Below are 56,499 nucleotides of genomic sequence, written 5' to 3' on the forward strand. Positions count from 1 at the left end.
TCGCCCTGCAGCCGCGCGATCAGCGTCAGCGCAAAATCGAGCCCCGACGTCACGCCGCCGCTGGTGACGATATTCCCATCCTCGACGACGCGGGCCGCCACCGGATCGGCGCCGACGCGCGGCAACAAATGCGTATAGCCCCAGTGCGTCGTTGCCCGCTTGCCCGCCAGCAGCCCGGCGCGGCCCAGCAGGAAAGCGCCCGTGCACACACTCGTCGTCCATTGGGCTCCGGCTGCCTGACGCGCGATGAAATCGATCGTCGCCGCATCGCCGAGTGCGTCGGCGACGCCATGCCCGCCCGGGACACAGAGGATGTCGGCTTGCGGGCAGCTTGCGAAATCATGCGTGGGCAGGATCGAAAAGCCGCAGTCGGTGGCGATCGGGGCAAGCTGTGTGGCGGCACCCGCCAGCCGGGCGCCGGGCATACGGCAGAGCGCCTGCGCGGGCGCGGTGAAGTCGAGCTGGGTGATGCCGGGAAAAAGCAGGAAGACGATCTGGGTCGGCGCGGGTTCGGGAATCGGAAGCTCGGGCATCGGGATGGTCCTTGCACATCGCGGCGGATCACCCAGGCGCGCGGCTCCCCGGCATATGGCCGATCCCGCTCCCCGATGGGATTCCATCATCAGCGCCAGTCGCGGGACGCCCTATCCTACCCTCGCGCCCGAACGAACGAAAGGTGATTATTCGCCGGGACGGGCCTTGCCTGCAGTGTCCTTCTTTGGTGCGGGCGCGGGGATGCTGTCGCGGCTTTCGAGCATCGCGGCGGCATCGTCGAGCGCCTTGGCCTCGCTGACCGTCACGCCGCCGGGGCCAGGTTCATTGTCGGTGCGGCTGCATCCCGCGGTCAGCGCGATCGCGGCCGCGATCGGCATCCACAGCGCGCTACGGGTCCGGGGCATATGTCTCTCCCACGAAAAGGGGCTCCATCCGCATTGAATGGAGCCCCCGGTTTCGGATTGCACGCCGGGGCGTGCAAGACCCGATTATTTCTTGTCGTTGGCTTCGGCCTTCTTCGTTTCGTCGGCGATCTTGTCGCCGGCCTTCGAAGCGGCGTCGCCCGCGGCGTTCACGGTGCCTTCGACGGCGTTGCCGGCATCCTTGGCGGCAGCGGCGGTCGCGTCGGCGGCGTCGGCCGCACCGGCGGCAACCTTGTCGCCGGCTTCGGCAGCGCCTTCGGCGACGGCATCGCCGGCAGCGGCGGCATCATCAGCGACAGCGGCGCCGGCTTCCGACGTTTCCTGCTGGGCCTTTTCCGAGCAAGCGGCGAGGCTGAAGGCTGCAGCGGCCATCGAAGCGATGATGAGTTTGCGCATGAAATTTCCTTTCGAATACCAAAGTGACCGAGAGCGGCCACGGTAAGGAAGAATTAGCTGCGGATGCGAGGCTTGGCAACTATGTCGCGCACCCGTTGTTTCGCCGCCTGCCCAAAAGAAAAGGGGGCGGCCGACAAGGTCGGCAACCCCCTCTTTCTTTGGCCGAGTGGCCCGAAGAAAGCTTACTTCTTGGCTTCTTCGGTCGCAGCCTTGGCGGCGTCGGTCGCTTCCTTGGCGGCGCCGGCAGCTTCGGCGGCCTTGTCGGTCGCGGCAGCGGCATCGCCGGCAGCAGCAGCGTCGCCGGCAGCGCCAGCAGCAGCGGCGGCATCGCCAGCGGCGGCGTTCGCGTCGGCAGCGCCTTCGGCGGCCTGCATCGCGCCATCAGCGGCGCCTTCCACGGTTGCTGCGGCTTCGTCGGTCGTGGCGGGGGCTTCGGCAGCCTTTTCACCGCAAGCGGCGAGGCCCATCGAGGCCGCGAGAACGAGCGACAGAGTGATCGACTTCTTCATTTGGGAATACCCCTCTCGATTGAATGAATCGATCGGCATTTCGGATGCGAACCTTTCGATCCGGCAAACTGCCAATCGCCCAAAGAGCTACAATTTCGGCAAAATGGGCGCAACGGCCTTTTGTCAGGTGGTGCGTGCAAATCGACGGGCTGAGTCGACGCCGGCACCGGAAGCGGCGGGAAATGGGGGCTAGTGAGTGATTGACCGGATATAAAGAAAGCTTTATATGTTGCTTCATGACCGAGCTTCTCGACATTTTTCGCGCCCTGGCGGACCCGACGCGTTTGCGCATCCTTGCCTTGCTGCGCGAAATGGAGCTGGCGATCGGTGAACTCGCGGTCGTGCTCGACCAGAGCCAGCCGCGCGTCTCGCGGCATGTCCGTATCCTGGTCGATGCCGGCGTCGTCGAACGCCGTCGCGAAGGGAGCTGGGTCTTCTTGCGCCTCGCACAGGAGGGGCCGGTCGGCGAAACCCTCGCGCGCGCCGAAAAATGGCCCTTTTCGCCGCGCGAGGCGCTGGTGATCGCGCATGATGCACGCCGCCTCGTTGCCATTCGCACCGAACGCGCCGCCGCCGCCGAGCGTTATTTCGCCGAACATGCCGCCGAATGGGACGCGATCCGTTCGCGCCACGTTGCCGAGAGCGAAGTCGAGGCGGCGATGCTCGCGATCATGCACAACCGCCGGCTCGGCCACCTGCTTGACGTCGGGACCGGGACCGGCCGGATGGCGGAGATTTTCGCCCCGACCGCGCGCCGGATCACTGCACTCGACCGCAGCCCTGAAATGCTGCGCATCGCGCGCGCCAAGCTTGCCGGCCAGCCGGTGCCGATCGATCTGGTCCAGGGCGATTTTCTCAACTTGCCGGTGACCGACGCCAGCGTCGATACGATTGTCATCCACCAGGCGCTCCATTTCGCGCACGAGCCCGACCGGGTGATCGCCGAAGCGGGGCGGGTGTTGCGCGGCGGCGGGCATTTGCTGATTGTCGATTTCGCGCCGCACGAGGATGAAGAGCTGCGGACGATGGCGGCGCATGCGCGTCTGGGCTTCTCCGATGCCCAGATTCGCGGCTGGTTCGCCTCGGCGGGTATGGGGCTCGAAAATTCACAGACGCTCGAAGGCGGTGAGCTGGCGGTCAAGCTATGGCTGGGCCGGCGGCGCAGCGATGAAGATCAATCTCCCGTTACCCACGGCGGTGACGGCCAGCGCAAAAGGCTTGCCGCATGACATCCCAACTGAATTCGCTCGCCGAGGCACGCCGCGCCGCCGCCGCCCCGCTGTTCGCCGACCTTGCCGGCGACATCGGCGTCAGCTTCGAATTCTTCCCGCCCAAGACCGAGAAGATGGAGGCACAGCTCTGGGATACGTTCCAGACGCTCGAACCGCTGGGACCCAGCTTCGTGTCGGTGACCTATGGCGCGGGCGGGTCGACGCGCGAGCGCACCCATGCGACGGTCGCGCGGATCGCGGCGACCAGCACGGTGCCGCCCGCCGCCCACCTGACCTGCGTCGAGGCCTCGCGCGCCGAGATCGACGCGGTGGCGGAAGCTTATTGGGAAGCGGGCGTGCGCCATATCGTCGCGCTGCGCGGCGACGTGCCGTCGGGCGGTCCCTATCGTCCGCATCCGGCGGGCTATGCCAATGCGATCGAGCTGGTCGCGGGGCTGAAAGCGATCGCGCCCTTCGACATTTCTGTCGCCGCCTATCCTGAAGTCCATCCCGACGCGACCTGCGCCGAGGCCGACCTCGACAATCTGAAGCGCAAGCTCGACGCCGGCGCGACCCGCGCGATCACGCAATTCTTCTTCGCGCCCGAAAGCTTCCTGCGCTTTCGCGATGCGGCGGCGGCGGCGGGGATCGACGCGCCGATCATCCCCGGTATTCTGCCCGTGTCGAACGTATCGCAGACGCGGCGCATGGCCGACATGTGCGGCACCGCGATCCCGGCCTGGATGGTGTCGCTGTTCGACGGGCTCGACGATCACCCCGCCGCGCGCCAGCTTGTCGCGGCAACGATCGCTGCCGAAATGTGCCGTCGCCTCTATGCGGGCGGAGTGCGCGATTTCCACTTCTACACGCTCAATCGCGCCGAACTCAGCTATGCGATCTGCCATTTGCTCGGATTGCGGTCGAAGGTCGCGCCCGCGACGGAGAAAGCAGCATGACAACGGCTCGCGAAGCCCTGCACGCGGCGGCGAAGCAACGCATCCTGCTGACCGATGGCGGCTGGGGCACCCAGATCCAGGACCGCAAGCTGGTCGAGGCCGATTATGCGGGCAAGCTTGGGCTGTCGCACGACCAGAAGGGTAATAACGACATCCTCGCGCTGACCCGCCCCGATATCGTGACCGCGATCGGCGAGGCTTATCTCAAGGCGGGGTCGGACATCGTTTCGACCAATACCTTCAGTGCCAACACGATCAGCCAGGCCGATTATGGCGCCGAGCATCTGGTCGCCGACATCAATCATGAAAGCGCGCGATTGGGCCGCGCGATCGCTGACGTCTATCAGGACCGTGATGGACGCCGCCGTTTCATCGCGGGCGCGGTCGGACCGACGAACAAGACGCTGTCGCTGTCGCCCGACGTCAACAATCCCGGCTATCGCGAGATTGATTTCGACGAGCTCAAGAATGTCTATCTCGATCAGGTCGTCGCCTTGGCCGAAGGCGGCGCCGACTTCATCCTGATCGAGACGATCTTCGACACGCTGAATGCCAAGGCCGGGATCGCCGCGACGCTGGAAGCCGAAGCGAAGGTCGGGCGCGAACTGCCGCTGATGATTTCGATGACGCTGACCGACCTTAGCGGCCGCAACCTGTCGGGGCATACGGTCGAGGCCTTCTGGTATGCGGTGCGCCACGCGCGGCCGTTGACGATCGGGCTCAACTGCTCGTTCGGCGCGCAGCAGCTTCGCCCGCATGTTCGCGTGCTGTCGGACCTCGCCGATGCGCTGGTGATGGTCTATCCGAACGCCGGCTTGCCCAACGAACTCGGCGAATATGACGAGCTCCCCGATACGACGGCGGGGCTGGTCCGCGAATGGGCCGAGCATGGCCAGGTCAATATCCTCGGCGGCTGCTGCGGTTCGACCCCGGCGCATATCGCCGCGATGGCGAAAGCGGTCGAGGGGCTGGCGCCGCGGCACATTCCCGATGTTCCGGTCCGCACGCGGCTGGCGGGGCTCGAGCCGTTTACGATGGCCGCCTAGCTCCCCTCCCGCTTGCGGGAGGGGCGAGGGGAGGGCTTGTTTCTCTCCTGCGTCAACCGAGATTGAAACAGACCCTCCCCCGACCCCTCCCGCAAGCGGGAAGGGAGAAGAGAGCCAGATGACCGAAAACAGCAACGCCTCCTCCAGCTTCGTCAACATCGGCGAGCGCACGAACGTCACCGGCTCGGCGGCGTTCAAGAAGCTGATCCTCGCCGACGATTATACCGCGGCGGTCGAGGTCGCGCGCCAGCAGGTCGAAAATGGCGCGCAGGTCATCGACGTCAACATGGACGAAGGCCTGCTCGACGCCGAATATGCGATGACGACCTTTTTGAAGCTGATCGCTGCCGAGCCCGACATCGCGCGGGTGCCGGTGATGATCGACAGCTCGAAATGGGATGTGATCGAGGCGGGGCTGAAATGCGTTCCGGGCAAACCGATCGTCAATTCGATCAGCATGAAGGAAGGCGAGGAGCCGTTCCTCGCGCACGCGCGCAAATGCATGGCCTATGGCGCCGCGGTCGTCGTGATGGCGTTCGACGAGGTCGGGCAGGCCGACACGATGGAACGCAAGATCGAGATTTGCGAGCGCGCGTACAAGCTGCTGATGACGATCGGCTTCCCGCCCGAGGACATCATCTTTGACCCCAATGTCTTCGCGGTCGCGACGGGGCTCGAAGAGCATGACAATTATGCGGTCGACTTCATCGAGGCGGTGAAGATCATCCGCGTCCGCTGTCCGCACGTCCATTTTTCGGGCGGACTGTCCAACCTGTCGTTCGGGTTCCGCGGCAATGAGACGGTGCGCCGCGCGATGCACAGCGTCTTTCTTTATTACGCCATTCCCGCCGGGCTCGACATGGCGATCGTCAACGCGGGCCAGCTCGACGTCTATGACACGATCGACCCCGAATTGCGGGGTGCGTGCGAGGACGTCATCCTCAACCGCAAGGTCGAGGGCGAAGCGGAGTCGCCCACCGAACGGCTGATCGCGCTCGCCGAACGTTACAAGGGCAGCAACCCGGCGCAGGAGAAAGCGGCCGAGGAATGGCGCGGCTGGGCGGTCGAAAAGCGGCTGGAACATGCACTGGTCAAGGGCATCGACGCCTATGTCGTCGACGATACCGAGGAAATGCGCTTGGCTATGCCGCGCCCGATCGAGGTGATCGAGGGGCCGCTGATGGACGGCATGAACGTCGTCGGCGATCTGTTCGGGTCGGGCAAGATGTTCCTGCCGCAGGTCGTCAAATCGGCGCGCGTGATGAAGAAGGCGGTCGCCCACCTGCTGCCGTTCATCGAGGCGGCGAAAGAGCCGGGTTCGAAGGGCAAGGGCAAGGTCGTGATGGCGACCGTCAAGGGCGACGTCCACGACATCGGCAAGAATATCGTCGGCGTCGTGCTCCAGTGCAACGGCTTCGAGATCGTCGACCTGGGCGTGATGGTGCCATGGCCCAAGATCCTCGAAGCGGCGAACGAGAATGACGCCGACATGATCGGCCTGTCGGGGTTGATCACCCCCTCGCTCGACGAGATGGTGACGGTTGCCGAGGAGATGCAGCGCGCCGGAATGACGATGCCGCTGCTGATCGGCGGCGCGACGACGTCGAAGGTCCACACCGCGCTGCGCATCGACGTCGCCTATCAGGGCCCGGTGCTCCACGTCCTTGACGCGAGCCGCGCGGTCGGCGTCGCGACGGCGCTGGTCAGCGATACCGGGTTCGACGCCTTCGTCGGCGGTTACAAGCAGGATTATGAACATATCCGCGACGTGCGCGCAAACAAGGGACAGAGCGCGCTCGTCCCGATCGCCGATGCGCGCGCCAACGGTTTTGCAATCGACGAACATATCCGGCCGTTCCCGCCCGAACAGCCTGGGGTGCATGTCTTCGACAGCTGGGACATGGCCGAACTGGTCGAATGGTTCGACTGGACGCCTTTCTTCCGCGCGTGGGAACTGGCGGGCAATTATCCGGCGATCCTGACCGACGAAGTGGTCGGCGAAAGCGCGTCGAGCCTTTATGCCGATGCGCGCGCGATGCTCGACCGGATCGTCGCCGAAGGCTGGCTGACCGCGCGCGGCGTCGCCGCGCTCTGGCCGTGCCGCCGCGAAGGCGATGATGTGATCATCCATCTCGAAGACACGGAAGAGCATGTCCGCCTGCCGTTCCTGCGCCAGCAGATTGCGAAGCGCGAAGGGCGCGCGAACATGTGCCTTGCCGATTTCGTCAGCCATGATGGCGACTGGATCGGCGGCTTTTCGGTCGCGATTCACGGCATCGAGCCGCATCTGGCGCGTTTCAAGGCGGCGCACGACGATTATAATGACATCTTGCTGAAGGCGCTCGCCGACCGCTTTGCCGAGGCATTCGCCGAGCGGCTGCATGCGCATGTCCGTACCGACCTGTGGGGTTATGCCCCCGGCGAGCAGCTGACGCCGGAGGCGATCGTCAAAGAGGAATATCGCGGTATTCGCCCCGCCCCCGGCTATCCCGCGTGCCCCGACCATAGTTTGAAACCCATTCTGTTCGACCTGCTCGACGCGGGAACGAATTCGGGCGCGATCCTGACCGAAAGCTTTGCGATGCTGCCGACGGCCGCGGTGTCGGGCTTTTATTTCGGGCATCCCGACGCGAGTTATTTCGGGGTGGCGCGGGTCGGCGAGGACCAGCTTGCCGATTACGCAACACGGCGCGGCGTGGATATTGAAACCGCGACGCGCTGGCTGCGGCCGAATTTGGATTGATGCCGTCGCCCCCGTCTTGCGCGGGGACGACGGTTAACCGGTCGGGACGCGCCTGTCCGATAATGAAACGGTCGCGCAATTAACCAGCCTTGGACACGACTGGCGCCGCCGAAGCCGCTATAAGCCTTTCATGGCACAATCTCTTTTTCGTCGGCCCTTGCTGCCGCTGCTCGCCCTCCCGCTGTTTTTCGCGCCCGCGCCGCTTCCGGCGCAGTCGGGTAGCGGACCTTATGTCGTCGCCGAATCGGGCCGCGCCTTTGGGCGGTTACAGGATGCGGTCGATGCGATCGGCGAGGGGGGCGGCACGATCCGCATCGCCCCCGGCTATCACCGCGACTGCGCGATCCAGACCGCCGGGCGCATCGCCTTCGTCGCCGCCGAGCCTGGCCGCGCGATCTTCGACGGCGTGACCTGCGAGGGGAAGGCGGCACTGGTGCTGCGCGGCGACGGCGCCAAGGTTGACGGCATCGTGTTCCAGAACATGCGCGTGCCCGACGGCAATGGCGCCGGCGTCCGTCTCGAACGGAGCAACCTCGATGTCGTCAACAGCCTGTTCCGGAACAGCGAAGAGGGCATCTTGACCGGCGACGATGCGGGCGCGGCGCTGACCATCGACCGCTCGACCTTCTCGCGCCTCGGCCGCTGCGACCGCGGGCTGAGCTGCGCGCACAGCGTCTACACCGGCGTCTACGGCCGCGTCGCCGTCACCCGCTCACGCTTCGAAAAGGGCAGCGGCGGCCATTATCTGAAGACGCGGGGCGTCCAGGTCGACATCGCTGACAACAGCTTCGACGATACGCAGGGTCAGGCGACCAACTATATGATCGACCTGCCGTCGGGTTCGACCGGACGGATCGCGAACAATTTGATCATCCAGGGCCGCGACAAGGAAAATCATTCGGCGCTGATCGCGATCGCCGCCGAGGAACGCAAGAATCCGTCGCGCGGCCTGTCGATCACCGGCAATCGCGCCAGCCTGCCCGCCGAACTGTCCGGAAAGACGGTGTTTATCGCCGACTGGAGCGGCGAAGCGCTGGCGATCGGTCCCAACGAACTCGGCGCGGGGCTGGCGAAGTTCGAGAAGCGGTAGGTTTCGTCAAAACCCATAAAATACGGCGTGTCCCCGCGAAGGCGGGGACCCATCTCCGGCCGGTTCAAAATAGCACCGACCGGAGCTGGGCTCCCGCCTCCGCGGGAGCACGCTGCTTTTCAATTGATGCTGAGGCTTCAGGCCTCGCCGCGCGTTTCAATGAGCGATGCGGCGAGCGCTTCGGCGGGGCTCTTGCCGCCCCACAGCACGAACTGGAACACCGGGTAAAAGCGCTCGCATTCGTCGATCGCGCTTTCGATCAGCGTCTCGGTCAGGTCGAGCGGCAGCGAGGCATCGCCGCCGATCAGCATCCCGTGGCGGAACAGGATCGTGCCGCTGTTCGACCACAGCTCGAAATGGCCGAGCCACAATTGTTCGTTGATCAGCGCCAGCGCCTCATGGGCGACGGCGCGCTTGTCCTCGACGACGCGGATGTCGGGGAAGGCGAGCAGCTGGATGACGCCGTCGTCGGCGCGCCACACCGCGCGCAGTTCGTAGGTCGTCCAGCTGCCCTGCGCGGTCGCGACGATCTCATCCTCGCCGACCATTTCGTGCGGCCAGTCGTGCGCGGCGAAATAGGACGCCAGCATCTCCATCGGCGCCGCTTCCTGATTGTCGTCGTCGTCGTAAATATCGTCGCTCATGCGGGGGCTTTAGCGGGTGTTGCCGAAAGTAGCGAGTCTGCACATACCCGTCGCCCCCGCGAAGGCGGGGGCCGCCATCGGCCTGGCGCAAGGTTGCCAGCGGCCCCCGCCTTCGCGGGGGCGACGATCATTTTTTGGGGGTGGCCCTGGGTTTCGCCGCCGCCTTCGGTGCGGCGGCAGGCTTCGCTGCGCCTTCCAGCTTGTCGAGCCGCGCCTTCAGCGCTTCGGCTTCGGCGCGCGCTTTCGCGGCCATTTCCTTCACCGCCTCGAATTCCTCGCGGCTGACGAAATCCATCCGGCCGATCCATTCCTTGGCGCGCTCGCGCATCGCGGACTCGGCCTCGCGGCCGGCACCGGCGACGGTTCCGGCGACGCCGTTCACCATCTTGGCCAGATCGTCGAAAAAGCGGTTTTCGCTCTGCATTTCAAATTCCTTCGTCGGGCATATAGCCCCTTGCCGGTGCTATATCTGGGTGCTCGCGGCGTGCGGGACAAGGGTTTCGGCGTCGGGATTGCGCTGGTCGATCTGGAAATTGAGCAGCGCGGCGAATCCCAGCCATACGATATAGGGGACCAGCAGCCACGCCGCGGCCTTGCGGATCGGCGCGAAGGCAAAGGCGGTGGCGATCGTCACCATCAGGATGAAGATGATCAGGTAAAGCGCCGTCGTCACCTGATGCTGGGCGAAGAAGAGCGGCGACCAGGCGAAATTGGCGGCGAGCTGGACGAAGAAGAGCAGCAATGCGAAGCCGCGCCCTTTTGCGCCGCGCGCATGGAGCACCATGGCGAGCGACAGGCCAAGGCAGATATAGAGGATCGGCCAGACGGTGCCGAACACCCAGCCCGCAGGGGTGATCGGGGGCAGGTCGAGCGCATCGAACCAGCGATTGCCATAGCCGCTGTTCGAAAGCAGTCCCGACAGGCTGCCGACGAGGAGGATCGCCGGGACGGTAACCAGCGCCCAGCGCGTATAGGACATGCGCAGCTGACTCGCTGTGGCGATTTCACTCATCGACGCGACCCCACCATTTTTATGATTCCCACCGGTGCAGGTGTTGCGGCTGGCGGGCCCAGCGTCAAGCCGCAGCTTTTATGTGTGATGACGTAGTTTGGACCGGAGAGGCTCAATTACCTCGCTCGTCACCCCGGACTTGATCCGGGGTCCCGCTTTCCCGTCGTTTAGCGGGACCCCGGATCAAGTCCGGGGTGACGGAGAATGGGAAATCAGCCCTTAGGTGCCATCATTTTTATGGCGGCGACCAGGAATTCGACATTGCCTTCCGGCCCGGTGATCGGGCTTTCGACCAGGTCGGCGACCCGCCAGCCTTCACCCTCCAGCCAGTCGCGCGCCGCGTCGCACACGCGCGCGTGCACCGCGGCGTCACGCACGACGCCCTTTTTGCCGACCTCATGCCGTTCGGCCTCGAACTGCGGCTTGATCAGCGCGACCATCCGCGCGCCGTCCTTTGCGAAGGACATCGGCACCGGCAGCACTTTCGCCAGCGCGATGAAGCTCGCGTCGCAGACGATCAGGTCGACGGGTTCGGGGATGTGGGCCGCGGTCAGGATGCGCGCGCTCGTTTGTTCGTGGACGATGACGCGTTCGTCCTGCCGCAGTTTCCACGCGAGCTGGTTGGTCCCCGAATCGACGGCATAAACACGCGCCGCGCCGCGGCTCAGCAACACGTCGGTAAAGCCCCCCGTCGACGATCCGACGTCGATCGCGACCGCGCCTGTGACGTCCCAGTCGAGGTGACTTAGCGCATGATCGAGCTTGATTCCGCCGCGCGACACCCAGGGATGGTCGCGCCCCTTGACGCTGATCTCGGCATCCGCTGCGACCTGCTGTCCCGCCTTGTCGATCTTGCGGTCGCCGACGAAGGCCAGCCCGGCGAGGATCAGCGCCTGCGCACGCGTCCGGCTTTCGGCGAGCCCGCGGTCGACGAGCAACTGGTCGGCGCGCTGTTTCGCCATTATTTTTCCTCCGTCATTGCGAGCGGAGCGAAGCAATCCAGGGTCGCGTACCCCGCCCTGGATTGCTTCGCTTCGCTCGCAATGACGAAAAGGGAGGAGATCATTTTGCTTTCGCCTTGCCGGTAAGCAGCCCCGGGGTCAGGATCTGCGGCAGGATTTCGGGCTGCGCCGCGCCCGGCGCATACCAGAGGTAAAGCGGCACGCTATTGCGGCCATGCTCCGCAAGGGTGCGGGTGATGGCCGGGTCGCCGTTCGTCCAGTCGCCGACGAGGGTGACGACGCCCTTCTTCCGGAAGGCCTCCTGCACGGCTTCGCGATCGATCGCACCCGCCTCGTTCGCCTTGCACGACAGGCACCAGTCGGCGGTGAAATAGACGAACACGGGCTTGCCCGAAGCGCGCGCCTTGGCGAGCGCGGCGGGAGAGAAGCTGTCCGCCGAAGCAGATGTTTGCGCGCCGCGTTCGGGCCATCCGCCATCCATTTGCCGCCATAGCAGAACGGCCAGCGCCAGCGCGGTCAGCGCCATCGGCAGCGCCATCCATTTGCGGAAGCGGACCATCCATGGTCCCGGCTTGGGCAGCCGGTTGCGCAGTGCCGGAACAAAGCCGACGGCAAGGAAGGGAAGCGCGATGCCGAGGCCCAGCCCGCCGAAGACCGGCAGCGCGGCCCATGCAGGCAGGACCAGCGTGGCGCCGAGTGCTGCGCCGAGCAGTGGTCCGCTGCATGGCGTCGCGACGAAAGCGGCGAGCGCCCCGGTCCAGAAACCGCCCGCCGCGCCGCCCTGGCTCGCAAGCTTCTGCCCGCCGCCGAACGACGGCAGTTCATAGGCCCCGGCAAGGTTGAGCGTGATCGCAATAGCCAGCAGCAACAGCAGGAAAACGCTTGCCGGATGCTGCAATTGAAACGCCCAGCCGATCTGTTCGCCCGCAGCGCGCAGCGCGAGCAGTGCTGCTCCAAGCAGCAAGGTGGTGACGATCGCGCCTGCGGTATAGGCCGCCGCTTCGACTTTCGCTTCGCGCGCATCGCCCCCCGCGCGGACGAGGCTGAGCGCCTTCAGACTCAATATCGGAAAGACGCAGGGCATCAGGTTGAGGATCAGCCCGCCGAGAATCGCGCCGCCGAGCGCGGTCCAGAACAGGGCGATGTCGATCCCGCCGGTGCCGTCCGCGATGGCCTTGCCCGCGGCGGGGACGGCGCCGGGGTCGAGTTGCAGCGAAAGGCCGCGTCCGGCGCCGAGCTTCAGCAGCGCCGCGACCGGACCGGCGGCTTCGCCCTTGGACCGCGTTTCGATGATGATATGGTTGCCGTTGCGGCTGAAATTCTGGGGCGCCGGATAATCGACCAGATTCTGCGTTTCGACGAAAAGATGTGGGGCGTCGATCGCGGTGCTTGCGGGCAGCGGAATGGCAAAGCGCACCATATCGCCGCGCCGCTCCCATGCGCCATGGCGGTCGAGCGGCTGCGGCAGCAGCGCACGCCAGCCATCGAAGCGCGCGCGCGAGGCGGCGGAGATGCTTCCGTCGCCTGCTTTCATGGCGACCGATATCACCGCCTTTTCGGGCACGCACACCTTGTCGGTGCAGGCCAGCCAGTTGGCGACGCCTAACAAGGTGAGGTCGGTGCCGGGGGCAATGCGCTTGTCGATGCGGACGTCAGCGAGCAGCGCATAGGGATGCTCATAGACATGGTTCATCATGCCGAACAGGATCAGCGCGTCGGGGACGGGATAGCGAAACGGTTCGACGGTGACGCCTTCGGGCGCGTTCCATTCGACCTGCAGGCCGAAGCCAGCGTCGCCGCCGTTCGACCAATAGCCGTGCCAGCTCTTTTCCGGCGTCATCGTCAGTGCCAGCGTCGTCGTGCCACCGGAAGCCGGTGCCGCCGTCTCCGCAATCAGCTTCGGTGCAATATGCGTCTGCCCGGCGGCCGCAGGGGCTGGCGCAAGCACGGCAAGCGCCAGCAAGGCCAGCGCGGCGCGCCACAGCCTTGTCACAAATCCGTCGCTCCTGCGATCCATGCCCGTCCTCAAGGGAATCCGGCCCTCCTGCTATCGTTCGAGGCTTGCCATATAGGCGGCTTTCGTCGAGAGGACAGCCCGCGCTGGGGGGATTTGACCTTGATCCCGATGGAGACGCCGCCCGTGAAGCTGAAATATCTGACCACCGCTCTTGCCGCTGCTCTTTGTATCACCGGGACGGGCACCGGGTTTGCGCAGGATTCGGCGCCGTCGGTCGCAAAGGTCACCGCCGCGACGCCGCCGCCCAAGCTTATCGTCATGATCGCGGTCGACCAGTTCTCGGCCGACCTGTTTGCGCAATATCGCGGTCATTTCACCGGCGGCCTCGCGCGGCTGGTGTCGGGCGCCGTCTTTCCCTCCGGCTATCAGTCGCATGGTGCCACCGAAACCTGCCCGGGCCATTCGACGATCCTGACCGGCAATCATCCGGCGCACACCGGAATCATCGCCAATAATTATTTCGACCTGACGGCGGCGCGCGAGGACAAGCGCCTCTATTGCGCCGAGGACGAAACGGTCGCCGGCACCAGTTCGGGCAGCGGCAAATATGCGCCATCGGTCAATCACCTGCTGGTACCGACGCTCGGCGACCTGATGAAGGCGCGCGATCCGAAGGCGCAGGTCGTGTCGGTCGCGGGCAAGGATCGCGCCGCGATCATGATGGGCGGCCGCAAGGCCGACGAACTGGTGTGGCTCGCCCCCACCGGCCTCACCAGCTATCGCGGCACACTGCTGTCGCCGACGGCGACGCAGGCCGGCACCGCGATTGCCGCCGCGATCGCCCAGCCGCGTCCGGGCCTGCCGCTTCCGGCCGACTGCACCGCGCAGGATATCGGGATCCCGGTTGGCGACAGGGTGCTCGGGAACGGCCGGCTCGCGCGCGATGGCGGCGATTTCCGGGGCTTCATGGCGTCGCCCGAGGCTGATGGTGCAGTGCTCGCTGCCGGCGCCGCGCTCCGCCAGGCGCGCAAGCTTGGCGAAGGTCCGGCGACCGACCTGCTGATCCTCGGCCTCTCCGCGACGGACTATGTCGGGCACAACTCCGGCACAGAAGGCACCGAAATGTGCCTGCAGATGATGGGTCTCGACCGCGAACTCGGCGATTTCTTCGCGCGCCTCGACGCGACGGGGATCGATTATGCGGTGGCGCTCACTGCCGATCATGGCGGGCACGACATTCCCGAACGCAATCGCCAGAACGGCTGGCCCGCAGCTGAACGCGTCGATGCGGCGCTCGATCCCGATGCGGTGGCCAAGGTGGTCGCCGACAAGCTCGGCCTGCCGCAGCCTTTGCTCTACAGCGATGGTCCCTTCGGCGACATGTATCTGGCAAAAACGCTCACCGCGGCGCAGCGCAAGGCCGCAATGGCCGAGTTCATCAACCGCTTTCGCGCCTTTCCGCAGGTCGAGGCGGTGGTGACCGGCGAGGAGCTGGCCGCACGGCCGATCTCGAAACAGGCACCCGATGTCTGGAGCATGCTGGACAAGCTGCGCGCTTCCTATAATCCGCAGCGCTCGGGCGATTTCATCGTCGTGCTGAAGCCGCGCGTCACGCCGATCGCCGATACCAGCCGCGGTTATGTCGCGACGCATGGATCGGTGTGGGATTATGACCGGCGGGTGCCGATGCTTTTCTGGCGCAAGGGACTGGCCGGTTTCGAACAGCCCAACGCCGTGATGACGGTCGATATCCTGCCGACTCTGGCGTCGCTGATCGGCCTGACGTTGGACGCGAACAAGATTGACGGACGCTGCCTCGACCTGCTTTCGGGCCCCGAAAGCAGTTGCAGATAATATAGAAGACGCAGAAAAGAAGACAGGGACTATGGCGAAGACATTGCAGAAATTTTCGGGCCGCGTGCTGCTGGTGGGATGCGGCAACATGGCTGGCGCGATGCTCGATCGCTGGCTTGCCGAAGGGCTCGATCCGGCGCAGGTCGCGATCGTTGATCCGTTCGCAGTGCCGCGCGAAGGGATTGCGCATTTCGCATCGCTCGCCGACTGGATCGGTCAGGATGGTGGCGCGGAATGGGTGATGCTGGGCATGAAGCCGCAGCAGCTCGGCGACGTCGCCAGCGATCTGGCGCCCGTGGTCCGGGGTGATACGCACCTGCTTTCGATCCTCGCGGGCGTGTCACTCGCCGATCTTTCCGCGCGTTTCCCCGATGCGCGGGCGCAGGTGCGCATTCTGCCCAACCTCGCCGCGCGGATCGGCGCGGGGGTGTCGGCGGTGGCCAGCCTTGGCGACGCCGATGATGCCGCGGTTACGTCGTTGCTGAAGCCGCTCGGGACGGTCGTGGCGCTCGCCGACGATGGGACGATGGATCTGGTCACCGCTTTCACCGGCAGCGGCCCCGCCTTCGTTTTCCGGCTGATCGAATCCTATGCGGCTGCAGGCGAACGGCTTGGTCTGTCGGCCGACGATGCGTTGCGGCTGGCCACCGCGACGTTCGGCGGCTCGACCGCGCTGCTCGACGGCAGCGGCGAAAAGCCGGGCGTGCTCGTGGCGCAGGTCGCGAGCAAGGGCGGCACGACGCAGGCCGGGCTCGATGTGCTTGACGAAGGCGGCCAGCTTGTGGCGTTGATGACCAACGTGCTGCGCGCGGCGCGCGATCGCGGGCGCGAACTCGCCGATATCGCGCGCGGCGGCAACTAACCGGTCTCGCGGCCAAGCGCCGCGATGCGGCTGCGCTCGCGCGGCGGGACCAGCGCTTCGCTGACCTGCCAGAAACCCGTGACCGCCTGTTGTCCGGCGTGGGTATAGGCGCGGCTCATCGTGTCGCGCAGCAGGGTGAAGACTGATTTTTCGAGCGAACGCCCGGCTTCGGTCAGCCGCAATTCCTTTTGCCGCCGGTCGCGATTGCCCGGGCGGGTCGTCAGCATGTCGCGCGCTTCCAGTTCCTTCACCACGCGCCCCAATGACTGTTTGGTGATGCCAAGCAAGGTCAGCAGGTTGGTGATCGTCAGTCCGGGCTGGCGCGCGATGAAATAGAGCGCGCGGTAATGCGCCCGGCCAAGGCCTTGCTCGGCCAGCCGCGCGTCGATCGCGCGCCACAGCGCGCCATGGGCGAAAAACAGATATTCGATTCCGCGGCGCACCTCGTCCTCGCGCAAGAAAAGGGCAGAGGCAGCGGGAACTTGTGAAAGAAAATTTTCATCCGGCATAGTCGCTACCGTTGCGCGCGGGGCTGCGCTTTGGCAAGAGGCGCGCACCAATCAACCCCAGCCAACAGGTATTTACGCCATGCTCGCTCCCGCCTTCAACCGCCTGCCGCACCCCAATCCGGTCGCGGACGATGTACGCACGGCGGCGATCGCGGACCCGGCATTCGGGCGCGTCTTTACCGATCATATGGTGTCGATCCGCTATTCGGACGACAAGGGCTGGCACGATGCGCAGGTGATGCCGCGCGGGCCGCTGTCGCTCGACCCGGCGACCGCCGTGCTCCACTATGCCCAGGAAATCTTCGAAGGTCTGAAGGCCTATCGCCTCGACGACGGATCGATGGCGCTGTTCCGCGTCGAAGCCAATGCGGCGCGTTTCAACGCCAGCGCGCGCCGCATGGCGATGGCCGAACTGCCCGAAGAGATGTTCATTGCGGCGGTGAAGGAAGCCGTGGCTGCCGACGCGCACTGGTTCCCGCCGGTCGATGGCGGCGCGCTGTACCTGCGGCCCTTCATGTTCGCGAGCGAGGTGTTCCTGGGCGTCAAGCCGGCGTCCGAATATCAGTTCCTCGTCATCACCTCGCCGGTCGGCAATTATTTCAAGTCGGGCGTGCCCGCGATCTCGCTGTGGGTGTCGGAAGATTATACCCGCGCCGCGCCGGGCGGCACCGGCGCCGCCAAATGCGGCGGCAACTATGCCTCCAGCCTCGTCGCGCAGCGCGAAGCGATCGCCAAGGGGCACGACCAGGTCGTGTTCCTCGACGCCGCCGAGCATCGCTGGATCGAGGAACTGGGCGGCATGAACATGTTCTTCGTCTTCGACGACGGCAGCATCGTCACGCCGCCGCTGGGCGGCACCATCCTGCCGGGCATTACGCGCGACGCGATCATCACCCTCGCGCGCGACGCCGGCCTGACGGTGCGCGAAGAGCCCTATGCGATCGATCAGTGGCAGGCCGATGCGGAAAGCGGCAAGCTGACCGAAAGCTTTGCCTGCGGCACCGCCGCTGTTGTGACCCCGGTGGGCAAGGTGACGCGCGGCGACGCTAGCTTCACCATCGGTGCGGGCGGTCCGGGGCAGGTCACCGAAATGCTCAAGGGCAAGCTCGTCGACATCCAGCGCGGCCGCGCCGCGGACCCGCACGGCTGGGTCACGCGCCTCTGATCGGTTAGCTTGCCAAGCGGCCGTCAGGCGCTATAGACGCGCACGCACCGGCCCGATGGGGCGTCGCCAAGTGGTAAGGCAGCGGCTTTTGATGCCGCCATTCGCAGGTTCGAATCCTGCCGCCCCAGCCAGCCAGCCGGTGCATGCAATCTCAACGGCCGCGGGCACTTTACCTGACGACCTGCCATTTTCGCCAGCTAGCGCGAACGGTGCCGCGTGCCGATGACAGTCGCATGACCATCGACCTGCCGCTCACCCCCGAACAATCCTTTCTGCAGGGCAGTGTGCAGCGCGTCGTTGCCGACCATCCCCGCCCGGATTGGCCGACGCTGTCGGCGTTGGGGCTAGGCGGCGTCGGCATTGCCGAGGCGGCGGGCGGTTTCGGCGGCGGGGCGCTGGACATGGCGCTTGTCGCCGCCGAACTGGGGCCGACCCTTGCCGCGGCGGACTGGGTTTCGCACATGATGGCGGGCTGGCTGATCGGGCAGGCGCGCGCCGACCACGCGCTGATTCCGGAGCTCGTCGCTGGCAGCACGCGCGCCGCGATCGTCTGTCCGGCTTCGACCGCCGAAATGCCCGCGATTGAAAGCGGGTGCGTGGGGGGAGAGGCGCGGTTGGTTTCGGGCGGTGCGGAGGCGGAGCTTTTCGTGCTGGCGGGGACGGCGGATATCCTGCTCGTCCGCGCCGACCGGTCGAAGATCGAGCAGCGGCACCGGATCATGCACGACGGCACCGTTGCCGCCGATCTGGCTTTCATGGTGACGGCGGCGGACATCGAACCGCTGGTTTCGGGCGAGCCGGCGCGGGCGCTTGCCATGGCGGCGAACGACATGATGCTCGTGACGCGCTGTGCCGAGGCGGCGGGATTGATGACACGGATGCTAGTCGAGAGCGTCGGTTATCTGGGCGAGCGACAGCAGTTCGGCGGGCCGATCGCATCGTTCCAGGCGCTCCGCCATCGCCTGGCCGATATGAAGCTGGCGCTGATGAAAGCGGGCGCGGCGACCGAAATCGCGATCCTCACGGCCGATCGAGAAAGCGCCGGGCGTGCCCGCGTGGTCAGTGCGGCGTGCGTCGAAGTGGGTGATGCCGTGCGCATCGTCGGCGAAGGCGCGGTGCAGATGCACGGCGCGATGGGGCTGACCGAGGAATTGGCGCTCGGCGGCCATTTCAAGCGCGCGCTGGCGATCGCGGCGGCCTTCGGGCCCGGGCATCTCGCCCGCTTTGCCGGGGACCCCGTTTAGCCGAGCATCGTCCGCGCGATCAGGTCGCGCTGGATCTCGTTCGATCCGGCGTAGATGCTGGCGGCGCGGTTGTTCAGATAGCGGGGTAACGTGGTGGCAAGCGCGGCGGGCGTCTGCCCGTCCGGGCCGGCCCAAGCGGCATATCCCGCGATTTCGCACGCCAGCGCGTCGATCCGCTGCGCGGCTTCGGTGCCAAGGATTTTCAGCGCCGAGGCATGGAGCGCCGGGTTGCCGCCGGTCCCGCGCATCGCCTTGAGTTCGAGCGCTTGCAGCGTGCCCAGGCCGATCGCCTCGCGGTCGAGCCGTGCCCTGAGCACCGGGTCGATATCGCGCCGCGCCCGCAACGGTTCAAGGCGCGCGATCAGCGCTGGCGCATATTTGCCGCCGCGTTCGAAAGTCAGCAGATGCTTCGCGACCGCCCAGCCCTGATTTTCGGCGCCGAGGCGGTTTGCCTGCGGGACGCGGACGTCGTCGAAGAAGACCTGGTTGAATTCATGGTCGCCCGCAAGGGTACGGATCGCCTCGACCGTGATGCCGGGCGCCGCCATGTCGAGCAGCAGGAAGCTGATCCCTGCCTGTGGCCTGCCCTCGGTCGAAGTGCGGACGAGCGCGAACATATGGCTCGCGAAATGCGCGTGGGTGGTCCAGATTTTTGTGCCGCTCAGGATATAATCATCGCCATCGGGGACGGCGCGAAGCTGGAGCGCGGCGAGGTCGGATCCGGCGCCGGGTTCCGAGAAGCCTTGGCACCAATAATCCGCGCCCGACAGAATCCGTGGCAGATAATGGGCGCGCTGCGCCGCGGTGCCATAATGCATGATCACCGGCGCGACCATCTTCAGCCCCATCGGCGCCAGCCCCGGCGCCCCGGCGCGGGCGCATTCGGCGGCGAAGACATAACGCTGCATCGCGTTCCAGCCGGGCCCGCCATATTCGGCCGGCCAGTCGGGCGCCGCCCAGCCGTGCGCATGCAGGATGCGCTGCCAGGGCAGCGAGACGGCGGGGTCGATGAAGACGCTCGTCGCCCGCGCGGCGGCCTCGCGCAGCGCATCGGTGAGTTTCGCGTCGAGAAAGGCGCGCACTTCGCCCTGAAAAGCCTCGAGCGCGGGATCGTTGAGCATGTCCATCGGCCGACTATCGGGCGCCGCGTCCGTCCGGCCAAGCTGGCACCTTCGTCAGGCGGCGCGCGCCCCGACGAAGCCCAGCCCCGCGGCCAGCTGGATCGACTGGGCGCGGCCGGTCGCGCCCAGCTTGGCGGCGGCGTTGCGCAGATGAAAGCGCACGGTCGATACCGACAAGGACAGGATGATGCCGATTTCGCCGTCGGTCTTGCCCGCCGCTGCCCAGCGCAGGCACTGTACCTCGCGCCGCGTGAGCGTTTGCGGCACGGTGGCGTTGCGCGGGCGGCCGCGTGCCTCGTTGTGCGTGGCGACCAGCTTCAGCGCGAGATTGTGCAGGTCGCCTGCATGTTTTTCGAACAGCGCCGCGACGCCCACGGGTTCGCGCGAGCACCAGAAGACCGCACCGACGAGCCCGCGCGGCAAATGCACCGGCGCGATGATCGCTTCGCCGAAATTGGGGGTGTTCTTCGCCTGCTCGCAATCGACCGCTTCGAGCAGTTGCGACGCGCGCCAGGTGCGCAGGCGCCCGTCGCTGTAGAAGAAAGGCTCGGCGACGAGCCGGGCGGCGGTCAGAAAGGCGATGTGCAAGGCAAGCTTGCGGTCGCGCCAATAGGCGTGATCGGGGTCGATCCAGCGAAAGCTCGTCTCGGCATAGGGTCGCCCGTTGGCGTCATCCATCGGCTCGGGGTCGCCGAGGTCGGCCTGCGCGGCAATATAGGGCAGGCCGATTGTATCACCCGCGCCCTGCACCGCGGCGATCAGTGCGGGCATCGCGTCCCAGCATTGCGTTCGATAGTCCGTCACGCGACCCTTCCTTCACCCCATCCTGCCACAGGTGCCAGCTTGTCGGCACACCTGCTTTTCTGTCCTTTGGCATCGTCCGGCCAAGCAATGTTCGCACGAAGACGAGCGCAGCGGCAAGCCGTTTGAGGGAGGATATATGATGAACACAATCCGGTTTTTCCTGCTCGCGGGCACCAGCCTCGCGCTCGCCGCGCCGACCTGGGCCGCCGAAACAGCCGTCGACGGGGCCGATACCGCATCGGCCGAAGGCGAGATTATCGTGACCGCGCAGCGCCGCGCCGAATCGATCAACGATGTCGGCATGGCGATTCAGGCGGTCGACGGCGACACACTCGAAGCCTTGCGCGTCACCGATGTCCGTGACCTCTCCGCCGTCGCTCCCAGCTTCACCGTCTCGCAAAGCTATCAGGGCGTGCCGACCTATACGCTGCGCGGGATCGGCTTCAACACGATCAACCTGTCGTCGACCTCGACCGTCGGCACCTATGTCGACGAGGTCGCATACGCCTATCCGATCATGAACACGGGACCGGTGATGGACCTTGAGCGCGTCGAGGTGCTGAAGGGGCCGCAGGGCACGCTTTACGGCCGCAACACGACCGCGGGTCTGATCAACTTCATCACCGGCAAGCCGACCGACCGCTTCGAAGGCAGCATCCGCGCCGACCTCGGCAATTACCAGACCTATAATATCGACGGTCATATCTCTGGCCCGCTGGGCGAAGGCATTGCGGCGCGCATCGCCTTCCGGAGCGAGAACAGCGACAAGGGCTGGCAGGTCAGCAACACGCGCGGCGAGCGGCAGGGCAAGGTAGACAAGCTTGGCATCCGCGGTTCGCTGGCGATCGATCCGGGCCCTGGCACCCATTTCGACCTGTCGGTGACCTGGTGGCAGAACAAGTCCGATACGGTGGTCGGGCAGGGGATCGGCTTCACCCCCGCGACCAACCCCGCAACAGGAACGAGCAATTCGCGCTTTTTCAACGCGCCGGGGCTCGCGGCCTATCTTGCGAACAATTTTCCGACCAAGGCGACGCAGGCCGACTGGACCCCTCATGCACAGCGCTCGGCCGATATCGGCACCGGCCTTGGCCTCGACGGCCCGCTCGCCGAAGATAATCGTTTCTGGGGTTTGAAGCTGCGCTGGGATCAGGATCTCGGCGATACGATGAAGCTCGTGTCGCTAACCAGCTACAACGACTTCAAGCGCAACGCGCTCTCCGACTGGAGCGGCGCGCCCTATGAAGTCCTGCTCCAGAACACCGTCGGGAGGATCAAGAGCTTTGCGCAGGATATCCACATCGAGGGCGACAATGGCCCCGCGACATGGCTCGTCGGCGCCTATTACGCCAACGACCGGATCATCGATTCGAACCGCACGCTGCTCGGCCAGAACGCCAACGTCGGGCTGATTCGCGCGGCGGGCGCCCCCTTGCTCGCAAGCCCGATATTCAACTCGGGTGGCTATTCGCTGACGCAGCTCCAGCAGGCGTTCCGCACCTATGAGGATTTTGGCCGCATCCGCAGCAAGACATGGAGCATCTTTGCCAACGCCGATTGGGAGTTTGCAGACCAGTTCAAGCTGACCGCGGGGGTGCGCTATACCGAGGACAAGCAGCACTACAACGGCTGTTCGCGCGACTTCAACGGCAACATGCTGCCGAACGTCAACGTCGTGAACCGCGCGCTCTATCTCCAGACCTATGGCGTGCTTGCTGCGCCGATTGCGCAGGGGCAATGCAACACCTTCGACCCGGTGGCCGGGACGTTCGGCGAGGTGCGTTCGGTGCTCGACGAGAATAATGTTGCGTGGCGCGTCGCGCTCAACTGGTCGCCGAACAGCGACACTTTGCTCTACACGTCGGTGTCGCGCGGCTATAAATCGGGGACGACCCCAATCAACGCCGCGAATCTCGCGCGCCAGAATGCGCCGGTGACGCAGGAAAAGCTGACCGCCTATGAAGCGGGCATCAAGGCGACGCTCGCCGACCGCGCGGTGCAGGCGAATTTGTCAGCCTTTTATTATGATTATGCCGACAAGCAGATCAGCACCTATTTCGCCGATCCGATCTACACCGCACTGTCGCGGCTCGATAATGTGCCGAAGTCGAAGGCCTATGGCGTCGAGGGCGAACTGACGGTCCGTCCCGCGACGGGGCTCACCATGTCGGTGAACGCGCTGTGGCTGAAGACGCGGATCGATGATTACAGCGGCACCAACGCGGCAGGACAGCCCGAGAATTTCGACGGCGCCGAGTTCATCTACAGCCCCGAATTCCAAGGCAGCCTGACATTGGCCTATGACACGCCGGTGTCGGACGGGCTGAACCTGACCGGTGCGCTCAGTGCGCGCTATCAGAGCCAGTCGAACACGATTTTCGAGGATATCGACCTCTACAAGGTCAAGGCCTATGGCACGGTCAATGCCAGTCTGGGCGTGAAGAGCGAAAGCGGCTGGTCGGTCGCGCTGTGGGCGAAGAACCTTTTCAACTCCTATTACTGGTCGGCGGTCGCGAGCAATGCGAACGTCGTGGTCCGCTTTCCGAACCCGCCGCGAACCTACGGCCTGACGCTGGGTTTCGATTTCTGATCGGAGCGGGTGAACGACCTTCAGGAAACCGGGTAAGGCGTCCGCGTGCTGCGGTTCTGGTCGACCGCGACGGTGCGTCCGATCGGCGGGAAGGCCCGCTGCGGGCAGTTCGCCCGCTCGCAGACCTTGCACCCGGCCCCGATCGGGGTCGCCGAGGATGGATCGGCCAGATCGAGGCCGCGTGAATAGACGAGCCGTGCGGCATGGCGGATGTCGCAGCCCAGCCCGACGGCAAAGGTCTTGCCGGGCTCGCCAAAGCCGGTGTTTGCCGTTCCGACGGTGCGCGCAACCCACATGTAGGTGCGCCCGTCGGGCATCTGGGCGATCTGGGTCAGCACCTTGCCCGGCTGGGCAAAGGCTTCATAGACGTTCCACAGCGGACAGGAGCCGCCGACGCGCGAGAAGTGGAAATCGGTCGCCGACTGGCGTTTCGAAATATTGCCGGCGCGGTCGACGCGGATGAAGAAGAAGGGAACCCCGCGCGCGTCGGCGCGCTGGAGCGTCGACAGGCGGTGGCAGATGGTCTCGAACCCGACGCCGAACCGCCGCGCCAGCCGTTCGATGTCATAGGCTTCCGTCTCGGCGGCGGCGACGAAGTCGCCATAGGGGAGGATCAGTGCGCCGGCGAAATAATTGGCCAGGCCGACACGCGCCAGTTGCCGCGCTTCCTCGCCCTGCAGGATGCGATTGTCGGCCAGCCGGTCGATCATTTCGCCCAGTTCGAGGAAGGCGAGTTGGGTCGCCATCTGGAATGCTTGCTGCCCTTGCTTGAGTTCGGCGGCGATGTGCAGGATCCGGGCGGCGGGATCGAAGCGCCGCTGCGCGCCGCCGCCGCTGCCCGCCACGACCACCTGAATGCCGTGATGATCGCGCAGCCATGCGGCCAGTCCGGCATGCACGCCATGCGGGCTGAGCCCGGCCTTCGCATAGAGCCGCTCGGCCGCCTCATCGAGCGGTTCGACATGGTTGTGGCGGGCGTAGAAGAAATCGCGCACCTGTTCGAAGGGCATGCGCGCAGGGCCGCCCGCGATCCAGTCGTCGCCGAGTTGCGCCGCCATCGCTTCGTTGCGTTCGGCGGCTTCGCGGTAGCGGCGGTGGAGCGCGACCAGCGTCCGTCCGACAGCGGGCATGTTCATCGCCAGCTCGCGCACCTCGGCGAGCGACACATCCTCGCTTCCTTCGGTCAGCGCGTCGCGCAGTTCGGTGATGAGGCGTCCTTCCTCATCCTCGGAGAAGAGCTGGACGTCGATGCCGAACACCGCGTTGATCTTGAGCAACACCGGCACTGTCAGCGGGCGCTGATTCTGTTCGAGCTGGTTGAGATAGCTCGCCGAAATGCCGAGCGCCTGGGCGAGTTCGATCTGCTTGAGCTTGCGCTCTTCGCGGAGGCGGCGCAGCCGCACCCCCATATAAGCCTTACGCATCGCAGTCCGATCTTCGCAATATTTGCATATTTCCGGATTTCGTCCGCAAATATTCATAAAAGCGATAGTTATGGGTGATTCTGCGATGCGTATATTGCAAATACCGTCGGAGCTCAAGCCTTCGGGACGATGGAGGACCATGGGGAATTCCCCGGTCCCCATGGCCCATCATCCGTCCTGACGACGAACGACCTCGTTTAGATCCTAGGCCGCGTGGACAAAATCGAATGTCCGTTATCGGCCGAATCCAGACATATCCATCATCGTCACCCCGGACTTGATCCGGGGTCCATGACTTCAGCGCCGCATTGAATCCCGGATCAAGTCCGGGATGACGAAGTGAGGGTGAGCGATCGTCCGCTCCTCACCCCAAAGCCGACGTTCGACAAGCCGCAAATTTGTCCACGTGACCTAATCCTGCGGCATGCCCTGCGGCACAATCGTCTTGATGATGCTGGCGTCGAGTTCCTCGAACGCATGCAGGCCGATGGTGTCGTAGAGTTCCTGGCGGGTCTGCATGCGGTCGACCATTTTGTGGGTGCCGCCGTTCGCCTTGATCGATGCGTACAGATCGGCCTGCGCCTTGTTCGCGACGCGCAGGCTCGACACCGGCCAGATCACCATCTTGTAACCCATCGCCTCGAATTCGGCTGCGGTATAAAAAGGTGTCTTGCCGAACTCGGTCATGTTGGCGAGCAAGGGCACGCCCGCGAGGTCGCCCGCGAATTTCTCGAACATCTCCCGCGTCACCAGCGCTTCGGGGAAGATCGCGTCGGCCCCGGCTTCGACATAGAGCCTCGCGCGCGCGACCGCGGCGTCATAGCCCTCGACCCCGGCGGCGTCGGTGCGCGCGACGATCATGATATCGCGGCTCGCCTTCTTGGCGGCGGCGACCTTGGCCGCCATATCGCCGGCGGGGACCAGATTCTTGCCGTTCAGATGCCCGCATTTCTTGGGGAGAATCTGATCCTCGAGGTGAACGGCGCCCGCCCCGGCGTCCTCGAAGGTCCGCACCATGTGCATGACGTTGAGCGCTTCGCCATAGCCGGTGTCGCCATCGACGAGCAGCGGCAGCGCCGACGCGCGGACGATCTGGCGAATGAAGAACGCCACCTCGTCGACGGTGATGATGCCAAGGTCGGGAAGCCCCATCGACGCGGTCATCGCCGCCCCCGAAAGATAGAGGCCGTCGAAGCCCGCCGCGCGGGCCTGGATCGCAGCCTGGCCATTATGCGCACCGGGGAGCTGGTAAATTCCGGGGCGATTCAGCGCATCGCGAAAGCGCTTGCCGGCGCTTTCTTTCGGCAGGTCGTCAGCAATCAGATAAGGCAAGATATGTCTCCTCAGGCCGCATGCGCTTCGCTGCGCTCGGCAAGCGGCACGAACTTCAAATTTTCGGGGCCGGTGTAATTGGCCGACGGACGGATGATCTTGTTGTCCTGACGCTGTTCGATGACATGCGCCGCCCAGCCCGAGGTGCGGGCGATCACGAACAGCGGCGTGAACATCGCGGTCGGCACACCCATCAGATTATAGGATACGGCGGAGAACCAGTCGAGGTTCGGGAACATGGTCTTGGCGTCCCACATCACGCTTTCGATCCGCTCGGCCACCGCGAACTGGCGCTGCGCCCCGGCTTCGTCGGCCAGGCTTTTGGCGACGCGCTTGATCACGACGTTGCGCGGGTCGGCGATCGTGTAGACGGGGTGGCCGAAACCGATGACCACCTCCTTTGCTTCGACGCGGCGGCGGATGTCGGCCTCGGCCTCATCGGGGGTCGCGTAGCGCTTCTGGATTTCGAACGCCACCTCGTTCGCGCCGCCGTGCTTGGGACCGCGCAGCGCGCCGATCGCGCCGGCGACGCAGCTGTACATGTCGGACCCGGTGCCCGCGATGACGCGCGCGGCAAAGGTCGAGGCGTTGAACTCATGCTCGGCATAAAGGATCAGCGAGGTGTGCATCGCGCGCACCCAGCTATCGGGCGGCGCCTTGCCGTGGAGCAAATGGAGGAAGTGACCGCCGATGCTGTCGTCGTCGGTCTCGACCTCGATCCGGCGGCCGTGGTGCGCGAAATGAAACCAATAAAGCAGGATCGAGCCGAGCGAGGCCATCAGCCGGTCGGCGATGTCGCGCGCGTCGGGGACATTGTGATCGTGCGTTTCGGGAAGGACGCAGCCGAGCGCCGAGACGCCCGAGCGCATCACGTCCATCGGATGCGCGGCCGCCGGGATCGCTTCCAGCGCCGCCTTCACCGACTGCGGCAGCCCGCGCAGCGTGCGCAGCTTCGCCTTGTACGACGCAAGCTGGGGCGGGGTCGGCAATTCGCCGTGAACGAGCAGATGCGCAATCTCCTCAAACTCGGCGGTCTCGGCGAATTCGAGGATGTCGTAGCCGCGATAATGCAGGTCGTTGCCGGTGCGGCCGACGGTGCACAGCGCGGTGTTGCCCGCGGTCACGCCCGACAGCGCGACCGATTTCTTGGGCTTGAATTCGGCTCCCATAACATTGTCTCCAGGTCAGAATAGGCGGGCCGGCCAACGCGGGGCCGGCGGCTGGGGGATGCGAAGATTGTGAAACGTCATGCGCGATGCCGCGGCGGGTGGGGCAGCGCCGCGAAGATGAAGCGGCCCGACGCCGCCATGCGCCGCCCGCCACCGTCCTGCGGCGCGGTGGCGAAGACCGAGATGACGATATTTTGCGCATCGCCGCGCACCGCCCAGCTTTCGATATCGACATCGCTGGGCAGGAAACCCTCGGCGAATTCGAGCGCTTCGCACCCCGCGAGGCGGATCGCACCGAACAGCCGCGCCGACGCCCGCTCGGCCGCGGTCGTCGCCATCAGTGCAAGCAGGTCGAGACCATTGGCAGGAGCGTTGGACAACATGCGGCGCTTATCGGCATCGGCGCGGCCGCCGGAAACGCCTGAAAAGGCGAAGAAATGCGAAGCGGAGTTTGTGAATTGGTGAATTTTGCGAAGGAACTGGGCCGGTGGGGCGGTTCGAGGGGTGAGGCTGCTGCTCCAGAGCCGTCGCCCCCGCGAAGGCGGGGGGCCGCTCGCGACCTTGCGTAAGGCCGATGGCGGCCCCGCCTTCGCGGGGGAGACGAATTAAATCTGCGTCTGAATTAGGTCGCGTCCGGTCAGAAGCTGCCGTGCGGCACCCGCACCCAGCCTTCCATCAGGATGCGCGCGCTGCGGCTCATGATCGCCTTGGTGACGGTCCATTGCCCGCCGATCTGCCGGGCCTCGGCGCCGACGCGCAGCGTGCCGGAGGGGTGGCCGAAGCGGATGGCATGGCTTTCGCTGTCGCCTACCGTCTGGTTGACCAGCGTGCCGGGAACCGCGGCGGCGGCGGCGATGGCGACCGACGCCGTGCCCATCATCGCGTGGTGCAGCTTGCCCATCGACAGCGCGCGCACGACGAGGTCGATGTCGCTTGCCCGGACCGGCTTGCCGCTTGCCGCGACATAGTCGGCCGGCGGCGCGACGAAGGCGATCTTGGGGGTGTGCTGGCGCTTCGCAGCCTCTTCGAGCGACGCGATCAGGCCCATGCGCAGCGCGCCGATCGCGCGCAGCGTTTCGAACCGCGCCAGCGCCGCGGCGTCATTGTTGATCGTATCGCGCAGTTCGGTGCCGGTATAGCCGATGTCGGCGGCCGCGACGAAGATCGTCGGGATGCCGGCATCGATCAGCGTTGCCTGCAATTTGCCGCCGGGAACGATGCTGTCCGGCACATCGAGTTCGTCGATCAGATTGCCGGTCGGGAACATCGAGCTGCCACCTCCGTCCTCAGCAGGATCGACGAATTCGAGGATGATCTCGGCAGCGGGAAAGGTCACGCCGTCGAGTTCGAAATCGCCGCTTTCCTGTACGGCGCCGCCCGCGACCGGCACATGCGCGACGATCGTCTTGCCGATATTCGCCTGCCAGATGCGCACGGTGCAAATGCCGTCCTGCGGCGGATCGACATAGCCCGCGTGGATTGCGAAGGCGCCGGCCGCGGTGGAAAGATTGCCGCAATTGCCCGACCAATCGACGAAATCGCTGTCGATCGCGACCTGGCCATAGAGATAATCGACATCGTGCCCGGGCCGGGTGCCCGGCGCGACGATCACGCATTTGCTGGTGCTCGACGTCGCGCCGCCCATGCCGTCGATCTGCGCGGCATAGGGGTCGGGGCTGCCGATCACGCGCTGGAACAGGCGGTCGCGCGCGGTACCGGGAACCCGGCAAGCTTCGGGCAGATCCTCGAGCCGGAAGAAAATCCCCTTGCTCGTCCCGCCGCGCATATAGGTGGCAGGAATGCGGATCTGCGGCTGCGCGGTCATCAGGCGGCTTCCATTTCGGAGGCGAGAAAATCCTGCGCGAAACGCTGGAGCACGCCGCCAGCTTCGTAAATCGACACTTCCTCGGCGGTGTCGAGGCGGCAGATGACGGGCACGTCGAGCGTCATGCCGTTCTTGCGGTGAATGACGAGCGTCAGGTCGGTGCGCGGCCGGGGTTCGCCGATCACATCATAGGTTTCGGTGCCGTCGAGCGCGAGGCGAAGGCGCGTCGTGCCGGGTTTGAATTCGAGCGGCATCACGCCCATCCCGATCAAATTGGTACGGTGGATACGCTCGAAGCCTTCGGCGACGATCGCCTCGACCCCGGCGAGGCGGACGCCTTTCGCGGCCCAGTCGCGCGACGAGCCCTGGCCGTAATCGGCCCCCGCGATGATGATCAGCGGCTGGCGGCGTCCAAGATAGGTTTCGATCGCTTCCCACATCCGCATCACCTGGCCGTCGGGTTCGACGCGCGCGAGGCTGCCCTTCGTCACCGCGCCGTCGACGACGGCCATTTCATTGACGAGCTGCGGATTGGCGAAGGTCGCGCGCATCGCAGTCAGATGGTCGCCGCGATGCGTCGCATAGCTGTTAAAATCTTCCTCGGGCAGGCCCATCTTCGCCAGATATTCGCCCGCCGCTGACGAGGCGAGGATCGCGTTCGACGGCGACAGATGGTCGGTGGTGATATTGTCGGGAAGCAGCGCCAGCGGCCGCATGCCCCTCAGCGTGCGCGGATTGGCGGCAAGCGCGCCGACCCCCTCGGTATCCCAATAGGGCGGCCGGCGGATATAGGTCGAGCGCGGGTTCCAGTCGTAGAGCGGCGCGGCCGCGTCCTTGCCGCGCGGCGCGAACATCGGATCATAGACGGCGCGGAACTGTTCGGGCTTCACGAAGCGGCCGACGATGTCGTCGATCTCCGCGTCGCTCGGCCACAGGTCGGCAAGGCGGATTTCCCTGCCGTCGACGACGCCAAGCACATCGCGCTCGATGTCGAAGCGCACCGTCCCCGCGATCGCATAGGCGACGACGAGCGGCGGCGAGGCAAGGAACGCCTGTTTGGCATAGGGATGGATGCGGCCGTCGAAGTTGCGGTTCCCCGACAGGACGGCGGTGGCATAAAGATCGCGGTCGATGATCTCCTGCTGGATCGCCGGGTCGAGCGCTCCCGACATGCCGTTGCACGTCGTGCAGGCAAAGGCGACGATGCCGAAGCCGAGCGTTTCGAGTTCGCCGAGCAGACCGGCCTCTTCGAGGTAGAGCTGCGCGACCTTCGAGCCCGGCGCGAACGAGCTTTTGACCCAAGGCTTGCGCGTCAGCCCAAGGTCGTTCGCTTTCTTCGCCAGCAGGGCGGCCGCAACCACGTTGCGCGGGTTCGAGGTGTTGGTGCAGCTGGTGATCGCCGCGATGATCACCGCGCCGTCGGGAAGCAGGCCTTCGCGCTCCTCGGCGACCGCCTTGGCCAAATCGACGGCGATGCCGCGTTCTTTGAGCGCGGTCGTCGGCAGCCGGCGGTGCGGGTTCGACGGTCCCGCCATGTTGCGCACGACCGACGAGAGGTCGAATATGAGCACGCGTTCATATTGCGCGGCCTTGAGCGCCGACGCCCAGAGCCCCGTCGTCCTGGCATAGGTCTCGACGAGCCGCACCTGCGCCGGGTCGCGCCCGGTCAGCAGCAGATAGTCGATCGTCTGTTCGTCGATATGGAACATCGCGGCGGTCGCGCCATATTCGGGGCACATGTTCGATATCGTCGCGCGGTCGCCGATGCTGAGGCTGTCGGCACCTTCGCCGAAAAATTCGACCCAGGCGCCGACAACCTTTTCGGCGCGCAGAAATTCGGTCAGCGCGAGCACGATGTCGGTCGCGGTGATTCCCGGCTGGCGCTGGCCGGTCAGGCGGACGCCGACGATATCGGGCAGGCGCATCATCGAGGCGCGGCCGAGCATCACCGTTTCGGCTTCGAGTCCGCCAACGCCGATCGCGATCACGCCGAGCGCATCGACGTGCGGCGTGTGGCTGTCGGTGCCGACGCAGGTGTCGGGGAAGGCGACGCCATCGCGCGCCTGGATCACCGGTGACATTTTTTCCAGGTTGATCTGGTGCATGATGCCGTTGCCCGCGGGGATCACATCGACATTCTCGAACGCGCTTTTCGTCCATTCGATGAAGTGGAAGCGATCCGCGTTGCGGCGATCCTCGACCGCGCGGTTCTTTGCGAACGCTTGCGAATCGAAACCGCCATATTCGACCGCCAGGCTGTGGTCGACGATCAGCTGGGTCGGCACCACCGGATTGACCTTGGCGGGATCGCCGCCCTGGTCGGCGATGGCATCGCGCAGCCCGGCGAGGTCGACGAGCGCGGTTTGGCCCAGAATATCATGGCAGACGACGCGCGCGGGATACCAGGGGAAGTCGAGGTCGCGCTTGCGCTCGATCAGCTGCTTCAAGGCATCGGTGAGCAGCGCGGGATCGCAGCGGCGCACCAATTGTTCGGCCAAAACGCGCGATACATAGGGCAGCGTGTCATAAGCGCCGGGGCGGATGGCTTCGATCGCGGCGCGGGTGTCGAAATAGTCGAGGCCGGTGCCGGGCAGGGCTTTGCGATAATCCTGGTTCATGCGGCCGCCCTATCGGCGCGCGCGCGAGGAACGAAAACGGCTGAAAATGCAAAGATTTGCGAAGACGGATCTGCAAATCGGCTAATCTTGCGAAGGCCGCTCTTTGGTTCTGGATCGCGCGTCATCCGGTCCCTAAAATGGCGCCATGTCCGAATTTGAACGCGTTACCCTCATCCCGCCCGAGGGCCAGAAGAAAATACTGCTGCACAGCTGCTGCGCCCCCTGTTCGGCCGAAGTGATGGAAGCGATGACCACGAGCGGCATCGACTACACCATCTTCTTCTACAATCCGAACATCCATCCAAGGCAAGAATATATCCTCCGCAAGGAGGAGAATATCCGGTTCGCCGAGCAGCACGGCGTCCCATTCGTCGATGCCGATTATGACACCGCGAACTGGTTCCAGCGCGCCAAGGGCATGGAATGGGAACCCGAGCGCGGTATCCGCTGCACCATGTGTTTCGACATGCGGTTCGAACGCACCGCGCTTTATGCGCATGAGCATGGCTTTCCCGTCATCACCTCGTCGCTCGGCATTTCGCGCTGGAAGAATATGGCGCAGATCAACGGCTGCGGCGAGCGTGCCGCGGCGCGTTACGAGGGGCTCACCTATTGGACCTTCAACTGGCGCAAGGGCGGCGGGGCAAGCCGGATGATCGAAATCTCGAAACGCGAGCAATTCTACCAGCAGGAATATTGCGGCTGCGTCTATTCGCTGCGCGACACCAATGCGCATCGCGTCGCGCAGGGGCGCGAGGAAATCCGCTTGGGCGAACTCTATTATGGCGATCAAGTCGGCGACGCGTAAAAACCCCCGCACTGGCGCGATGCGCCTTTCGATGCGTCTCCTCGCTTACCTTCGTCATCCCGGGCTTGACCCGGGATCCCGCTTTTTGCCGTGCCCGCGCTTTCGAGATCAAGCGGGACCCCGGATCAAGTCCGGGGTGACGAGGATTTAACGATCCGCTTCCGGATGAAAGCGGTCAAATCGCTCTGGGAGGGAGTCCCCCTTCACCCTGTGATGTCATATAAAGAATTCTTTATATAGCTCTTGACAGGGGCAGCCAACCCGGCCTAGCTAGGCTGGTCGAGGTTCCCTGCTCGTGGTCCCGAAAGGATTTGCGCGGCAGGGCTAAGACGGGAAGCCGGTGGCGCCCGCAAGGGCGGAGTCCGGCGCTGCCCCCGCAACTGTAAGCGGCGAGCGGCGGTTCCATTTCGTGCCACTGGCGCCCGCCCGATGATTCGGGCGATGCGCCGGGAAGGCCGGGACCGACGCGTTGACCCGCAAGCCAGGAGACCTGCCTTCGACGCGATAACGTTCTTCGGACGGGGGTTCCTCCGGTGGACGCGCGAAAGCAGGCCCGCGCAATTCACGTCGGCGGGCTGCGCCTGCGTTTGCGCGCCCTCCCTGCGACCCGCCGCCCGGCTTTGAAGGTGACAGGTCGATGGTCATGATCCCGTTCCGAAATGCCATCGGGCCACCGGCCCGAATGCCCGTGCGCGCTGCGTCCGCCTGACGTAGCGCGCGACCCCATATCGCTTTCCAACATCAGTAACGGCCCCGCGAAGGTGCGCGGCCGAAGGAGAAGACTCATGCCTGTTTCCGCTGCCAATCTCGGCTTTCCCCGCATCGGCCCGCGCCGCGAACTCAAAAAGGCCGTCGAGGCCTATTGGGCCGGCAAGATCGGTCAGGACGAACTGCTGGCGACCGCCCGCGGCCTCCGCGCCGCGACCTGGGACCGCCAGAAGGCGGCCGGGATCGACGTGATCCCGAGCAATGATTTTTCCTTCTACGACCAGGTGCTCGATACCAGTGTCATGGTCGGGGCGATTCCCGAAATCTACCGCGTGCTCGGCGCGGCGGATTCGCTCGACGTCTATTTCGCGATGGCACGCGGCACGCGCACCGATCCGCAGGACGAAGGCTGCGCGCACGGCCACGGCGCCGCGCGCGATGGCGGCGACGTTCCCGCGCAGGAAATGACCAAATGGTTCGACACCAACTATCATTATATGGTGCCCGAGGTGGAGCCGGGGCAGGCCTTCGCGCTCAACGCCGCAAAGCCGGTCGAGCATTTCCGCGAAGCGCGCGCGCTCGGCCATCAGACGCGGCCCGTCATCCTCGGCCCGGTGACCTTCCTGCTGCTCGCCAAGTCGAAGGCCGAGGGTTTCGATCCCTTGTCGCTGCTGCCGGCGCTGCTTCCCGTCTATGCCGATCTGCTCGCGAAGCTGCGCGACGCGGGCGCCGACTGGGTGCAGATCGACGAGCCCGCGCTGGTGCTCGACCTCAGCGATGCGGCGCGCGCCGCTTATGCCGCGGCCTATGCCGAATTGGCGCAGGTTGATGGGCTGAAGCTGATGCTCGCGACCTATTTCGGCGCGCTCGGCGATAATCTGGCGACCGCGCTGTCGCTCCCCGTCGCAGGGCTGCACGTCGATCTCGTCCGCGCACCCGAACAGCTGGACGCGGTGATTGCGGGCGCGCGCGACGATCTGCTGCTGTCGCTTGGCGTCATCGACGGCCGCAATATCTGGAAGGCCGACCTGACCGCGCTGCTCGACCGGTACGAGGCCGTGGCCAAGGCGCGCGGCGAAATCCAGATCGCGCCGTCCTGCTCGCTGCTTCACACGCCGATCGACCTCGCGCTCGAAACCGCGCTCGACCCCGAGGTCAAGGACTGGCTGGCGTTCGCGGCGCAAAAGCTGGAGGAGCTGTCGGTATTGCGCCTCGGTCTCGCCGACGGACGCTATGTCATCAGCGACGAGCTGGCCGCCAACGCCGATGCGATCGCCAACCGGCGCAAATCGCCGCTGACCAACAATGCCGCGGTGCGTGCCCGCCTCGGTCAGGTCGACGAGAGCTGGGGCCGGCGCGCACTTCCCTTTGCCGATCGCATCGCGCGGCAGCAGGCGCATCTGGGTCTGCCGATCCTGCCGACGACGACGATCGGCTCCTTCCCGCAGACCGCCGAGGTCCGCAAGGCGCGCGCGGCGCATGGCAAGGGGGAGCTCGACGACGCCGGCTATGAAAAATTCCTGCAGGAAGAAACCGCGCGGACGGTGCGCTGGCAGGAAGAGATCGGCATCGACGTGCTGGTCCATGGCGAGTTCGAGCGCAACGACATGGTGCAATATTTCGGCGAGCAGCTGTCGGGCTTCGCCTTCACCAAGGCGGCGTGGGTGCAAAGCTATGGTTCGCGCTGCGTGCGGCCGCCGATCATCTATGGCGACGTCGCCCGGCCGCTGCCGATGACGGTGACCTGGTGGCAATATGCCCAGTCGCTGACCAGCAAGCCGATGAAGGGCATGCTCACCGGGCCGGTGACGATCCTCAACTGGTCGTTCGTGCGCGACGACCAGCCGCGGTCGGACACCTGCCGCCAGATCGCGCTGGCGATCCGCGACGAGGTGCTCAATCTGGAAGCGGCGGGCGCCAAGGTCATCCAGATCGACGAAGCGGCGCTGCGCGAAGGTCTGCCGCTGCGCCGCGCCGACTGGCAGCATTATCTCGACTGGGCGGTCGAAAGCTTCCGCATCTCGGCGTCGGGGGTCGCGCCCGAAACGCAGATTCACACCCATATGTGCTATTCGGAGTTCAACGAGATCATCACCTCGATCGGCGCGATGGACGCCGACGTCATCTCGATCGAGACGTCGCGGTCGAAGATGGAATTGCTCGATGCCTTCGTCGACTATCGCTATCCAAACGAGATCGGGCCGGGCGTCTACGACATCCACTCGCCGCGCATCCCGCCGGTCGGCGAAATGCAGGACCTTCTCGTCAAGGCGGGCGGGCGCCTCGCGGCGCGGCAGCTTTGGGTCAATCCCGACTGCGGGCTCAAGACCCGCAAGTGGGAGGATGTGAAGCCCGCGCTGGTCAATATGGTCGAAGCGGCCAAGGGCGCGCGGATCGCGCTCGCCTGACATGCTGAGGGAGGAGCGCGGCGTCCGGCCGCCGCGCTCCTGCCGCCGGCGCATTCAGGGGATGACGATCTCGGCGCCCGCCTTGACGCGGTCGAGCGCGATCAGGCTGCGAAAGCTCGATACGGCCTCGTTGCTGGTGAACAGGCGCCGCGTGATCGCTTCATATTCGATCATGTCGATGGTGACGATCACCAGCACGAAGCTGATCCCGCCGGTGACATAATAGCATTGCTGAACCTCGGGCGCGGCGACGAACAGCGCTTTCGCCGCATCGACCGTCGCCGGCCGCTCGTCGACCAGATGCACCTCGACGATCGAGGTGATCGTCATGCCGAGCGCGCGCGTGTCGACGATCGCGACGTTGCGCCGGATGACGCCTGCATCCTCCATCGCGGCGATGCGGCGCTGGACCGCGGCGGCCGACAGGTTGACCGCCTCGGCGATCGCGCGCTGCGGCATCTTGTTGTCGCGCTGGATGATGCGCAGGATTGCCCGGTCGAAAGGGTCGAGCGTGGTTCGCCGGGAGGAAGTCGCGCGCGTCATGGGTGAGTAATTGTTGCATTTGCCCCGGCAATCAAGCGCCCTTTCCTCGCACCGCCGATGATATGCCCCGTCGCCTCAGCTCAGAGGACGGACCATGGGTGCTTCGATCGCTGCCGCGGGCGGCAATAAAAGGACAGGGCTCGGCATCCTGTGCGGCATCGGCGCGGGGGCGTTGTGGGGGCTGGTGTTTCTCGCGCCCGAACTCGTCCGCGAATTCAGCCCGCTCGAGCTGACGATCGGCCGCTATGCCTTTTATGGCCTGATCTCCGCCGCGATGATCGCGCCGCGCTGGCGTGCTCTGGTCCCGCAGGTGTCGCGGCGCGAATGGATCGGCCTCTGCGCGATCGCCTTCGCGGGCAACATTCTCTATTATCTTCTCCTCGCCAGCGCCGTGCAGTGGGGCGGGATCGCCATGACGTCGCTGGTGATCGGCTTCCTGCCGGTCGCGGTGACGATCATCGGCAGCCGCGACGATGGCGCGGTGCCGCTGCGCCGCCTGGCTCCCTCGCTTGCGCTCTGCGCGGCCGGGGCGCTGTGCATCGGCTGGCAGGCACTCGCCGCACCGCCGGGCGGCAATGCGGGGCGGCAGTTGATCGGACTGCTCTGCGCGATCGGCGCGCTCATTTCGTGGACGGTTTACGCCGTCGGTAACAGCCGCTGGCTCGAACGCTTGCACGGCATATCGTCGCACGAATGGAATTTGCTCACCGGACTGGTCACCGGCGCGCAGTCGCTCCTGCTGCTTCCCGTCGCGCTGATGATCGGGAGCGCCGGGCGCCCGGCCGCCGCCTGGGCTGAGCTGGCGGGCGTTTCGATCGGGGTCGCCCTGTTCGCCTCGATCGCCGGCAACCTGCTGTGGAACCGGATGAGCCGGCTGCTGCCGCTCACCCTTGTCGGCCAGATGATCCTGTTCGAGACGATGTTCGCGCTGATCTATGGGTTTCTCTGGGAACAGCGGCTGCCCACGGCGATGGAAATCGCCGCCTTCGCGCTGGTCGTCGCCAGCGTGCTGTGCTGCATCGCCGCGCATCGCGGCGGCGCTGGCCGATGCGAGCCGCAAGCCCTATAGCGTCGCGATCGCGCCTGTCATATTCGAGGATCCTGTGCCAAATCTGTCCGTTGCCGCTCCCACCGTCCCGATCGAAGGCCGCGAACAGCCTTTTCCCGTTCGCCGCATTTTCTGCGTCGGGCGCAACTATGCCGAGCATGCGCGCGAAATGGGCGGCGCGCCCGATCGCGAGCCGCCCTTTTTCTTCGCCAAGCCCGCCGATGCGGTCGTCGCCGCCACGGCGGAGATCGCGATACCGCCGCGCACCGCGAACCTGCACCATGAAATCGAGCTGGTCGTCGCGCTGGGCAGCGGCGGCCGCAATATTCCGCGGGACGCGGCGATCGAGACAGTGTTCGGCTATGCCGTCGGCAACGACCTGACGCGCCGCGACCTGCAGGCGGAAGCGAAGGCGGCCGGGCGGCCGTGGGATATGGCGAAGGGCTTCGACTATAGCGCTATCATCTCGCCGATCCGCCCTGCTGCCGAGGTCGGTCACCCCGCGAACGCGCGCATCTGGCTGTCGGTCAATGGCGAGCTGCGGCAGGAGGGCGACATCGCCGACATGATCTGGCCGGTCGCCGATATCATCGCCGAGCTGTCGACCTATGTCGAACTCAAGGCTGGCGACCTCATCTACACCGGCACCCCCGCCGGGGTCGGCCGGATCGTGGCAGGCGACCTCGTCGAGGGCGGCGTCGACGGCATCGGGACGATCGCCAACCGCTTCGTCTGACGGGGGGCGTCCTAGCGCCGCTCGCGCTCGGTCGTCTGCGCCCATTCGGCCAGGCGGCCCTGCTGCTTGATCGTTTTCAGGCACACCACCGTCGACAGCCGGTGCACGCCGGGCAGTTTCGACAGGTCGTGCCGCAACAGTTCGTCGAGATGGTCGACCGAGCGCGCGAAAATCTTCAGCATATAGTCGCTGTCCCCCGCGGTCGTATGGCATTCGACCACGGCGGGATGCGCGATGACCGCGGCTTCGAATTCGGAATGGGCGTCGAGGCTGATACGCACTTCGACGAAGCTCTGCACGTTGAGCCCGAGGGCGGCGGGATCGAGGCTCGCAGCATAGCCGCGAATAATGCCTTGCGCCTCGAGGCTCCTGACCCGCGACCAGCAAGGCGATTTGGACAGGCCGACATTCTCGCCCAGATCGGCAAAGGATTGGCGCCCATCCTGTTCGAGCGCGGCGACGATCTTCCAGTCCAGCCTGTCCATATGCCTGCTCCGTGGTTTGAACGGCGTTTCGCCGGTTTCGCATCACCATATAGCTTTTTTGCGGCAGTTGCGAAGAACATCGTTCGTCATAATCGAAAATATGCAGAACGATATTGCGGGCGGAGCGAATTTTTGCGGTAAATTGCGGACAATGTTCGCGCGCATCGCACCTATCCTTATCCAAAGGCTTGGGAGTGCATGGTGGCTGCGACGCATATTTTCGATACCCCGCCCGAGGGGGCGGCATCGGACTGGACGATGCCGCAGCATTGGCCGGCCTTCACGCCCGATCAGCATGCGACATGGCGGACCTTGTTCGACCAGCAGTCGGCGGCGCTGCGCGGCTATGCCTGCGCGGATTTCCTGCGCGGGCTCGATATCTTGCGCGCGGTGCCGCCTGGTGTTCCCGACTTTTCCGAACTCAACCGCCACCTCGTTCGCGCGACGGGGTGGGAGATCGTCGCGGTGCCCGGCTGGATCCCGAACCAGCCCTTTTTCGACCATCTGGCGAACAAGCGCTTCCCCGCCGCCAACTTTCTCCGACCGCCCGAACAGATCGGCTACAGCGAGGAACCGGACATGTTCCACGACATCTTCGGTCACGTCCCGATGCTGACCAACCCCGCCTTCTCGGAATTTCTGGTCGCCTATGGACAGGCGGGGCTGCGCGCCGAAAAGCTGGGTGCGTCCGATTATCTCGGCCGCTTGTGGCTCTATACGACTGAATTCGGGCTGGTGGTCGAGCAAGGCGAACTGCGCGCCTTCGGCGGCGGGCTGCTGTCGAGCTATGCCGAGACCGTCGCCGCGCTGACCTCGCCCGCGCCGCGCCGCATCTGGCTCGATATCGAACGGGTGATGCGCACCCGTTATCATTTCGACGAATTCCAGCGCATCTATTTCGTGGTCGAGGGGTTCGACGCGCTGCTGCGCGCGACCGAGGAAACCGACTTCGCGCGCATCTATGCCCGGATCGCCGGCGATGCGGCGCTGGAGCCCGAAGATGCTTTCCCCGGCGATGCGGCCTATGAAGGGCCTCTGCAACCGGTCCGGCCGGGACCGGCCTTCATGACCCCGGAGGCGCGAGGATGATCAGGCAGAGCAAGGAAGACGGGACGACCATCTTCGAAACCGAGATCGACGGCGAAACGATCCAGTGGGACAATGGGCTGACCTATGCCCGCCATCTCCAGACCGAGCAGCTCTTGTCGGCGCAGGTGCCGGTGTCGGACAAGCCCGACGAGATGCTGTTCATCATCATGCACCAGACGATGGAACTGTGGATCAAGCTGGTGCTGCACGAGGCGCGGCTGGTCGTTGATGCGATCAAGGCCGACCGGATTGCAATCGCGGGCAAGGGGCTCGACCGGATCGCGACGATCCAGCGTCATATGATCCACAGCTGGGAGGTGCTCGCGACGCTGACCCCGCATGATTTCCTGACCTTTCGCGGTTTCCTGCGCCGCGCCTCGGGCTTCCAGTCGCAGCAATATCGCGAACTCGAATATCTGCTCGGCAACAAGCGCGAGGATATGATGATCGTCCACAAGGACGATGCGGCGGGAACGGCGCGGCTGCGCGCGGCGTTCGAGGCGCCGTCGCTCTACGACGAATTGCTGAAACTGCTCGCGCGGCGCGGGTTCGATATCCCCGCCGATCATCTGGAGCGCGACTGGACCAGACCCTATCAAGCCTCCGAGGCGGTCGAGCAGGCGTGGCTTGCGATCTATACCGACCCCGACCGGCACTGGGATCTCTATACGCTCGCCGAGAAGATCACCGCGCTCGAATATTATTTCCAGGAATGGCGCTTCAAGCACATGAAGACCGTCGCGCGGGTGATCGGGCACAAGCCCGGAACCGGCGGTTCGTCGGGGGTCAATTATCTGGTCAAGGCGCTGGACCTCAGCTTCTTTCCCGAACTCTGGTCGATGCGGACGCTCATGGCTGCGCCCCGTGAAGGCGGCGATTATTCGGAAGGTTCTGCCGCATGAGCCGGATCTGGGACATATCGCAGCCGCTCCACGCCGCGGTGCCGGTGTGGCCGGGCGAGCCCGCCTTCGCTTTGCACAGCCATGCGGTGATCGGCAACGGCTGTCCGGTCAATGTCGGCGGTATGTTCACGCCGCTGCACGCCGGGACGCACGGTGACGCGCCGCTGCATTATGCCAATGACGGCGCGGCGTCGGCCGACTGCGATCTCGATCCCTATGTCGGCCCATGCGTGCTGCTCGACGTGCGGCATGCGCGCGGGCGGGTCGAGATTGGCGATGTCGACTGGAGCGCAATTGCGGGTGCGCAGCGGGTACTGCTGCGGACCTATGCGCAGTTCCCGCACGAGCAATGGGATTCGGATTTCACCGCGATCGCCAGCGACGTGATCGCGCGGCTCGGCGCGATGGGGGTGCGGCTGATCGGCACCGACGCCGCCTCGCTCGACCCCGAACAATCGAAGACGCTCGACGCGCATCAGGCGGTGAAGGCCGCCGACATGCGGATATTGGAAGGGCTGGTGCTCGATGACGTGCCGCCCGGCCGGTACGAACTCGTCGCGCTGCCGCTCCGCATCGTCGGCGCCGACGCCAGCCCGGTGCGCGCTATCTTGAGGGAAATTGCATGACCGACACACTCCTCGCCACCGACGTGTCGGCGCTCGACGCCGCTGATCCGCTGGCCCCGTTTCGCGAGCGCTTTCATTTGCGCGACGGGCTGATCTATCTCGACGGCAATTCGCTTGGTGCGCTGCCCAAGGCGACGGGCGAGCGGCTGGCCGAGGTCGTCGGGCACGAGTGGGGCGAGGGGCTGATCACCTCGTGGCTGGGGGCCGAATGGTCGACGGCGCCGCGGCGGATCGGCGACAAGATCGGGCGGCTGATCGGCGCGAACCCCGGGGAGATTGTCGCGAGTGATTCGACGTCGGTCAATATCTTCAAGGCGCTCACGGCGGCGCTGTCGCTCCGGCGCGAGCGGAGCGTCATCCTGTCCGAAGCGACCAATTTCCCGACCGACGTCTATATGATGCAGGGGATCGAGGCGTTTTCGGGCGGGCGCGTCAAGGCGGTCACCGTGGCCCCCGACGATGTCGTCGAGGCGCTGAACGAGGATGTCGCGGTGCTGCTGCTGACGCAGGTCCACTACAAGTCGGGCCGCGTCCGCGACATGGCGGCGATTACCAAAGCCGCGCACGACGTCGGCGCGCTTGTCGTCTGGGATCTGAGCCATAGCGCCGGGGCGATCCCGGTCGACTTGGGTGGCGCGGGGGCCGATTTTGCGATCGGCTGCGGATACAAGTTCCTCAACGGCGGCCCTGGTGCGCCCGCCTATCTGTTCGCCGCCGCCCGCCATCATGCCGCGACGCCGGTGTTGTCGGGCTGGTTCGGCCATGCGCGGCCCTTCGCCTTCGAGGAGGATTATGACCCCGCCGCCGGGATCGAGCGTTTCCAGTGCGGGACGCCGCCGGTGCTTGGTCTCTCGGCGCTGGAGGTCGGCATCGACCTGATGCTCGAGGCCGATATGGCCGAAATCCGCCGCAAGTCGCTCGCGCTCGGCGATCTGTTCATCGAGCAGATGCAGCCGCTTTGCGAGACCTATGGCTTCGAGCTGGTGAGCACGCATGACCATGCGGAGCGCGGCGGCCAGATCGCCTATGCACACCCGCAGGGCTATCAGATCGTGCAGGCGCTCAAGGAATTTGACGTGATCGCCGACTTCCGCGCACCCGATATCCTGCGCTTCGGGCTGACGCCGCTGTACCTGCGCTACGGCGACATCGTTGAAACCACCCGGCGGCTCGAAACGCTCTGCGCGGTACGCGCGTGGGACAAGCCGCAATATCATCAGCGGGCGGCAGTGACATGAGCGACGTGTCGGCTCCCTTCCTGCCCAAATCGCGCGTCGCCGCGGTGCAGGCCGCGCCCGTCTTCCTCGATACCGCGCGCACCGTCGACAAGGCCTGTGCGCTGATCGCCGAGGCTGCGGGCAATGGCGCGAAGCTGATCGCCTTCCCCGAGGTGTTCGTGTCTGCCTATCCCTATTGGAACTGGCTGATGACGCCGATCGAGGGGGCCGAATGGCACGAGCGCCTCTATCGCGCGTCGATCCGCGTCGACGGGCCCGAGGTCGCGGCGTTGTGCGCGGCGGCACGCGATCATGGCTGCACCGTCGTCATCGGCATCAACGAGCGCGACCCGGTCAGCGTCGGCACGCTCTACAATAGCAACCTGATCATCGGCGCCGACGGCCGCCTGCTCGGCCGCCACCGCAAGCTGGTGCCGACCTGGGCCGAGAAGCTCACATGGGCGGGCGGCGACGGCAATTCGATCCGCGTCTATGACACGCCGGTCGGGCCGCTCGGCACGCTGGCCTGCGGTGAGAATACCAACACGCTCGCGCGCTTCGCTTTGCTGTCGCAGGGCGAACTCGTCCATGTCGCCAATTATATCGCGCTGCCCGTCGCGCCCGCGTCGTACAATATGGCCGAGGCGATCAAGATCCGTGCCACCGCGCACAGCTTCGAGGGCAAGGTCTTCACCATCGTCGCTTGCTCGGCGGTGAGCGACGAGATGATCGCGGCGATGTCGACAAGCCGCCCGCAGAACCGCGACCTGCTGTCGCGGCCGAACAGCGCCTGGTCGGGCGTGATCGACCCGCACGGCAATCTGATCGGCGAGGCGCTGATCGATGTGGAGGGCATCGTCTATGCCGACATCGATCTTGGCGACTGCATCCGCCCCAAGCTGATGCACGACATCATCGGCGGCTATAATCGCTTCGATATCTTCAACCTGACGGTCGACCGGACTCCCCGCGCGTCGGCGCTGTTCGTCGATGCGCCGCAGCCCGTCGATCCCGATGAGGAGATGCCGTCATGACTGCCAACACGATCATCGACCCGCGCGACGATGTCCTCGGCCGCGCGCGCGTGACCGATACGCCCGAGCTGGAGGCCTTTTACGCCGAACTCGCCGCCCGCAACGCCGGTGCCTTCTGGAAGCGCGCCAATGCGATCGAGCCGTGGGAGCCCGAAACGCGCTATCGCCCGACGCTGTGGCGCTATGCCGAGATGCGCGGGATGTGCCTGCGCGCGCTCGATCTGGTGAAGCCCGAGGAGGCGGGGCGCCGCGTCGTGACCCTGCTCAACGACAGCGATGCGGGGCGTGAGAATGTCGCGGTGTGCGGCTGGCTCTTCAGCGGCATGCAGGCGATGCGCCCCGGCGAAATCACCCCCGCGCACAAGCATACCGCGTCGGCGCACCGCTTCATCATGGAGGGGAAGGGGGCCTATACCGTCGTCGACGGTCATCATATCACGCTCGGTGCCAATGATTATGTGCTGACCCCGAATGGCGCCTGGCACGATCATGGCGTCCTCGCCGGGGGCGAGGTGTCGATCTGGCAGGACGGGCTCGACATCCCGCTGATGAACAGCCTCGAGACCAATTTCTACGCCGTCTACGACCAGCCGGCGCAGACGGCCGCCTTTCCCGCCGACGACCTGCCGCTGAGCTATGGCGGCGCGGCGCTGCGGCCCGAGGGCGTCGCGGCGTGGGAGAAGCCCTATTCGCCGGTGATGGTCTATCGCTGGGAAGCGACGCGCGACGCGCTGTGGAACCTCGCCAAAGTGTCCGACGGCACGCCCTTCGACGGGCATATGGTGCGTTATTCGAACCCGCTGACGGGCGGCTGGGCGCTCCAGACGATGGGCGCGCATATGCAGATGCTCAAACCCGGATTCCGCGGCAAGGCGCACCGCCACACCGGCAATGTCGTCTATAATGTCGCGAGTGGGCGCGGCTATTCGATCATTGGCGGCGAGCGCTTCGACTGGGGCACGCACGACATTTTCTGCGTGCCCGCATGGACGTGGCACGAGCATGTCAATCTCGACCCTTCCGAAGAGGCGTTCCTCTTCTCGTTCAACGATTTCCCCGTGATGGAGGCGCTCGGCGTCCGGATCGAGGAAGCCCTCCAGGAAAATGACGGACATCAAATATGCGCTTCGTAACTTATCGCACGGTCGAGACTGAACCGCGGCTCGGTCTTCTCCATGACGGGATGGTGATCGACGTTGAATATTTCGGCGACGCGATCGGACAGGATCTGCCCTCGACGATGCTCGATTTCATCGACCTGGGGCCGATCGGCCTGCGCTTCCTCAAGGAAGCGATCGAAAGCGCGACGACCACCGATCTGGTGGGCACTTCGCTGCCCGAGGGCAATGTCACCCTGCTCGCGCCGATCCCGCGCCCGCGCAAGAATATCTTCGGGATCGGGCTCAACTATACCGAGCATGTCGCCGAATCGGCGCGTTCGCTCGACACGTCGAACGAATTGCCGCAGCAGCCGGTGATCTTCTCGAAACCGCCGACCGCGGTTGCGGCATGGAATGATCCGATCCGCCACAATGCGAAGGTGACGCAGCAGCTCGATTGGGAAACCGAACTCGCGGTGATCATCGGCAGCACCGCGCGCCATGTCGCCGAGGGTGACGCGCTGCACCATGTATTCGGCTATACCGTCATCAACGATGTGTCGGCGCGCGATTGCCGCCGCGCCGGACAGTGGATCGTGTCGAAGGGGCAGGACAGCTTCGCGCCGATGGGCCCGTGCATTGTCACCGCCGACGAGATCGGCGATCCGCACAAGCTCAATATCCTGACGCATGTGAACGGGGTGGAAAAGCAGAACAGCAATACGCGCTTCATGCTGTTCAATGTGGCTCAGCTGATCGCCGATATCTCCAGCGTGATGACGCTCGAACCTGGCGACATCATTGCGACGGGCACCCCGGCAGGCGTCGGTGCGGCGCGCGACCCGCAGGAGTTCATGTGGCCCGGCGACGTCGTCGAATGCACCGTCGAGGGCATCGGCACGCTGCGCAATCCGATCATTGCGGTCTGAGGCGCGCGGCATGACACGACCCATTCGCATCGGGCAGATCGTGCCCAGCTCGAACGTCACGATGGAGACCGAGATCCCCGCACTGCTCCGCGCGCGCGAAGCGATTGCGCCCGAGCGCTTCACTTTCCACTCATCGCGGATGCGAATGAAGAAGGTGACCAAGGAAGAGCTTGCGGCGATGGATGCCGATTCGGACCGCTGCGCGCTCGAACTGTCCGACGCCGCGGTCGATGTGCTCGGCTATGCCTGCCTTGTCGCGATCATGAGCATGGGTGAGGGTTATCACCGCGTGTCCGAAGCGCGCCTCCACCAGCGCACGGTCGAGAATGGCCGCGCTGCGCCCGTCGTCACCAGCGCTGGCGCGCTGATCGAGGGACTGGCAGCGCTCAAGGCGAAGCGCATCGCGCTCGTCGCGCCCTATATGAAGCCGCTGACCCAGATGGTCGTCGGATATGTCGAACAGGAAGGCGTCGAGGTGACCGACTGGCTGGCGCTCGAAATCCCCGACAATCTGGAAGTTGCAGCGCAGGATCCGGCCAACCTGCTCGATCATTACAAGCGGCTCGACCTGACCGGGATCGACGCACTCGTGCTGTCGGCGTGCGTTCAGATGCCGTCGCTGCCGTCGGTGCAGAAGATCGAGGATGCCATCGGCTTGCCTGTCGTGTCGGCGGCGATCTGTACCGCGCACCAGATGCTCACCCGCCTCGGCCTTTCGACACATATTCCCGGCGCGGGGGCGCTGCTTTCCGGGCGCTACTGATCCGGCCTGAGCGGCAAGCACATGGAAAAGCGTGCCCCGCGATCGATGGTCCGGGCGAGAAGGCTGCCGCCATGCGCAATCGCAATCTGCCGCGCAACAGCCAGACCGATCCCCGAGCCGCCGGCCTTGGTGGTGTAGAAGGGGAGAAACGGGTCCTCGGCATTGCCGGGTAGTCCCGGGCCATTGTCTTCGACGACGAAGGCCATGATGCCGGCATCGATACCATAGCGGAGGATTACGAGCGGCCCTGGAGTGCCTTGCGCCGCCTCGACACCGTTTTTGAGGAGGTTCAGCAGCGCTTGTCCGATCAGTTCACGGTCCATCGTGACGATCGCATCGGATGTGTCCGCGACGAGCCGCACCTCGACCGACGAGGAAAATTTCCGTGTGACGGTGACAAGATCACCGGCGAATTCGCGCAGATCGACCGGGGCGAACTGAGGTTCGGGGATCGTGAGCCATTGGCGGTAGCGTTCGACGAAGCCCATAAGGTGCTGCGCGCGCCGCGCGATCGTCGCCGCCGCTGCCGCCGTCTCCCGGCGATCCGGGTCAGCCGCCGGATTCTGCGCCAGCGCGACGAGGCTTTCGGCCAGCGAAATCACCGGGCTCAGCGAATTCATCATCTCGTGCGCCAGGACACGGCTAAGCCGGTGCCACGCGTCGGTTTCGACCGCGCCGAGCTCTGCCGATACGCTCTGTACCGCAATCAACCGGCGCTGCGCACCATTTGCAAGGTCGAACAAGGCCACCGACGCATGGGCCGCCCGCCCATCGGTAAGGCGGAGCATATGGCCGGCGTCGGGGCCGCTGGCGAGCAGCGCGGCACTATCGGAGGACGCGAATGCAGGATGGTGAGCGAAATCGGCTGGTATGGTGGTGGAGAGGGCGCGTGCGGCGCGGTTGCTGCGAACGATCCGGCCGTCCGCGTCGGTGACGAACAGCGCGGCGGGCACGGTGTCGAGCAGCGCGGCATCGGCATCAGTGCTGGCGCCATATCGCGCTTCGCGCGCCTGCATCGCGGCGAGCGCGCGCGCGATTGAAGCATCGAGATCGGCGAAGGCGGAGGGCAGTGGCGCGGGCGAGTCGGCAGCGCCGCTCGCGAGCTGGTCGACCAGTTCGCACGTCGCGCGTTCGGCGCGACGCGCGGCCCGAACGAGCGCGACCATCACCAGCAATGCCAGCGTCCATGCGATCACCGCGAGGGCCGGTCGGCCGGAGAGAGCGAATGCGCCGCCCCCCGCGGCCAGGCATCCGGCCAGCAACCCGAGCCCCGCCAGCCCGGCCGCGAATGGCCAATGACGCGGCAGGCTAAAGCCCATGTTTTTCGATGCGGCGGTAGAGCGCGGGACGGGTCAGCCCCAGCGCCGCCGCAGCATGGCTGATATTGCCATCGGCGCGGGCGAGCGCGCGCTCGATTGCATGGCGCTCCATCTCTTCGAGACTCATCGCGGCGCTGGCGCGCTGGCGCTTTGTGAGCGCCGCCGCGGCGCGGAGCGCATCGACGAGGCGGTCGTTGCGCCACGGTTTCAGCAGGAAATCAGAGGCGCCGCGCTTGAACGCCTCGACCGCGATCGCGACGCCGCCGAACACCGTCAGCATGACGATGGCGAGCGAAGGGTCGGCGGCGCGTAGCCGGTCGATCGTTTCCAGCCCCGCGCGACCGTCGCGCTGGTCGGGCTGGAAGTTCATGTCGAGCAGCGCGGCGTCATAGGAATGAAACGACGGCGATGCGTGAAGCTCGGCAGGATCGGTCAGGATATCGAGTTCCGCGATCTCGCGCAGCGCGAGCCGGATCGCCTGCGCAACCGCAGTGTCATTTTCGATCAGCAGGATTCGGTACGGCGTTTTCATGCGACGATAATACCGGATGCGAGGCGCGCGGGGAACAGGTGCAAAAGCAAGGGCTTGCCGCGCAAGGTCCGCGAATCGCCCGAACAGCTGTCCGATGCCGGACACCGTGATCGCTCGCTCGCCAGGGATGATCGCCGCAAACCTTTGAAACGCTGCGGTTTCCCGTTTTTCGTGGCGCAGACGATACTTGCAGGCATGAGGAGCATGTGACGCGATGGACGAACCACTCGGGCAGAGCTGGCACCGCCGGCACCGCCGCTGCATCCTGGTCGCGTCGGGGGTTGCCGCGCTGATGGTCATGCTGGCGTTCGGGATGCGGCAGGTCGCGACGCCCTCGCTCGTGGTGGCGGCGGACGCGATCGTGATTGCGCGCGTCGAGCGCGGCATATTTCATGACACGACGAGCCTGCTGGGTCGCGTCGAGCCGCGCGACACCATCTATCTCGATGCGGCTGAAGGCGGACGGGTGCGCCAGGTGCTGGCGCGGTCGGGCGATCGGGTTGCGGCGGGACAGCCGCTGGTCGAATTCACCAACACGACGCTCGAACTCGATATCCTTTCGCAGGAGGCGCGACTGATCGAATCGATCACCCAGCTCCAGGGCTATCAGCAGCAGCTCGAACAGGATCGCAGCGACAATGCGCAGGCGCTCGCGCTCACCCGCTATGACCGCACGCGCGTCGACCGCGACCTGCGCCGTGTCCTGCCGCTGGCGGCGCGCGGGTTTGTGGCGACGAAGACGATCGACAGCCTGCGGGACGAATTGCGCGCGGTCGAGGACCGGCGGGCGATTCAGGAGGCGCGCGGCCGGCGCCAGGCGCGGCTGAGCGCGCTTCAGCAGCCGCAGATTGATACGCAGCTTGCGACGCTGGGCAAGAGCCTCGCGATCACGCGCGCCAAGCTCGACGACCTCACCGTCCGTGCGCCAGCGGCAGGCCGCCTCACGGCGTTCGAAGTCGAGCTCGGCGAAAATCGCAACCGCGGCGACCGGCTCGGCGAACTTGCGCTCGACACCGGCTTTCGCGTCGTCGCGCGCGTCGACGAATATTATCTCGGCCGCGTTCGCGTCGGGCAGCGCGCCCAGATCGACGGGCATGGGGGACGGATGGCGCTGATCGTCACGCGCATCGATCCGCAGGTGACCGACGGTAGCTTCAGCGTCGAACTCGACTTTGCCGGGCACGAACCGGCCGGGCTGGTTGCGGGCGAGGCGGTGCGCGGGCGGCTGTCGCTTGGTGCCGACCGGCCGGCGATATTGCTTCCCGCCGGAGCCTTTCTGGAGGCGTCGGGCGGGCAATGGGGGTTTGTGTTGGGGGGGGATGGGGGTCGTGCCGAACGTCGTCCGATCCGGATCGGGCGGCGCAACGCCGAACAGGTTGAAATACTGGCCGGACTTGCCCCCGGCGAACGCGTGATCACGTCGAGCTATGACGGCTGGGACGCCTATTTGCGCATCAATATTCGCTAGGAGCCGCCTTATGCTGCGTGTGGAAAATATTTCGAAGAGCTATGCGACGAGCGATGTGCGGACGCATGCGCTGAGCGACGTATCGCTGGCGATCGGTGAAGGCGAGTTCGTCGCGATCATGGGACCGTCGGGGTGCGGCAAGTCGACGCTGCTCAACATTCTGGGTCTGCTCGACCGCGCCGACGGCGGGCGCATCGAACTGCTCGGCGAGGATGTGAGCGGCGCGAGCGAGCGCGACCTCACCCGGCTGCGCCGCGCCGCGATCGGTTTCGTGTTCCAGAGCTTCAACCTGGTCGACGAACTGACGGTGACGCAGAATGTCGAGCTTGGCCTGCTCTACCGCGGCGCCGGGGCGAGCGAGCGGCGCGAGCGGGTCGAGGCGGCGCTCGACCGCGTCGGCATGCGGCATCGGGCGCGGCACCTGCCGAAGCAGCTGTCGGGCGGGCAGCAGCAGCGCGTCGCGATCGCGCGCGCGATCGTTTCCGATCCCCAGCTGATCCTCGCCGACGAACCGACCGGCAATCTGGACACCGTCAATGGCGAGGCGGTGATGGACTTGCTGCAGCAAGCGGTGGCGCGCGGAACGAGCGTGGTCATGGTCACCCACTCGCTGGCGCAGGCGGATCGCGCCGATCGCAAGATCCAGCTGCTCGACGGCCGCGTCGTCAGCCAGACGCGGCTCGGCGCCTGACATGCTGCGCAATATCGTCGCCTCGGCCTTCGGCAATCTCGCGCTGGGGCGCCTTTACGCCGCTGTCACGCTGATCGGGCTCGCGCTGGCGCTCGCTGCGGCGATCCTGACCGCGCTCTTCGTCCGCCAGCAATATGCCTATGAGGCCTTCATTCCGGGCCATGAGCGGATATTCCGCATGACCGGCACCGTCGCGCAGCCGGGACAGCCCGAGCGTGTCTCGGCGGTGACGCCGTCGGTGCTCGCCGCCGCGCTTGCGGCGCGTGGCGAGCGGATCGAGGCGGTCGCGCGATTATATCAGGATGATCCGGTCGTCCGCGCCGGGGCAGGGCAGGCGCCGGCTCGCGCCGAGGGTTTCGTCTGGGCCGATCCTGCGATCTTTCGCGTGCTGCCGCTCGCACCAGCCGCCGGGGATCTGGTTAGCGCGCTCGCCGAACCCGGCACGGTCGTGCTCGCGCGCAGCGCAGCGCGGCGATTGTTCGGCCGCGATGCGCCGCTCGGCGCCGCGCTCGATATCGTCAGCCCGGCGGGCGCGACCGAGCGGCTTCGCGTGACGGCGGTGATCGCCGACCTGCCGCCCGAGACGCACCTCGACCTCCAGTTCATCGCTTCAGGCCGCGGCGCCGGCTCGCCGCTCGCGCGCGCCGATGCCAGCCCCGTGCCGACGATCAACCTGCCGATCCTGACCTATGTCCGCGCCGCCCCCGGGACGCGCGCCGCAGACCTGCAGGGCCCGCTCGATGACATCATCCGCCCGTTCCAGGCGATGGCGGCAGCGAGCGGCACCAAGGTCGGCGGCTATGCGATGCCGATCGCCGATATCCATTTCGGCCCGCCCGACGACAGCCCGCACGGCAAGCCCGGCGTCGATCCGGCGATCGTCGTCGCGATCGGTATCGTCGGCCTGCTCATCCTCGCGATGGCGTCGACCAGCTATATCGCGCTGATGACCGCGCGCGCCGGACGGCGCGGGGTCGAGGTCGCGGTCCGCAAGGCATGCGGCGCGGGGCGCCGCCAGCTGCTCGCGCAATTCCTGGGCGAAACCTTGCTCGTCACGCTGATTGCGCTGGTGCTGGCGATGGGCGTGGTCGAGCTGGTCCTGCCGGCGGTCAACGGGTTGCTCGGCCTGTCACTTTCCTTCGACCTGACGCGCGAGCCCGCGCTGCTGCTGCCGCTGCTCGCCGTCTGGCTGGCCGTCGGGCTCGCTTCGGGATTTTATCCCGCCTTCATCCTGTCGTCGTTCCGGCCGTCGGCGGCGCTCGGCGGCGGCACCGCCGGACTCGCGGCGCCGGTCTGGATCGGGCGGGCGATGGTGATCGTCCAGTTCGCGACGCTCGCCGCGTTGCTGGTCGCCGCGGCGACCATCTATCGCCAGACCGATTTCGCCATCGGCAGTGCGCTGGGCGCGGGGCGGGGGCCGGTGCTGACGGTCGCGACGAACTGCCGCACGGGTCTGCCGCAAGCGATGCGCGAGTTGCCGGGGGTGCGAAGCGCGAGCTGTTCGGCGGCGGGCGCGTTCAACCTGGCCCCGCAGGGGGCGGTGACGGCAATCAACCGCGACGGGCGGCGCTTCACACCGGGGTTCGTCGATGTCGATTCGCATTTCTTCGCGCTCACCGGGCTGAAACCGCTCGCCGGCCGCGTCTTTTCGCCCGGACGCGATGGTGAGGCGGCACGGCGCGAGCTTGTCGTCAACCGCACCGCCGCGCGCCATTTCGGCTTTGCATCGCCAGCGGCGGCGATCGGCCAGCCGCTGGCGATCTCGTTGCAGGTCGGGCCCAACCCGCCGACCACCCCCTATACAATCGTTGGTGTCGTCCCCGACGCGGCGGCGAGCGTGATCGAGCCGGCGGGCGAGCTGATCTATAATGTTGCGCCGCCCGAGCGGGGGACGCTGGCGATCGAAACCAGCCCGGCGGCGCTCGCCAATGTTCGCCGCGGCCTCGACCGGCTGTGGGCGGCGATGGGCGACGGCGGACCGGCGAAGCCGCGGCTGCTCGCGCAGATCGAGGCCGAGCGTTACCGGGCGACGATTGTCCAGGGGCGCGTGATCGGCGGCTCGGCCTTCGTCGCGCTCGTCATCGCCGCGATGGGGCTGTTCGCGCTGTCGGCCTTCACCGTCGATCGCCGCACCAAGGAAATCGGCATCCGGCGTGCAATGGGGGCATCGCCGGGCGCGATCGTCCGCTTGCTGCTTTGGCAGTTCCTGCTGCCGGTGATCGCCGCAAGCGCAATCGGGATCGGCCTCAGCTATGCCGTCATGGCGCATTGGTTGCAGCAATTTGCATCGCGGGTCGATGTGAACATCTGGATCCTGATCGCCATCGCGGCGGGGACGGCGGCGTTCGCGACGATCGTGATGTCGGCGCAGATCGCCGCCGCGGCGCGCGGCCGGCCGGTCGATGCGCTCCGCTACGAATGAGAGTGAAGAAAAAATTCCCGGATATGCCGCAATAACGCGTTTGGCGTTTCGCTTCGGCGGCGTCGTCGATTATGTCATTTCGCATTGCGGCGGCCGGCCCGGCGCGGCGGATGATGCGGGAAGAGAAGATGACGGCGATTGCAGACGCGGGGATAAATGGCGTTTTGCAATGCATCCGCTCATTTTCTCGCGTCGTCATCCCGGACTTTATCCGGGATTCCGCCTTTGACGCTTGCCGCTCGCTCTCGGTTGCCAGCGGGGCCCCGGATCAAGTCCGGGGTGACGGGAGCGGGAGATGGCGGAACCCGATCAAAACCCGCACGCTATCCGCAAGCGTCCTGCTACTCGCCTCGGCTTTTGCGGCGAGCTCTGCCGGGGCCGAGGAATCGCGCGACCTCTGTGCCGACCGGCCCGGACTCGGCACACCCGCGTGCACCGTCGATCGCGGCCATGTCGTGCTGGAACTCGGGCTCGGTGACTGGACGCGTGATACGCAGGGGCCGGTGCGGACCGACACGGTGCAACTGGGCGACGCGCTGGTGCGCGTCGGCCTGACCGACAGCCTCGAGGCGCAGCTCGGCTGGACCGCCTATGGCCATGTCCGGGTCCGCGACCGGACGGCGGGCGCCGTCGACAAGGTGTCGGGCGTCGGCGACGTGACGATCGCGCTGCGGCAGAATTTGCGCAATCCCGATGGATCGGGCTTTTCGATCGCGCTGATGCCCTATGCCAGCCTTCCGGCCGGCGGCCGCGCGATCGGTGCCGGCGATTGGGCGACCGGGCTGCTGGTGCCGATGAGCCTCGACCTGTCGGACTCGGTGTCGCTCGGCGTGACGCCGCAGGTCGACGCGGCGGCCGACGGCGATGGCAATGGGCGCCATCTGGGTTTCGGCACCGTCGTGGGGCTGGGCGTCGGGTTGAGCGACAGCCTGTCGGCGGCAGGCGAGGTTTCGCTCTATCGCGACCGTGACCCCGCCGGGCGCAGCACCGAGGCACTCGCCGGGCTTTCGATGGGCTGGCAACCGGGTAAAGACATGCAACTGGACCTTGGCGTCAACCTGGGCCTCAACCGGGCGAGCCCCGACGCCGAAGTTTATTTCGGGATCGTCCGGCGGTTTTGAAAAAGCTTCCCCGGCGGCGCGGCACGACGATGCCGTGACGGTCAGCGCCGCGCCCTGCCGTAATCGATCCTGATCCGGACCCAGGCGCCGACCTGGGATTTGCCGCCGATCCGCGGCGGCCGTACCCGGAAGTTCCACGCCGCGGCGAGCACCGCACGCATGATCTGCGATCCGTTCGGATATTCGTCGAGCCCGACGCAATCCTCGACGCGGTAATCGGGCGCGGTACGGCATGCGATCAGCCCCCAGCCGGGCCCGCTGGCGGTCGATAGATAGCCGCGCAGATCGTCATCGCTCGGTTCGCGATACCAGGCCGCGGCATAGAGCGGCTCGCCATTGGGAGCCGTTCCCACCCGCTCGGTATCGGGCGAGGAAGCGGCGCCGCCGGTATTGGGCGGCCCGTAAACCGCCCCGTTCGATATACGAACGCCGATCCGGGGATTTGCGGGGGCGGGTGGTGCGCTGGGGGCAGGAAGGGGCGGCGCGGGCATGGGGGGGGCGGCTTGCGGGGGCTGCGGCGCGGCCGGTTCGGGCAACGGCTGGGGTGTGGTCGACGGCTGCGGCTTGGGCCGTTCCTCGGCTTGCTTGGGCTCGAGGCTGTCCGGTTCGGGCGATTCTTTCGCAATCTCGGTGGCATCAAGGGTCACGAGGCTGAACTGTTCGCGCTTTTTCTCGGGTTCGGCGCGGAAGGAAAGCAGCATGAGCAGCAGGAGCGCCGGGATCAGGACGGCCAGGCTGATGGCGAGCGTACGGCGCCCCGCCCCGATGTTGAGCGGTTCGATGTCGGGAGTGGCTGGAACAGGGTTCAGCGGAAGCAATCTTTGGTGGCGGCGTCCGCTGGTTCAACGGGCGCGGGCTGGGGCGCGAGCGATAGGAGGGCGCCGGACCTTTGACAAGGGTGCGGGCCGTTCGATGGATGAAATGGCGGATAGGAGCGGCGGGTTTCGGTCGGAAGCAGGCACTAGCTATAACCGTCGCCCCCGCGAAGGCGGGGGCCGCTAGCAACCTTGCGCTAGGCCGATGGCGGCCCCCGCCTTCGCGGGGGCGACGGTTTTTAGTCGGCGTGCCAACGTCCGCTCCCCACCCCAAAACCGCCGCATCGATATCCGTCGGATCAATAGCTGCGCGGCATTCCCAGCACATGTTCGGCGACGTAGGAGAGGATCATGTTCGTGCTGATCGGCGCGACCTGGTAAAGACGCGTTTCGCGGAACTTGCGCTCGATGTCATATTCGGCGGCGAAGCCGAAGCCGCCGTGGGTCTGGATGCACGCCTCGCCCGCGGCCCAGCTCGCCTCGGCGGCCAGCATCTTCGCCATATTCGCCTCGGCGCCGGCATTGTCGCCCGCTTCGTATCTGGCTAGCCCCTCGTGGACGAGCAGTTCGGCGGCGCGCATCTGGGCATAGGCGCGCGCGATCGGAAATTGCACGCCCTGGTTCTGGCCGATCGGGCGCCCGAACAGTACGCGTTCCTTGGCATAGTTTGATGCCTTGTCGATGAACCACTTGGCATCGCCGATGCATTCGGCGGCGATCAGTAGCCGTTCGGCGTTCATCCCCGACAATATATAGCGGAAACCCTTGCCTTCCTCGCCAATCAGATTGGCGGCAGGAATGCGCATATTGTCGAAGAAGATTTCGGTCGTCGCATGGTTCATCATCGTGTCGATCGGCCGGATCGACAGCGTGCCCGCGGCCAGCGCTTCCTTCATGTCGACAAGGAAGACCGACAGGCCTTCGGTGCGGCTCGCGGCCCGATCGCGCGGGGTCGTGCGCGCGAGCAGGATCATCAGGTCGCTGTGCTCGGCGCGGCTGGTCCACAGCTTCTGGCCGTTCACGATATATTCGTCGCCGTCCTTCCGCGCGACGGTCTTCAGGCTCAGCGTGTCGGTGCCGCTCGTCGGCTCGGTGACCCCGAAGGCCTGCAGGCGAAGTTCGCCCGTCGCGACCTTGGGCAGATAGCGTGCCTTCTGCTCTTCCGATCCATGGCGCAGCACCGTGCCCATCACATACATTTGCGCGTGGACGGCGCCGCCGTTGCATCCCTGGCGCTGGATTTCCTCGAGGATCGCCGCCGCCGCCGACAGCGGCAGCCCGGCGCCGCCATATTCCTCGGGGATCAGTGCGGCGAGATAACCCGCTTCGCCGAGCGCCGCGACGAACTCGCTCGGATATTCGCGGACCTTGTCCTTCGCCTGCCAATAGGGGCCGGGGAAGGCGGCGCAGAGCTTCGCGACCTCTTCGCGGATGGCGGTGTAATCGTGGCTCATGCGCCGGCGCGCCCGATGATCGCGATCGACGACACATTCTGGTTCGGCATGCCGCCGAGGTTGTGGCTCAAGGCGAAGACCGGATTATCCTGCCGCTGGCGCGCGCCGGCGCGGCCGAGGATCTGGAGGTAATTTTCGTAGATCATGCGCAGCCCCGACGCGCCGATCGGATGGCCAAAGCATTTGAGGCCGCCGTCGATCTGGCACGGAAGCTGCCCGTCGGCATCGAAGAAGCCGTCGAGCACGTCGCGCCAGCCTTCGCCTTCCTTCGAGATATGGAGATCCTCCATCGTCACGAGCTCGGTGACCGAGAAACAATCA

General features: G+C 65.9%; 53 protein-coding genes, 1 tRNA gene and 2 riboswitches (2 of these 56 only partly in view). Of the genes, 29 read left to right on the forward strand and 25 right to left on the reverse strand.

The window, feature by feature from the left end; all coding sequences use genetic code 11:
• The 4 genes from FHR22_RS00270 to FHR22_RS00285 all read right to left on the reverse strand — a co-directional run.
• Positions 1–533, reverse strand: the 5' portion of a protein-coding gene (locus FHR22_RS00270; RefSeq protein ID WP_166937768.1) for a DJ-1/PfpI family protein. It extends 160 nt beyond the left edge of the window; the window shows 533 of its 693 coding nt (coding positions 1–533); the start codon lies at positions 531–533; its stop codon lies beyond the left edge, outside the window.
• Positions 534–556: 23 nt separating this feature from the next.
• Positions 557–646: riboswitch (ZMP/ZTP riboswitch) on the reverse strand.
• 34 nt (positions 647–680) lie between these two features.
• Positions 681–899 carry a hypothetical protein gene (locus FHR22_RS00275; RefSeq protein WP_166937673.1) on the reverse strand — a complete coding sequence of 73 codons (219 nt, stop codon included), beginning with the start codon at positions 897–899 and terminating at the stop codon, positions 681–683.
• Between the two features lie 84 nt (positions 900–983).
• Positions 984–1,313 carry an entericidin EcnAB gene (locus FHR22_RS00280; protein WP_166937770.1) on the reverse strand — a complete coding sequence of 110 codons (330 nt, stop codon included), beginning with the start codon at positions 1,311–1,313 and terminating at the stop codon, positions 984–986.
• Positions 1,314–1,495: 182 nt separating this feature from the next.
• A complete protein-coding gene (locus tag FHR22_RS00285) occupies positions 1,496–1,822 on the reverse strand; it encodes a hypothetical protein (protein ID WP_166937772.1) in 327 nt (108 codons plus the stop codon).
• On the opposite strand from FHR22_RS00285, the gene FHR22_RS00290 reads away from it, so the two are divergent.
• The 6 genes from FHR22_RS00290 to FHR22_RS00315 all read left to right on the forward strand — a co-directional run bounded on the left by FHR22_RS00290 (position 1,806) and on the right by FHR22_RS00315 (position 8,868).
• The gene (locus tag FHR22_RS00290) at positions 1,806–2,015 is read left to right on the forward strand and encodes a hypothetical protein (protein ID WP_166937774.1); all 210 of its coding nucleotides are present in this window, start codon (positions 1,806–1,808) and stop codon (positions 2,013–2,015) included. The genes FHR22_RS00285 and FHR22_RS00290 overlap by 17 nt on opposite strands.
• 43 nt (positions 2,016–2,058) lie before the next feature.
• Complete coding sequence (locus FHR22_RS00295; RefSeq protein ID WP_166937776.1) at positions 2,059–3,051, forward strand: ArsR/SmtB family transcription factor; 993 nt, start codon at positions 2,059–2,061, stop codon at positions 3,049–3,051.
• Positions 3,048–3,989 carry a methylenetetrahydrofolate reductase gene (metF, locus tag FHR22_RS00300; protein ID WP_166937778.1) on the forward strand — a complete coding sequence of 314 codons (942 nt, stop codon included), beginning with the start codon at positions 3,048–3,050 and terminating at the stop codon, positions 3,987–3,989. The genes FHR22_RS00295 and metF overlap by 4 nt, the downstream gene beginning before the upstream one ends.
• Entirely contained in the window at positions 3,986–5,035 is a 1,050-nt protein-coding gene (locus tag FHR22_RS00305) for a homocysteine S-methyltransferase family protein (protein WP_166937780.1), read from the forward strand. Before metF ends, FHR22_RS00305 begins: the two co-directional genes overlap by 4 nt.
• A gap of 118 nt (positions 5,036–5,153) precedes the next feature.
• Positions 5,154–7,778 (forward strand): methionine synthase, encoded by a 2,625-nt coding sequence (gene metH, locus FHR22_RS00310; protein WP_166937782.1) that lies wholly within the window; start codon positions 5,154–5,156, stop codon positions 7,776–7,778.
• 130 nt (positions 7,779–7,908) lie between these two features.
• Positions 7,909–8,868, forward strand: coding sequence for a right-handed parallel beta-helix repeat-containing protein (locus FHR22_RS00315; RefSeq protein WP_208417426.1), 960 nt, complete (start codon positions 7,909–7,911; stop codon positions 8,866–8,868).
• A 137-nt stretch (positions 8,869–9,005) separates the two neighbouring features.
• Here the strand turns inward: FHR22_RS00315 and FHR22_RS00320 are convergent, their stop codons facing one another.
• The 5 genes from FHR22_RS00320 to FHR22_RS00340 form a co-directional block, all read right to left on the reverse strand.
• The gene (locus FHR22_RS00320) at positions 9,006–9,512 is read right to left on the reverse strand and encodes a type III secretion system chaperone family protein (protein WP_166937784.1); all 507 of its coding nucleotides are present in this window, start codon (positions 9,510–9,512) and stop codon (positions 9,006–9,008) included.
• 127 nt (positions 9,513–9,639) lie between these two features.
• A complete protein-coding gene (locus tag FHR22_RS00325; protein ID WP_166937786.1) occupies positions 9,640–9,936 on the reverse strand; it encodes an accessory factor UbiK family protein in 297 nt (98 codons plus the stop codon).
• 39 nt (positions 9,937–9,975) lie between these two features.
• Entirely contained in the window at positions 9,976–10,524 is a 549-nt protein-coding gene (locus FHR22_RS00330; RefSeq protein WP_166937788.1) for a TspO/MBR family protein, read from the reverse strand.
• A gap of 212 nt (positions 10,525–10,736) precedes the next feature.
• Positions 10,737–11,486, reverse strand: a complete 750-nt coding sequence (locus tag FHR22_RS00335) for a TlyA family RNA methyltransferase (RefSeq protein ID WP_166937790.1) — start codon at positions 11,484–11,486, stop codon at positions 10,737–10,739.
• A gap of 100 nt (positions 11,487–11,586) precedes the next feature.
• Complete coding sequence (locus FHR22_RS00340; RefSeq protein WP_166937792.1) at positions 11,587–13,503, reverse strand: protein-disulfide reductase DsbD family protein; 1,917 nt, start codon at positions 13,501–13,503, stop codon at positions 11,587–11,589.
• Positions 13,504–13,611: 108 nt separating this feature from the next.
• On the opposite strand from FHR22_RS00340, the gene FHR22_RS00345 reads away from it, so the two are divergent.
• On the forward strand, positions 13,612–15,297 hold the full coding sequence (locus FHR22_RS00345) for an alkaline phosphatase family protein (RefSeq protein WP_166940570.1): 1,686 nt from the start codon (positions 13,612–13,614) through the stop codon (positions 15,295–15,297).
• A 31-nt stretch (positions 15,298–15,328) separates the two neighbouring features.
• A complete protein-coding gene (locus tag FHR22_RS00350) occupies positions 15,329–16,159 on the forward strand; it encodes a pyrroline-5-carboxylate reductase family protein (protein ID WP_166937794.1) in 831 nt (276 codons plus the stop codon).
• Here the strand turns inward: FHR22_RS00350 and FHR22_RS00355 are convergent.
• Complete coding sequence (locus tag FHR22_RS00355) at positions 16,156–16,668, reverse strand: MarR family winged helix-turn-helix transcriptional regulator (RefSeq protein WP_166937796.1); 513 nt, start codon at positions 16,666–16,668, stop codon at positions 16,156–16,158. The two genes, FHR22_RS00350 and FHR22_RS00355, sit on opposite strands and share 4 nt — an antisense overlap.
• Before the next feature lie 79 nt (positions 16,669–16,747).
• On the opposite strand from FHR22_RS00355, the gene FHR22_RS00360 reads away from it, so the two are divergent.
• The 3 genes from FHR22_RS00360 (at position 16,748) to FHR22_RS00370 (ending at position 19,077) form a co-directional block, all read left to right on the forward strand.
• Positions 16,748–17,833 (forward strand): branched-chain amino acid aminotransferase, encoded by a 1,086-nt coding sequence (locus tag FHR22_RS00360; protein WP_166937798.1) that lies wholly within the window; start codon positions 16,748–16,750, stop codon positions 17,831–17,833.
• A gap of 56 nt (positions 17,834–17,889) precedes the next feature.
• Positions 17,890–17,964 (forward strand) — tRNA-Gln (locus tag FHR22_RS00365).
• A gap of 102 nt (positions 17,965–18,066) precedes the next feature.
• Positions 18,067–19,077, forward strand: coding sequence for an acyl-CoA dehydrogenase family protein (locus tag FHR22_RS00370; protein WP_166937800.1), 1,011 nt, complete (start codon positions 18,067–18,069; stop codon positions 19,075–19,077).
• Here the strand turns inward: FHR22_RS00370 and FHR22_RS00375 are convergent.
• Positions 19,074–20,204: an acyl-CoA dehydrogenase family protein gene (locus FHR22_RS00375; RefSeq protein ID WP_166937802.1), complete on the reverse strand. Its 1,131-nt coding sequence runs from the start codon at positions 20,202–20,204 to the stop codon at positions 19,074–19,076. The two genes, FHR22_RS00370 and FHR22_RS00375, sit on opposite strands and share 4 nt — an antisense overlap.
• Positions 20,205–20,252: 48 nt before the next feature.
• A complete protein-coding gene (locus FHR22_RS00380; RefSeq protein ID WP_166937804.1) occupies positions 20,253–21,002 on the reverse strand; it encodes a LuxR C-terminal-related transcriptional regulator in 750 nt (249 codons plus the stop codon).
• A 136-nt stretch (positions 21,003–21,138) separates the two neighbouring features.
• On the opposite strand from FHR22_RS00380, the gene FHR22_RS00385 reads away from it, so the two are divergent.
• On the forward strand, positions 21,139–23,592 hold the full coding sequence (locus FHR22_RS00385; RefSeq protein ID WP_243853397.1) for a TonB-dependent receptor: 2,454 nt from the start codon (positions 21,139–21,141) through the stop codon (positions 23,590–23,592).
• Positions 23,593–23,612: 20 nt separating this feature from the next.
• Here FHR22_RS00385 and FHR22_RS00390 read toward each other — a convergent pair whose 3' ends face one another.
• The 6 genes from FHR22_RS00390 to acnD all read right to left on the reverse strand — a co-directional run bounded on the left by FHR22_RS00390 (position 23,613) and on the right by acnD (position 31,960).
• On the reverse strand, positions 23,613–25,016 hold the full coding sequence (locus FHR22_RS00390; RefSeq protein WP_166937806.1) for a short-chain fatty acyl-CoA regulator family protein: 1,404 nt from the start codon (positions 25,014–25,016) through the stop codon (positions 23,613–23,615).
• Positions 25,017–25,427: 411 nt separating this feature from the next.
• Positions 25,428–26,348, reverse strand: coding sequence for a methylisocitrate lyase (gene prpB / locus FHR22_RS00395; protein ID WP_166937808.1), 921 nt, complete (start codon positions 26,346–26,348; stop codon positions 25,428–25,430).
• 11 nt (positions 26,349–26,359) lie between these two features.
• Positions 26,360–27,517 carry a bifunctional 2-methylcitrate synthase/citrate synthase gene (gene prpC / locus FHR22_RS00400; protein WP_166937810.1) on the reverse strand — a complete coding sequence of 386 codons (1,158 nt, stop codon included), beginning with the start codon at positions 27,515–27,517 and terminating at the stop codon, positions 26,360–26,362.
• A 77-nt stretch (positions 27,518–27,594) separates the two neighbouring features.
• Complete coding sequence (locus FHR22_RS00405; RefSeq protein ID WP_166937812.1) at positions 27,595–27,900, reverse strand: hypothetical protein; 306 nt, start codon at positions 27,898–27,900, stop codon at positions 27,595–27,597.
• Between the two features lie 254 nt (positions 27,901–28,154).
• Positions 28,155–29,342, reverse strand: a complete 1,188-nt coding sequence (gene prpF / locus FHR22_RS00410) for a 2-methylaconitate cis-trans isomerase PrpF (protein ID WP_166937814.1) — start codon at positions 29,340–29,342, stop codon at positions 28,155–28,157.
• Positions 29,342–31,960, reverse strand: coding sequence for a Fe/S-dependent 2-methylisocitrate dehydratase AcnD (gene acnD / locus FHR22_RS00415; RefSeq protein WP_166937816.1), 2,619 nt, complete (start codon positions 31,958–31,960; stop codon positions 29,342–29,344). Before acnD ends, prpF begins: the two co-directional genes overlap by 1 nt.
• A gap of 145 nt (positions 31,961–32,105) precedes the next feature.
• Here acnD and FHR22_RS00420 point away from each other — a divergent pair, with 145 nt between their 5' ends.
• Together FHR22_RS00420 and metE are read left to right on the forward strand one after the other, a co-directional pair.
• Positions 32,106–32,768: an epoxyqueuosine reductase QueH gene (locus tag FHR22_RS00420; protein WP_166937818.1), complete on the forward strand. Its 663-nt coding sequence runs from the start codon at positions 32,106–32,108 to the stop codon at positions 32,766–32,768.
• A 265-nt stretch (positions 32,769–33,033) separates the two neighbouring features.
• Positions 33,034–33,281: riboswitch (cobalamin riboswitch) on the forward strand.
• Positions 33,282–33,553: 272 nt separating this feature from the next.
• On the forward strand, positions 33,554–35,884 hold the full coding sequence (gene metE, locus FHR22_RS00425) for a 5-methyltetrahydropteroyltriglutamate--homocysteine S-methyltransferase (protein ID WP_166937820.1): 2,331 nt from the start codon (positions 33,554–33,556) through the stop codon (positions 35,882–35,884).
• 54 nt (positions 35,885–35,938) lie between these two features.
• Here the strand turns inward: metE and FHR22_RS00430 are convergent, their stop codons facing one another.
• Positions 35,939–36,427 carry an Lrp/AsnC family transcriptional regulator gene (locus FHR22_RS00430; protein ID WP_166937822.1) on the reverse strand — a complete coding sequence of 163 codons (489 nt, stop codon included), beginning with the start codon at positions 36,425–36,427 and terminating at the stop codon, positions 35,939–35,941.
• A 94-nt stretch (positions 36,428–36,521) separates the two neighbouring features.
• Between FHR22_RS00430 and FHR22_RS00435 the strand changes: the two genes are divergently transcribed.
• Both FHR22_RS00435 and FHR22_RS00440 read left to right on the forward strand, forming a co-directional pair.
• Entirely contained in the window at positions 36,522–37,496 is a 975-nt protein-coding gene (locus FHR22_RS00435) for a DMT family transporter (RefSeq protein ID WP_166937824.1), read from the forward strand.
• Between the two features lie 34 nt (positions 37,497–37,530).
• Positions 37,531–38,211 carry a fumarylacetoacetate hydrolase family protein gene (locus FHR22_RS00440; protein WP_166937826.1) on the forward strand — a complete coding sequence of 227 codons (681 nt, stop codon included), beginning with the start codon at positions 37,531–37,533 and terminating at the stop codon, positions 38,209–38,211.
• A gap of 11 nt (positions 38,212–38,222) precedes the next feature.
• On the opposite strand, the gene FHR22_RS00445 is transcribed toward FHR22_RS00440, so the two are convergent.
• Positions 38,223–38,696: an Lrp/AsnC family transcriptional regulator gene (locus FHR22_RS00445; protein WP_166937828.1), complete on the reverse strand. Its 474-nt coding sequence runs from the start codon at positions 38,694–38,696 to the stop codon at positions 38,223–38,225.
• 198 nt (positions 38,697–38,894) lie between these two features.
• On the opposite strand from FHR22_RS00445, the gene phhA reads away from it, so the two are divergent.
• The 8 genes from phhA to FHR22_RS00485 are packed head-to-tail and all read left to right on the forward strand — an operon-like array spanning position 38,895 to position 46,356.
• The gene (phhA, locus tag FHR22_RS00450; RefSeq protein WP_208417427.1) at positions 38,895–39,785 is read left to right on the forward strand and encodes a phenylalanine 4-monooxygenase; all 891 of its coding nucleotides are present in this window, start codon (positions 38,895–38,897) and stop codon (positions 39,783–39,785) included.
• Positions 39,782–40,687: a tryptophan 2,3-dioxygenase gene (locus tag FHR22_RS00455; RefSeq protein ID WP_166937830.1), complete on the forward strand. Its 906-nt coding sequence runs from the start codon at positions 39,782–39,784 to the stop codon at positions 40,685–40,687. The genes phhA and FHR22_RS00455 overlap by 4 nt, the downstream gene beginning before the upstream one ends.
• The gene (gene kynB, locus FHR22_RS00460) at positions 40,684–41,313 is read left to right on the forward strand and encodes an arylformamidase (RefSeq protein WP_166937832.1); all 630 of its coding nucleotides are present in this window, start codon (positions 40,684–40,686) and stop codon (positions 41,311–41,313) included. Before FHR22_RS00455 ends, kynB begins: the two co-directional genes overlap by 4 nt.
• Positions 41,310–42,551, forward strand: coding sequence for a kynureninase (gene kynU, locus FHR22_RS00465; RefSeq protein WP_166937834.1), 1,242 nt, complete (start codon positions 41,310–41,312; stop codon positions 42,549–42,551). The genes kynB and kynU overlap by 4 nt, the downstream gene beginning before the upstream one ends.
• Positions 42,548–43,564: a carbon-nitrogen hydrolase family protein gene (locus tag FHR22_RS00470; RefSeq protein WP_166937836.1), complete on the forward strand. Its 1,017-nt coding sequence runs from the start codon at positions 42,548–42,550 to the stop codon at positions 43,562–43,564. Before kynU ends, FHR22_RS00470 begins: the two co-directional genes overlap by 4 nt.
• Complete coding sequence (locus tag FHR22_RS00475; protein WP_166937838.1) at positions 43,561–44,697, forward strand: cupin domain-containing protein; 1,137 nt, start codon at positions 43,561–43,563, stop codon at positions 44,695–44,697. Before FHR22_RS00470 ends, FHR22_RS00475 begins: the two co-directional genes overlap by 4 nt.
• Positions 44,685–45,593, forward strand: coding sequence for a fumarylacetoacetate hydrolase family protein (locus FHR22_RS00480; RefSeq protein ID WP_166937840.1), 909 nt, complete (start codon positions 44,685–44,687; stop codon positions 45,591–45,593). The genes FHR22_RS00475 and FHR22_RS00480 overlap by 13 nt, the downstream gene beginning before the upstream one ends.
• Before the next feature lie 10 nt (positions 45,594–45,603).
• Entirely contained in the window at positions 45,604–46,356 is a 753-nt protein-coding gene (locus FHR22_RS00485) for a maleate cis-trans isomerase family protein (RefSeq protein WP_279588387.1), read from the forward strand.
• Here FHR22_RS00485 and FHR22_RS00490 read toward each other — a convergent pair.
• Both FHR22_RS00490 and FHR22_RS00495 read right to left on the reverse strand, forming a co-directional pair.
• Positions 46,350–47,675 (reverse strand): sensor histidine kinase, encoded by a 1,326-nt coding sequence (locus FHR22_RS00490; RefSeq protein WP_166937842.1) that lies wholly within the window; start codon positions 47,673–47,675, stop codon positions 46,350–46,352. The genes FHR22_RS00485 and FHR22_RS00490 overlap by 7 nt on opposite strands.
• Entirely contained in the window at positions 47,665–48,207 is a 543-nt protein-coding gene (locus FHR22_RS00495; RefSeq protein WP_166937844.1) for a response regulator transcription factor, read from the reverse strand. Before FHR22_RS00495 ends, FHR22_RS00490 begins: the two co-directional genes overlap by 11 nt.
• A gap of 214 nt (positions 48,208–48,421) precedes the next feature.
• On the opposite strand from FHR22_RS00495, the gene FHR22_RS00500 reads away from it, so the two are divergent.
• The 5 genes from FHR22_RS00500 (at position 48,422) to FHR22_RS00520 (ending at position 53,909) form a co-directional block, all read left to right on the forward strand.
• Positions 48,422–49,675 carry an efflux RND transporter periplasmic adaptor subunit gene (locus FHR22_RS00500; RefSeq protein WP_166937846.1) on the forward strand — a complete coding sequence of 418 codons (1,254 nt, stop codon included), beginning with the start codon at positions 48,422–48,424 and terminating at the stop codon, positions 49,673–49,675.
• A gap of 10 nt (positions 49,676–49,685) precedes the next feature.
• Positions 49,686–50,366 carry an ABC transporter ATP-binding protein gene (locus FHR22_RS00505; RefSeq protein ID WP_166937848.1) on the forward strand — a complete coding sequence of 227 codons (681 nt, stop codon included), beginning with the start codon at positions 49,686–49,688 and terminating at the stop codon, positions 50,364–50,366.
• A 1-nt stretch (position 50,367) separates the two neighbouring features.
• On the forward strand, positions 50,368–52,788 hold the full coding sequence (locus FHR22_RS00510) for an FtsX-like permease family protein (protein ID WP_166937850.1): 2,421 nt from the start codon (positions 50,368–50,370) through the stop codon (positions 52,786–52,788).
• The gene (locus FHR22_RS00515) at positions 52,769–53,017 is read left to right on the forward strand and encodes a hypothetical protein (protein ID WP_166937675.1); all 249 of its coding nucleotides are present in this window, start codon (positions 52,769–52,771) and stop codon (positions 53,015–53,017) included. The genes FHR22_RS00510 and FHR22_RS00515 overlap by 20 nt, the downstream gene beginning before the upstream one ends.
• Before the next feature lie 109 nt (positions 53,018–53,126).
• Entirely contained in the window at positions 53,127–53,909 is a 783-nt protein-coding gene (locus FHR22_RS00520; RefSeq protein WP_243853513.1) for a transporter, read from the forward strand.
• Between the two features lie 41 nt (positions 53,910–53,950).
• Here FHR22_RS00520 and FHR22_RS00525 read toward each other — a convergent pair whose 3' ends face one another.
• The 3 genes from FHR22_RS00525 to FHR22_RS00535 all read right to left on the reverse strand — a co-directional run.
• Positions 53,951–54,727, reverse strand: coding sequence for a hypothetical protein (locus tag FHR22_RS00525; RefSeq protein WP_166937854.1), 777 nt, complete (start codon positions 54,725–54,727; stop codon positions 53,951–53,953).
• A gap of 296 nt (positions 54,728–55,023) precedes the next feature.
• Entirely contained in the window at positions 55,024–56,178 is a 1,155-nt protein-coding gene (locus FHR22_RS00530) for an acyl-CoA dehydrogenase family protein (protein ID WP_166937856.1), read from the reverse strand.
• On the reverse strand, positions 56,175–56,499 hold the 3' end of the coding sequence (locus FHR22_RS00535) for an acetyl-CoA acetyltransferase (RefSeq protein WP_166937858.1). 881 nt of this gene lie beyond the right edge of the window; 325 of the gene's 1,206 nt are visible here — the last part of the coding sequence; its start codon lies off the right edge, out of view; its stop codon occupies positions 56,175–56,177. The genes FHR22_RS00530 and FHR22_RS00535 overlap by 4 nt, the downstream gene beginning before the upstream one ends.

The organism is Sphingopyxis panaciterrae, assembly GCF_011762125.1.
GTDB lineage: Bacteria > Pseudomonadota > Alphaproteobacteria > Sphingomonadales > Sphingomonadaceae > Sphingopyxis > Sphingopyxis panaciterrae.

Bases quoted from the DNA above. Each gene is read 5' to 3' on its own strand.
- FHR22_RS00275 (WP_166937673.1), bottom strand. From the start codon at position 899: ATGCCCCGGACCCGTAGCGCGCTGTGGATGCCGATCGCGGCCGCGATC.
- FHR22_RS00280 (WP_166937770.1), bottom strand. From the start codon at position 1,313: ATGCGCAAACTCATCATCGCTTCGATGGCCGCTGCAGCCTTCAGCCTC.
- FHR22_RS00285 (WP_166937772.1), bottom strand. From the start codon at position 1,822: ATGAAGAAGTCGATCACTCTGTCGCTCGTTCTCGCGGCCTCGATGGGC.
- FHR22_RS00295 (WP_166937776.1), top strand. From the start codon at position 2,059: ATGACCGAGCTTCTCGACATTTTTCGCGCCCTGGCGGACCCGACGCGT.
- metF (WP_166937778.1), top strand. From the start codon at position 3,048: ATGACATCCCAACTGAATTCGCTCGCCGAGGCACGCCGCGCCGCCGCC.
- FHR22_RS00305 (WP_166937780.1), top strand. From the start codon at position 3,986: ATGACAACGGCTCGCGAAGCCCTGCACGCGGCGGCGAAGCAACGCATC.
- metH (WP_166937782.1), top strand. From the start codon at position 5,154: ATGACCGAAAACAGCAACGCCTCCTCCAGCTTCGTCAACATCGGCGAG.
- FHR22_RS00315 (WP_208417426.1), top strand. From the start codon at position 7,909: ATGGCACAATCTCTTTTTCGTCGGCCCTTGCTGCCGCTGCTCGCCCTC.
- FHR22_RS00320 (WP_166937784.1), bottom strand. From the start codon at position 9,512: ATGAGCGACGATATTTACGACGACGACGACAATCAGGAAGCGGCGCCG.
- FHR22_RS00325 (WP_166937786.1), bottom strand. From the start codon at position 9,936: ATGCAGAGCGAAAACCGCTTTTTCGACGATCTGGCCAAGATGGTGAAC.
- FHR22_RS00330 (WP_166937788.1), bottom strand. From the start codon at position 10,524: ATGAGTGAAATCGCCACAGCGAGTCAGCTGCGCATGTCCTATACGCGC.
- FHR22_RS00335 (WP_166937790.1), bottom strand. From the start codon at position 11,486: ATGGCGAAACAGCGCGCCGACCAGTTGCTCGTCGACCGCGGGCTCGCC.
- FHR22_RS00340 (WP_166937792.1), bottom strand. From the start codon at position 13,503: ATGGATCGCAGGAGCGACGGATTTGTGACAAGGCTGTGGCGCGCCGCG.
- FHR22_RS00345 (WP_166940570.1), top strand. From the start codon at position 13,612: ATGGAGACGCCGCCCGTGAAGCTGAAATATCTGACCACCGCTCTTGCC.
- FHR22_RS00350 (WP_166937794.1), top strand. From the start codon at position 15,329: ATGGCGAAGACATTGCAGAAATTTTCGGGCCGCGTGCTGCTGGTGGGA.
- FHR22_RS00355 (WP_166937796.1), bottom strand. From the start codon at position 16,668: ATGCCGGATGAAAATTTTCTTTCACAAGTTCCCGCTGCCTCTGCCCTT.
- FHR22_RS00360 (WP_166937798.1), top strand. From the start codon at position 16,748: ATGCTCGCTCCCGCCTTCAACCGCCTGCCGCACCCCAATCCGGTCGCG.
- FHR22_RS00370 (WP_166937800.1), top strand. From the start codon at position 18,067: ATGACCATCGACCTGCCGCTCACCCCCGAACAATCCTTTCTGCAGGGC.
- FHR22_RS00375 (WP_166937802.1), bottom strand. From the start codon at position 20,204: ATGGACATGCTCAACGATCCCGCGCTCGAGGCTTTTCAGGGCGAAGTG.
- FHR22_RS00385 (WP_243853397.1), top strand. From the start codon at position 21,139: ATGATGAACACAATCCGGTTTTTCCTGCTCGCGGGCACCAGCCTCGCG.
- FHR22_RS00390 (WP_166937806.1), bottom strand. From the start codon at position 25,016: ATGCGTAAGGCTTATATGGGGGTGCGGCTGCGCCGCCTCCGCGAAGAG.
- prpC (WP_166937810.1), bottom strand. From the start codon at position 27,517: ATGGGAGCCGAATTCAAGCCCAAGAAATCGGTCGCGCTGTCGGGCGTG.
- FHR22_RS00405 (WP_166937812.1), bottom strand. From the start codon at position 27,900: ATGTTGTCCAACGCTCCTGCCAATGGTCTCGACCTGCTTGCACTGATG.
- prpF (WP_166937814.1), bottom strand. From the start codon at position 29,342: ATGACCGCGCAGCCGCAGATCCGCATTCCTGCCACCTATATGCGCGGC.
- acnD (WP_166937816.1), bottom strand. From the start codon at position 31,960: ATGAACCAGGATTATCGCAAAGCCCTGCCCGGCACCGGCCTCGACTAT.
- FHR22_RS00420 (WP_166937818.1), top strand. From the start codon at position 32,106: ATGTCCGAATTTGAACGCGTTACCCTCATCCCGCCCGAGGGCCAGAAG.
- metE (WP_166937820.1), top strand. From the start codon at position 33,554: ATGCCTGTTTCCGCTGCCAATCTCGGCTTTCCCCGCATCGGCCCGCGC.
- FHR22_RS00430 (WP_166937822.1), bottom strand. From the start codon at position 36,427: ATGACGCGCGCGACTTCCTCCCGGCGAACCACGCTCGACCCTTTCGAC.
- FHR22_RS00435 (WP_166937824.1), top strand. From the start codon at position 36,522: ATGGGTGCTTCGATCGCTGCCGCGGGCGGCAATAAAAGGACAGGGCTC.
- FHR22_RS00445 (WP_166937828.1), bottom strand. From the start codon at position 38,696: ATGGACAGGCTGGACTGGAAGATCGTCGCCGCGCTCGAACAGGATGGG.
- phhA (WP_208417427.1), top strand. From the start codon at position 38,895: ATGGTGGCTGCGACGCATATTTTCGATACCCCGCCCGAGGGGGCGGCA.
- FHR22_RS00455 (WP_166937830.1), top strand. From the start codon at position 39,782: ATGATCAGGCAGAGCAAGGAAGACGGGACGACCATCTTCGAAACCGAG.
- kynB (WP_166937832.1), top strand. From the start codon at position 40,684: ATGAGCCGGATCTGGGACATATCGCAGCCGCTCCACGCCGCGGTGCCG.
- kynU (WP_166937834.1), top strand. From the start codon at position 41,310: ATGACCGACACACTCCTCGCCACCGACGTGTCGGCGCTCGACGCCGCT.
- FHR22_RS00470 (WP_166937836.1), top strand. From the start codon at position 42,548: ATGAGCGACGTGTCGGCTCCCTTCCTGCCCAAATCGCGCGTCGCCGCG.
- FHR22_RS00475 (WP_166937838.1), top strand. From the start codon at position 43,561: ATGACTGCCAACACGATCATCGACCCGCGCGACGATGTCCTCGGCCGC.
- FHR22_RS00480 (WP_166937840.1), top strand. From the start codon at position 44,685: ATGCGCTTCGTAACTTATCGCACGGTCGAGACTGAACCGCGGCTCGGT.
- FHR22_RS00485 (WP_279588387.1), top strand. From the start codon at position 45,604: ATGACACGACCCATTCGCATCGGGCAGATCGTGCCCAGCTCGAACGTC.
- FHR22_RS00490 (WP_166937842.1), bottom strand. From the start codon at position 47,675: ATGGGCTTTAGCCTGCCGCGTCATTGGCCATTCGCGGCCGGGCTGGCG.
- FHR22_RS00495 (WP_166937844.1), bottom strand. From the start codon at position 48,207: ATGAAAACGCCGTACCGAATCCTGCTGATCGAAAATGACACTGCGGTT.
- FHR22_RS00500 (WP_166937846.1), top strand. From the start codon at position 48,422: ATGGACGAACCACTCGGGCAGAGCTGGCACCGCCGGCACCGCCGCTGC.
- FHR22_RS00505 (WP_166937848.1), top strand. From the start codon at position 49,686: ATGCTGCGTGTGGAAAATATTTCGAAGAGCTATGCGACGAGCGATGTG.
- FHR22_RS00510 (WP_166937850.1), top strand. From the start codon at position 50,368: ATGCTGCGCAATATCGTCGCCTCGGCCTTCGGCAATCTCGCGCTGGGG.
- FHR22_RS00515 (WP_166937675.1), top strand. From the start codon at position 52,769: ATGCGCTCCGCTACGAATGAGAGTGAAGAAAAAATTCCCGGATATGCC.
- FHR22_RS00530 (WP_166937856.1), bottom strand. From the start codon at position 56,178: ATGAGCCACGATTACACCGCCATCCGCGAAGAGGTCGCGAAGCTCTGC.